General features: G+C 40.5%; 45 protein-coding genes (2 of these 45 cut by a window edge). 30 read left to right on the top strand and 15 right to left on the bottom strand.

Features of this window, described 5'->3' with window-relative positions:
• The 3 genes in view from fabG to B4N43_RS06680 are tightly spaced (at most 15 nt apart) and all read right to left on the bottom strand, a layout consistent with a single transcriptional unit that may run on beyond the window.
• Window positions 1-270, bottom strand: the 5' portion of a protein-coding gene (gene fabG, locus B4N43_RS06690; protein WP_286733676.1) for a 3-oxoacyl-ACP reductase FabG. Its footprint begins 462 nt before the window's first position; 270 of the gene's 732 nt are visible here — the first part of the coding sequence; its start codon is at window positions 268-270; the stop codon falls past the left edge of the window.
• Between the two features lie 15 nt (window positions 271-285).
• Window positions 286-1,401 carry a WG repeat-containing protein gene (locus tag B4N43_RS06685; protein WP_088161039.1) on the bottom strand — a complete coding sequence of 372 codons (1,116 nt, stop codon included), beginning with the start codon at window positions 1,399-1,401 and terminating at the stop codon, window positions 286-288.
• Window positions 1,394-2,923: an HAL/PAL/TAL family ammonia-lyase gene (locus tag B4N43_RS06680; RefSeq protein ID WP_286733673.1), complete on the bottom strand. Its 1,530-nt coding sequence runs from the start codon at window positions 2,921-2,923 to the stop codon at window positions 1,394-1,396. Before B4N43_RS06680 ends, B4N43_RS06685 begins: the two co-directional genes overlap by 8 nt.
• A gap of 127 nt (window positions 2,924-3,050) precedes the next feature.
• Here B4N43_RS06680 and B4N43_RS06675 point away from each other — a divergent pair, with 127 nt between their 5' ends.
• Window positions 3,051-4,295, top strand: coding sequence for an NAD(P)/FAD-dependent oxidoreductase (locus B4N43_RS06675; RefSeq protein ID WP_286733671.1), 1,245 nt, complete (start codon window positions 3,051-3,053; stop codon window positions 4,293-4,295).
• On the opposite strand, the gene xerD is transcribed toward B4N43_RS06675, so the two are convergent.
• Window positions 4,296-5,198 (bottom strand): site-specific tyrosine recombinase XerD, encoded by a 903-nt coding sequence (gene xerD / locus B4N43_RS06670; RefSeq protein WP_145328523.1) that lies wholly within the window; start codon window positions 5,196-5,198, stop codon window positions 4,296-4,298.
• A gap of 249 nt (window positions 5,199-5,447) precedes the next feature.
• Here xerD and B4N43_RS06665 point away from each other — a divergent pair, with 249 nt between their 5' ends.
• Complete coding sequence (locus tag B4N43_RS06665) at window positions 5,448-8,303, top strand: M16 family metallopeptidase (protein WP_088161042.1); 2,856 nt, start codon at window positions 5,448-5,450, stop codon at window positions 8,301-8,303.
• 136 nt (window positions 8,304-8,439) lie between these two features.
• Here the strand turns inward: B4N43_RS06665 and B4N43_RS06660 are convergent, their stop codons facing one another.
• Window positions 8,440-9,300, bottom strand: coding sequence for a sigma-70 family RNA polymerase sigma factor (locus tag B4N43_RS06660; protein ID WP_028068906.1), 861 nt, complete (start codon window positions 9,298-9,300; stop codon window positions 8,440-8,442).
• Between the two features lie 389 nt (window positions 9,301-9,689).
• Here B4N43_RS06660 and B4N43_RS06655 point away from each other — a divergent pair, with 389 nt between their 5' ends.
• Window positions 9,690-9,911, top strand: coding sequence for a helix-turn-helix domain-containing protein (locus B4N43_RS06655; protein ID WP_046675813.1), 222 nt, complete (start codon window positions 9,690-9,692; stop codon window positions 9,909-9,911).
• Here B4N43_RS06655 and fmt read toward each other — a convergent pair.
• On the bottom strand, window positions 9,908-10,825 hold the full coding sequence (gene fmt / locus B4N43_RS06650; protein WP_286733668.1) for a methionyl-tRNA formyltransferase: 918 nt from the start codon (window positions 10,823-10,825) through the stop codon (window positions 9,908-9,910). The genes B4N43_RS06655 and fmt overlap by 4 nt on opposite strands.
• 150 nt (window positions 10,826-10,975) lie before the next feature.
• Here fmt and B4N43_RS06645 point away from each other — a divergent pair, with 150 nt between their 5' ends.
• From B4N43_RS06645 to B4N43_RS06590, 12 genes are all read left to right on the top strand, one after another.
• Window positions 10,976-12,193, top strand: coding sequence for an ABC transporter permease (locus B4N43_RS06645; RefSeq protein WP_120334705.1), 1,218 nt, complete (start codon window positions 10,976-10,978; stop codon window positions 12,191-12,193).
• A 115-nt stretch (window positions 12,194-12,308) separates the two neighbouring features.
• Window positions 12,309-14,432 carry a cation:proton antiporter gene (locus B4N43_RS06640; protein WP_075991981.1) on the top strand — a complete coding sequence of 708 codons (2,124 nt, stop codon included), beginning with the start codon at window positions 12,309-12,311 and terminating at the stop codon, window positions 14,430-14,432.
• A gap of 25 nt (window positions 14,433-14,457) precedes the next feature.
• A complete protein-coding gene (gene icd / locus B4N43_RS06635; RefSeq protein WP_088161044.1) occupies window positions 14,458-15,720 on the top strand; it encodes an NADP-dependent isocitrate dehydrogenase in 1,263 nt (420 codons plus the stop codon).
• A 55-nt stretch (window positions 15,721-15,775) separates the two neighbouring features.
• Window positions 15,776-16,033, top strand: a complete 258-nt coding sequence (locus tag B4N43_RS06630; protein ID WP_088161045.1) for a hypothetical protein — start codon at window positions 15,776-15,778, stop codon at window positions 16,031-16,033.
• Window positions 16,034-16,219: 186 nt separating this feature from the next.
• Window positions 16,220-17,290 carry a 3-phosphoserine/phosphohydroxythreonine transaminase gene (gene serC / locus B4N43_RS06625; RefSeq protein WP_088161046.1) on the top strand — a complete coding sequence of 357 codons (1,071 nt, stop codon included), beginning with the start codon at window positions 16,220-16,222 and terminating at the stop codon, window positions 17,288-17,290.
• Window positions 17,291-17,434: 144 nt separating this feature from the next.
• Window positions 17,435-18,382 (top strand): D-2-hydroxyacid dehydrogenase, encoded by a 948-nt coding sequence (locus B4N43_RS06620; protein WP_286733662.1) that lies wholly within the window; start codon window positions 17,435-17,437, stop codon window positions 18,380-18,382.
• Window positions 18,383-18,507: 125 nt separating this feature from the next.
• Window positions 18,508-19,821: an aspartate kinase gene (locus B4N43_RS06615; RefSeq protein WP_088161047.1), complete on the top strand. Its 1,314-nt coding sequence runs from the start codon at window positions 18,508-18,510 to the stop codon at window positions 19,819-19,821.
• A 15-nt stretch (window positions 19,822-19,836) separates the two neighbouring features.
• On the top strand, window positions 19,837-20,997 hold the full coding sequence (gene lysA / locus B4N43_RS06610; RefSeq protein ID WP_075991987.1) for a diaminopimelate decarboxylase: 1,161 nt from the start codon (window positions 19,837-19,839) through the stop codon (window positions 20,995-20,997).
• Between the two features lie 137 nt (window positions 20,998-21,134).
• Window positions 21,135-21,887 (top strand): prolipoprotein diacylglyceryl transferase, encoded by a 753-nt coding sequence (locus tag B4N43_RS06605; protein ID WP_088163511.1) that lies wholly within the window; start codon window positions 21,135-21,137, stop codon window positions 21,885-21,887.
• Window positions 21,888-21,892: 5 nt separating this feature from the next.
• A complete protein-coding gene (locus B4N43_RS06600; RefSeq protein ID WP_046675824.1) occupies window positions 21,893-22,132 on the top strand; it encodes a hypothetical protein in 240 nt (79 codons plus the stop codon).
• An 11-nt stretch (window positions 22,133-22,143) separates the two neighbouring features.
• Complete coding sequence (locus B4N43_RS06595; protein WP_120334702.1) at window positions 22,144-23,547, top strand: radical SAM protein; 1,404 nt, start codon at window positions 22,144-22,146, stop codon at window positions 23,545-23,547.
• Between the two features lie 115 nt (window positions 23,548-23,662).
• The gene (locus B4N43_RS06590; RefSeq protein ID WP_145328515.1) at window positions 23,663-25,999 is read left to right on the top strand and encodes a mechanosensitive ion channel family protein; all 2,337 of its coding nucleotides are present in this window, start codon (window positions 23,663-23,665) and stop codon (window positions 25,997-25,999) included.
• A gap of 55 nt (window positions 26,000-26,054) precedes the next feature.
• Here the strand turns inward: B4N43_RS06590 and B4N43_RS06585 are convergent, their stop codons facing one another.
• A complete protein-coding gene (locus B4N43_RS06585; protein WP_286733655.1) occupies window positions 26,055-26,885 on the bottom strand; it encodes an AraC family transcriptional regulator in 831 nt (276 codons plus the stop codon).
• Window positions 26,886-26,992: 107 nt separating this feature from the next.
• Between B4N43_RS06585 and B4N43_RS06580 the strand changes: the two genes are divergently transcribed.
• Window positions 26,993-27,907, top strand: a complete 915-nt coding sequence (locus B4N43_RS06580; RefSeq protein WP_248933427.1) for an AEC family transporter — start codon at window positions 26,993-26,995, stop codon at window positions 27,905-27,907.
• 286 nt (window positions 27,908-28,193) lie between these two features.
• Complete coding sequence (locus B4N43_RS06575; protein WP_075991990.1) at window positions 28,194-28,640, top strand: DoxX family protein; 447 nt, start codon at window positions 28,194-28,196, stop codon at window positions 28,638-28,640.
• A 38-nt stretch (window positions 28,641-28,678) separates the two neighbouring features.
• Here the strand turns inward: B4N43_RS06575 and purL are convergent, their stop codons facing one another.
• On the bottom strand, window positions 28,679-32,410 hold the full coding sequence (gene purL, locus B4N43_RS06570; protein ID WP_286733653.1) for a phosphoribosylformylglycinamidine synthase: 3,732 nt from the start codon (window positions 32,408-32,410) through the stop codon (window positions 28,679-28,681).
• Between the two features lie 510 nt (window positions 32,411-32,920).
• On the opposite strand from purL, the gene pheT reads away from it, so the two are divergent.
• The 4 genes from pheT (at window position 32,921) to rny (ending at window position 37,916) form a co-directional block, all read left to right on the top strand.
• Window positions 32,921-35,317, top strand: coding sequence for a phenylalanine--tRNA ligase subunit beta (gene pheT / locus B4N43_RS06565; RefSeq protein ID WP_286733651.1), 2,397 nt, complete (start codon window positions 32,921-32,923; stop codon window positions 35,315-35,317).
• 40 nt (window positions 35,318-35,357) lie between these two features.
• Complete coding sequence (locus B4N43_RS06560) at window positions 35,358-35,663, top strand: hypothetical protein (protein ID WP_046675830.1); 306 nt, start codon at window positions 35,358-35,360, stop codon at window positions 35,661-35,663.
• A gap of 54 nt (window positions 35,664-35,717) precedes the next feature.
• Window positions 35,718-36,008 (top strand): cell division protein ZapA, encoded by a 291-nt coding sequence (locus tag B4N43_RS06555; RefSeq protein ID WP_046675831.1) that lies wholly within the window; start codon window positions 35,718-35,720, stop codon window positions 36,006-36,008.
• A 354-nt stretch (window positions 36,009-36,362) separates the two neighbouring features.
• Window positions 36,363-37,916, top strand: coding sequence for a ribonuclease Y (gene rny, locus B4N43_RS06550; protein WP_088161054.1), 1,554 nt, complete (start codon window positions 36,363-36,365; stop codon window positions 37,914-37,916).
• Window positions 37,917-38,036: 120 nt separating this feature from the next.
• On the opposite strand, the gene B4N43_RS06545 is transcribed toward rny, so the two are convergent.
• Window positions 38,037-38,690, bottom strand: coding sequence for an HAD-IA family hydrolase (locus B4N43_RS06545; protein ID WP_286733648.1), 654 nt, complete (start codon window positions 38,688-38,690; stop codon window positions 38,037-38,039).
• 141 nt (window positions 38,691-38,831) lie between these two features.
• Here B4N43_RS06545 and B4N43_RS06540 point away from each other — a divergent pair, with 141 nt between their 5' ends.
• On the top strand, window positions 38,832-39,359 hold the full coding sequence (locus tag B4N43_RS06540) for an Mpo1-like protein (protein WP_286733645.1): 528 nt from the start codon (window positions 38,832-38,834) through the stop codon (window positions 39,357-39,359).
• 143 nt (window positions 39,360-39,502) lie between these two features.
• Here the strand turns inward: B4N43_RS06540 and B4N43_RS06535 are convergent, their stop codons facing one another.
• Window positions 39,503-40,828, bottom strand: coding sequence for an ABC transporter permease (locus B4N43_RS06535; protein ID WP_286733642.1), 1,326 nt, complete (start codon window positions 40,826-40,828; stop codon window positions 39,503-39,505).
• Window positions 40,821-41,756: an ABC transporter ATP-binding protein gene (locus B4N43_RS06530; protein ID WP_286733639.1), complete on the bottom strand. Its 936-nt coding sequence runs from the start codon at window positions 41,754-41,756 to the stop codon at window positions 40,821-40,823. The genes B4N43_RS06535 and B4N43_RS06530 overlap by 8 nt, the downstream gene beginning before the upstream one ends.
• Window positions 41,757-42,061: 305 nt before the next feature.
• On the opposite strand from B4N43_RS06530, the gene yihA reads away from it, so the two are divergent.
• From yihA to B4N43_RS06515, 3 genes are all read left to right on the top strand, one after another.
• A complete protein-coding gene (gene yihA / locus B4N43_RS06525) occupies window positions 42,062-42,691 on the top strand; it encodes a ribosome biogenesis GTP-binding protein YihA/YsxC (RefSeq protein WP_075991997.1) in 630 nt (209 codons plus the stop codon).
• Between the two features lie 17 nt (window positions 42,692-42,708).
• Window positions 42,709-43,563 carry a UbiA-like polyprenyltransferase gene (locus B4N43_RS06520; protein ID WP_120334694.1) on the top strand — a complete coding sequence of 285 codons (855 nt, stop codon included), beginning with the start codon at window positions 42,709-42,711 and terminating at the stop codon, window positions 43,561-43,563.
• 80 nt (window positions 43,564-43,643) lie between these two features.
• Window positions 43,644-45,320, top strand: a complete 1,677-nt coding sequence (locus B4N43_RS06515; protein ID WP_088161059.1) for a PNGase F N-terminal domain-containing protein — start codon at window positions 43,644-43,646, stop codon at window positions 45,318-45,320.
• Between the two features lie 76 nt (window positions 45,321-45,396).
• Here the strand turns inward: B4N43_RS06515 and B4N43_RS06510 are convergent, their stop codons facing one another.
• A complete protein-coding gene (locus tag B4N43_RS06510; protein WP_046675839.1) occupies window positions 45,397-45,855 on the bottom strand; it encodes an Lrp/AsnC family transcriptional regulator in 459 nt (152 codons plus the stop codon).
• Window positions 45,856-46,015: 160 nt separating this feature from the next.
• On the opposite strand from B4N43_RS06510, the gene B4N43_RS06505 reads away from it, so the two are divergent.
• Window positions 46,016-47,083 carry a PLP-dependent cysteine synthase family protein gene (locus tag B4N43_RS06505; protein WP_286733634.1) on the top strand — a complete coding sequence of 356 codons (1,068 nt, stop codon included), beginning with the start codon at window positions 46,016-46,018 and terminating at the stop codon, window positions 47,081-47,083.
• Window positions 47,084-47,182: 99 nt separating this feature from the next.
• Complete coding sequence (locus tag B4N43_RS06500; RefSeq protein WP_286733633.1) at window positions 47,183-48,868, top strand: protein-disulfide reductase DsbD family protein; 1,686 nt, start codon at window positions 47,183-47,185, stop codon at window positions 48,866-48,868.
• Between the two features lie 229 nt (window positions 48,869-49,097).
• On the opposite strand, the gene B4N43_RS06495 is transcribed toward B4N43_RS06500, so the two are convergent.
• From B4N43_RS06495 to B4N43_RS06485, 3 genes are all read right to left on the bottom strand, one after another.
• A complete protein-coding gene (locus B4N43_RS06495) occupies window positions 49,098-49,298 on the bottom strand; it encodes a hypothetical protein (RefSeq protein ID WP_145327462.1) in 201 nt (66 codons plus the stop codon).
• A gap of 71 nt (window positions 49,299-49,369) precedes the next feature.
• Window positions 49,370-51,967 (bottom strand): DUF5686 and carboxypeptidase-like regulatory domain-containing protein, encoded by a 2,598-nt coding sequence (locus B4N43_RS06490; protein ID WP_244294377.1) that lies wholly within the window; start codon window positions 51,965-51,967, stop codon window positions 49,370-49,372.
• 301 nt (window positions 51,968-52,268) lie between these two features.
• The gene (locus B4N43_RS06485; protein ID WP_286733630.1) at window positions 52,269-53,948 is read right to left on the bottom strand and encodes an RluA family pseudouridine synthase; all 1,680 of its coding nucleotides are present in this window, start codon (window positions 53,946-53,948) and stop codon (window positions 52,269-52,271) included.
• Between the two features lie 339 nt (window positions 53,949-54,287).
• Between B4N43_RS06485 and B4N43_RS06480 the strand changes: the two genes are divergently transcribed.
• The 3 genes from B4N43_RS06480 to glgB form a co-directional block, all read left to right on the top strand.
• Window positions 54,288-54,761 (top strand): Dps family protein, encoded by a 474-nt coding sequence (locus B4N43_RS06480; RefSeq protein ID WP_201664852.1) that lies wholly within the window; start codon window positions 54,288-54,290, stop codon window positions 54,759-54,761.
• A 148-nt stretch (window positions 54,762-54,909) separates the two neighbouring features.
• On the top strand, window positions 54,910-57,369 hold the full coding sequence (locus B4N43_RS06475) for a glycoside hydrolase family 31 protein (RefSeq protein ID WP_376749010.1): 2,460 nt from the start codon (window positions 54,910-54,912) through the stop codon (window positions 57,367-57,369).
• Between the two features lie 2 nt (window positions 57,370-57,371).
• Window positions 57,372-57,671, top strand: partial view of a 1,4-alpha-glucan branching protein GlgB gene (gene glgB, locus B4N43_RS06470; RefSeq protein ID WP_286733629.1) — the start only. 1,659 nt of this gene lie beyond the right edge of the window; the window shows 300 of its 1,959 coding nt (coding positions 1-300); the start codon lies at window positions 57,372-57,374; the stop codon falls past the right edge of the window.

Raw genomic sequence — 57,671 nt, 5'->3', positions numbered from 1 at the left:
GGCGTTATTAACGATAACTTCAAGCTTAGCTTCGGGATGGCTCGATTCCCAGGTAGATAAGGCCTTGTCGACTGCGGATTTATCTGCGACGTCGAATTTTAGAAGCGAACCACTACCGCCCTTTGCTTCTATAGCAGCAAGTGTTTCTAATGCTGCAGTTTCATTCTGCTGAAAGTTGATCAACACATGATAGCCCAATTCTTGAGCCAGTTTAAGACAAATTGCCCTGCCAATTCCCCTTGATCCACCTGTAACTAAAGCGCATTTCATCCTACAATATGTATATTAATTTTGAAATAATTCTGCATTATCAAACCATTTGTTTCCTAAAAGGTTTCCTTTGGTGTCAATAAATCCCCATTTGCCATTGAGTTTAACTCGCGCTAAACCATCGATAAATCCCTTCTCCTGTTTCTTAAACGTTAGCGCCGCAGTAATCTCATATTGAAAGGGGATGATAACTTTGGCATTTTTATCGATGAATCCCCATTTACTGTCTTTAACTGCAGCGAGGCCCTCCGGAGAAAATGAAAGGGCATCCTGATAGGCAGTAGGGATGACCAATTTACCTGTAGTATCAATATATCCCCATTTCCCATTTAATTTCACTGGCGCTAGACCTTCCTGAAAATTTCGCGCATCATCATAAGTTGCAGGTATCACCCATTTGCCATCCGATGCCATAAAACCGATTTTATTTCCTTGCTGAACAAGGACAAAGTCGGGGTTTTCAATATTTTCAATTTTTGAAATACCGGGGAGGGCAACTTCTTTTTGACCAGATACGAGAAACCAGTTGTTCTGTTTTTTTGCCCACACCAATCCAACATTAAAATCGCCGATATCATCATAATTTGGAGCGACGACCTCTTTTCCCTGATTGTCAATGACACCCCATTTTTTATTTTTGGCGACTTTAGCGTAGCCATCCTTAAATGGACGGATGACATCATAAGTTGGTGGAAGCACAACCTCTTGTTTGTTGTTGATGAGACCTACTAAATTGGTCGCATCACGATAAAAAGCAACACCATCATTGAATTCATAAACCCGCTTGCTAGAGATCGACTTCAGTTCCTGCCCGAGAGAATCAATGTAAAGCCAACCGCTTGCAGATTTCACCATCGCCATTCCCTGACTGAAGGATTTGGCATTGACGTATTGAGGTTGAATAATATAATTTGCATCTTTATCTACAAATCCCCACCTGCTGCCATCATAAACAGCAATCTTTCCTTCGGATTGATCTTGAGCATTTTTGAATTGAGGTGTAATCTGAAACGATCCATCTTTATTGATAAATCCGACAAGTCCCTTTTCTTGTACCCGCGCCAATTGTTGCGCAGATGCGAAGGTGCATGATAGTATAAATAATCCGCCGAATGTGAGCCTTTTAATCATGATTTTTATTGATTAAGTATTCTTTTACTTTTTTAATAATCGGATACATCACTTGATCCTCGGCAAAGGCCGGAAACAAATTACGCAGGTCCATATACCAAGATAGTGTTTCTTTTGCTAATTTTTCCTGACAACCTAAATGGTCAATTGCCTGTGCTAAAGTAATAAATTCTATCGCCAGCACTTCAAAGGAATTTTCGATGACCTGACTGCATGACATTGCTGCATTCGTACCCATGCTGACAATATCTTGGTTGTCATTATTGTTGGGAATGCTATGGATGTAGAGCGAAGTGCTTAGCGCTTGGGATTCCGCTGTTGTGGATGTTGCCGTAAATTGGACACCCTGCATGCCAAAATTTAGTCCTAATGTGCCTAAATTTACGAAAGGCGGGAAAATCTCATTGATCTTGCTGTTGAGTAGATAATTCAATTGTCTTTCCGCAAGCATTGTCATCTTGGTCATAACCAATTTAAGTTTATCCATTTCCAGTGAAATATAGTCGCCATGAAAATTGCCGCCATGGTACACATGTTGATCGTTTAGATCAACGATGGGATTGTCGTTGGCTGAATTTAGTTCATGCTCAAGCACGGTACCCACATTGTTAATGGTATCCGAAACCGGACCCAATATTTGCGGAACACAACGGACGGAATAATATTCCTGTACTTTGTCTTTGAAAATATCTTCTTGATTTTCACTAGTATAGAGGTGGTCTTCGCGTTTTCGAATCAACTTACTGCTCGCAAGGTGACTGCGCATCTTTTTGGCAATAGCTTGTTGTCCAGGATGCTTTTTGCTTTGATTTAACGCTTCCGAAAAATGATCGTCATAAGCTTGAACGATTTCGTTGATTGCACAGGCTGCTTTGATGGACCAAGATAAGGCTTTTTGCGCATGGTTCCAGTTTAGTATGCCAATCCCTGTCATGACCGAAGTCCCATTGATCAGTGCCAAGCCTTCACGTAGAACAATCTGAATAGGGGCAAGGCCTTCAGCATCAAAAGCCTGTTTGGTTGGAATTCGTTCGTTTTTATACATTACCTCACCCTCACCAATTAATACGAGGGCCAAATGTGCGAGCTGTACGAGATCACCACTGGCACCGACACCACCGTGTGCAAAAATAACTGGATAAATATTGCGGTTGATCAATTCTTTCATCAAAGCAATAGTGGACTTATGGACTCCTGAATAACCGAGGGTTAATGTATTTAAGCGTGCTAAAATCGTGCTTTTTACCTGAAGCGGATCAAGAAGTTGTCCTGTTCCTGAGGCATGGCTGCGAATTAGATTGTATTGAAGTTTAGTGCGGTCTTCGTCTTTAATCCGATATTGAGCCATGGGGCCAAAACCGGTATTGACACCATAAATTACTTTGTTTTCAGCAAATTTCTGAAGAAAATTGTGGCTAGCATCTACTTTTTCCCAAATATCGTCATCGATATCCAATTTTTCGTTTCCGTAGGTTATTTGGATAAACTGTTTTAAATCTAAATGGTTGGTGAGTAAGCTCATGATTTATGGGATAGCAATTTTGAAAAACTCTCGAAATTGTTTTTTTTATTTTATTTTTTGTGAATAGATTTGGCAATTATTAATCAGGCACGAAATTAATATTTTTTTCTTTTAATCAAAGCGTATAATGAACGTTGAACAGGTTGACATTTTGATCATCGGGGCGGGACCTTCCGGTTCGGTTGCTGCTGGGTATTTACAAAAACAAGGGGCAAGGGTAAAGGTTGTCGAAAAAAGCCAGTTTCCGAGAATCGTGGTAGGAGAGAGTCTAATACCGCGCGTGATGGATCATTTTGATGAAGCTGGGCTGTTTGATGCGTTGGATGCACAAGGTTTCGAAAAGAAATTTGGAGCGCGGTTTATACGCGGGAAGGAAGTCTGTATTTTCGATTTTTCAGATAAATTTTCCGAAGGTTGGGATTGGACCTGGCAGATACCGAGAGCTGATTTTGATCAGGAAATGGCGAATGAGCTTATGCGTAAAGGGGTAGATCTTTCCTTCGGTACAGAAGTAACTGACGTACAATTTGATGGTGCAAAATCGATCACTACGGTATGCGATAGCCAAGGTGTTGAAACAAAAATAGAGGCAAACTTTCTGATCGATTGTTCGGGTTATGGTCGCGTTTTGCCTCGCATGCTAAATTTGGACCAACCCTCACGTTTAAGCCCTCATTCGGCGATATTCAGCCATGTCAATGACGTTAATCGACCGCTAGGGCAAGAAGGTAGTCTGATTTCTTTTGATATATTGGAAACGCAGGTTTGGTTGTGGGTAATTCCATTTTCCAATGGCAATACTTCTGTTGGAATTGTGGGGCCAACTTCGTTCATCGAAAGCCTGGGCGAAGATACCACTACAGCACTAAATAGGGCTATTCAACTGTCCGATTACTATGTTAAGCGGTTTGGTGATGTCCCTTTTGTTTTTGAACCCCGTAAGTTGAGTAATTATTCTACCGCGGTGAGTAAAATGTATGGGCCAGGGTATGCCTTGACCGGCAATAGTTCCGAATTCCTGGATCCTGTTTTTTCTTCCGGTGTGTGTTTCGCTACAGAATCTGGTATTTTGGCGGCGAAGTTAGCTTTAAGGCAGATCCAGGGTGAAACAGTGGATTGGCAGTCAGAATTTGAAGACTATATGAAAGATGGGATTGCAGTTTTTACAACATATATACAGGAATGGTATACAGGCAATCTGCAGGAGTTATTTTATCATCAACCCGAAAACCCGGAGGTGAAACGTAGCATTTGTGCAATATTAGCGGGATACGTGTGGGATAAAAACAATCCATTCGTTTTGAAACACGATCGTGTGGTGAAAAATTTGGCACATCTTATTCGAATGTCCAAGCAGGAGGAATCGATATAGTTAAGATCTGGGGTGATATTGCGTAATAATGGAATGAAGGTAGTCCCTATCGATGTGTGTATATATTTCGGTCGTGGTAATACTTTCATGACCGAGCATATCTTGTACTGCTCTTAAGTCGGCACCGCCTTCCACCAGGTGTGATGCAAAGCTATGTCTAAAAGTATGTGGGCTGATGGTTTTTTGTAACCCGATTTTTGAGGCAAGTTCCTTAATGATCAAGAAGATCATAACCCGCGATAATGCGGCGCCTCTTCTGTTGAGGAATACAATATCTTCATTTCCGGCCTTAATCTTGATATGAGGTCTGACCGTTTCTAAGTAGATGCGAAGGTGTTTAATGGCGTGTTGGCCAATTGGAATTAGGCGTTCTTTGCTTCCCTTGCCCTCAACTTTGATAAATTCTACATCTAAAAAAAGGTTTGATATTTTGAGGGTGACAAGTTCGGAAACACGGAGACCACATCCGTATAAGATTTCGATGATCGTTTTATTACGTTCACCTTCGGGTGAAGAAAGATCGATTGCCGAGATTAATTGATCGATCTCCTGTATGCTCAAAACGCTGGGCAGCTTGCGTGCCAAGCGTGGCGCCTGAAGGAGATCGGTCGGATTGTTGACGAATTCATGCTCGATCATCAAAAAGCTAAAGAATGTCTTAAGGCCAGATATCAACCTGGATTGTGTGAAGGGCGAAATATTAAATTCCTGCAACCAAGCCAAAAACTCCTGTATATTCTTTCTCGTTACGGTATTTAAAACCAAATGATTGTCTTCACAGTAGATCTGAAATTTGGATACATCATTTAAGTAAGCATCAATTGAATTAATGCTCAAGCCTCTTTCGAACTTTAAGAATTGTTCGAATTCCTTTTTTATATCACTCCAGTTTTCAAAATCCATTTGCAACAAAATTACAATTAACTGTTGTTCTTTTCGAAAGTTATTCTGTATTTTTAGATGGAATTTTTACAGATTATAAATAACACAAAGAGACGTTCCCTAATGGAGGGACCCGATTCCTCCTTGGATAATGAAAAAAGTATTGATCTGTATTTTACTATTTATCGGGACAATTGATCTCCAGTTCCGTTTACCCTAATATATAACAATTAGCAAAAATAACTGACTAAAAAAAAGACATTTTTTTGTATGAAATTCATTAAACCACTTGCATTAGCTTTTCTGTTACCGGCTACATTCTATATAGCAGAAGCAAAAAAGCCAACTACGTTAACCGCGGAAGCACGGGCGATTCTATCCCAAGATAGTTTGGCCCTGAATCAAAAATTACCCTTCGACAACGAAGTCATCACGGGGAAGCTGAAAAATGGATTTACATACTTCATTCGTAAAAATAGCGAGCCTAAGGGGCGTGTCACCATGTATTTGGGCATGAAGGCCGGCTCCATTCTGGAAAATGAAAAACAGCTTGGTTTGGCACATTTTTTAGAGCATATGAACTTCAATGGCCTGAAGCATTTTCCAAAGAATGAATTGGTTAACTACTTGCAAAAGGCAGGAGTTCGATTTGGCTCGGATCTGAATGCCTATACGAGCTTTGATCAGACAGTTTATCAGCTACCAATTCCTTCTGATGATCCTGAACTTTTAAAAAATGGTTTACAGGTGATGCGCGACTGGGCTCAGGATGCTTTGTTGGATGGCGAAGAAATTGATAAAGAGCGGGGCGTTATCCTCGAAGAAAAACGTGGTGGAAGAGGAGTGCAGCAGCGTTTACAGGATCAATACTTTCCGATGTTGCTCAATGGATCCCTTTACTCCAAACGTTTGCCTATCGGAACTGAACAGATCCTGAAAACATTTCCTTATACAGAAATACGCAAATTCCACCAAGACTGGTATCGCCCAGATTTACAGGCTCTAATCATTGTTGGCGATATTGATCCTAAGGAAATGGAAGAAAGGGTGAAAGTTTTGTTTTCCGATATGAAAATGCCAAAAAAAGCATTGGAGCGTAAAAAATATCGTGTTGATTTGTTAAACAAGAACCAGTTCTTGGCAATTTCAGATCCGGAACTGCCTTATACCGTCGCGCAGATTTTGATTAAAAGTGAAAAAGAAAAAGTTTCCACTGTAGGAGATTATAGAAACGAGCTGTTGAAGAGTGTTTTCAATCAGATGATCGCAGGTCGTTTTTCTGAATTGATGCAGCAACCGAACCCTCCTTTTATGCAGGCAGGTGGAAGTATCAGCGATTTTGTTGCTAACCTTAATACTTTTTCATTGCTGGTGGTCCCAAAACCGGGCGAGTTGGAATCCGGATTTAAGGCGATGCTAACAGAATTTGAGCGTATTCAAAAATACGGTTTTACACAGACGGAGTTGGATCGTGCCATCGCAGATATGAAAAAAGGTAACGAGATGTCTTTTATCGAGCGTGACAAAAAGAAATCGGATAGTTACGTCAACCGTTATCTAAATTATTTTATTGATGATGAACCCGCTTTAAGTAATGAAAACGCCTATCGTTTGACTAAACAGCTGTTGCCAACGTTGAAGCTGTCAGAAGTAAATGGCTTGGTGAAAAAATATTATACCGATCTGAACCGCGATGTTTTGGTTATGGGGCCAGAGAAGGATAAGGCCAACTTACCGGCTGAGTCTACCGTAATGAGCTGGGTAAAAGCAGTTGAAGAGACTCCTGTGACAGCTTATGAAGATAAGGTTTCCAATCTTCCCTTGCTTTCAAAAGAACCGGTGAAAGGCGCTGTTGTATCGTCAAGAAATATTGACGCAGTTCAAGCGAAAGAATTGACCTTAAGCAATGGTGTTAAAGTGATCTTAAAGCCTACGGACTTTAAAAATGATGAGATACAGATTATGGCGTATAGTCCAGGTGGAACATCTGGCTATAACGATGCAGATTACTTTTCGGCCTCTAATGCATCCTCTTTAATTGATGCAAGCGGCGTTGGACAAATGAACAACGTTGAGCTTACGAAGTATCTTTCGGGAAAAGATGTTTCCATCTCTCCGTACATTTCTGAACGCTACGAAGGTATCTCAGGTAGCACAGATAAAGAAGGATTGAAGAATGCTTTTGAATTGATTTATGGTTATTTTACCGAACCTCGCTTGGACGAGGATATTTTCCAGAGTACCATGACCCGGGCAAAAGGATCTTTGGAAAATAGATTGAGCAATCCAAATAATGTATTCTCGGATAAAGTGAAAGAAGTGCTTTATGGCAACAATGTCCGTCGGCAAAACCCAACCGTAGAAACGATCAATAAAATTGATCGGGAGCGTGCTTTGGCAATCTACAAAGAACGATTTGCGGATGCTTCGGATTTTGTGTTTACAATTGTGGGGTCATTTGACGAGAATCAGATCAAGCCTTATTTAGAAACCTATCTTGCCTCGTTGCCGGCCCTTAAAAGAGGGGAGAGCTATAAGGATTTAAATATTCTGGAGCCGAGCAAGGGAGAGCGCGTGGTTGTTCATAAGGGAAAAGAAGAAAAGGCAAGTACGCAATTGGCCTACTATGGGGACTATACCTATAATGAAACTGAAAATGTTAATATGGAAGCCTTGGAGAGTGTTTTGACGATCAAATTGCTTGAAAGACTCCGGGAAAAAGAAGGTGGTGTTTATGGAGTGGGTGCTCGGGCTAGTTTTAGTAAGCTGCCAAAAGCGCGTTATGCTTTCTCCATTGGTTTTGGTTCCGCAGTAGATAAGGCTGATGCTTTAATTGCTTCGGCATTGGATGAGGTGAAAAAGATTCAGGAACAGGGCCCCGAAAATGGAGATATTGAGAAGTTCCTAGCAGAACAACAGCGACAAAATGAGTTAAATCTTCGTGAAAATGGCTATTGGCTGAATTACATATCAAGTTCATATCAGAATGATCTTGATCTTACGCGATATACACGAAGAATAGACAATTTGAAGAAGGTAACTTCAAAGTCAGTGCAGGACGTTGCCGGGAAATATTTGAAAAGAGATCGACTTTTTGAATTTATCTTGATGCCGGATTCTAAATAACAGGAATCTTGGAAAATAGAAAAAGGGTTGGCTGCTCAGTAGGCAACCCTTTTTCTATTGGACAAAAAATTATGGACAAAAAAAATCCCAACCATTTCTGATTGGGATTGCCAAAATGTCTAATAAGTATCTCTTGTTAACCCAAATAGGATTTTAAGATTTTGCTTCTTGAAGTGTGTCTCAAACGCTGAAGAGCTTTATCTTTGATCTGACGAACACGTTCACGTGTCAAATTGAATTTCTCTCCGATTTCCTCTAACGACAATTGGTGATTGGAACCTAAGCCGAAGAAAAGTACGATAATTTCACGTTCTCTTTCTGTCAATGTTGCCAATGATCGTTTGATTTCTTCTGATAGAGACTCATCAATCAAAGAACTGTCTGTGTCTGGATCATGGTTCTCCAAAACGTCCAAAAGTGTGTTTTCTTCACCTTGAACAAAGGGAGCGTCCATAGATACGTGACGGCCAGAGTTGCTTAGGGTATCCGAAACCTTATCTACTGTGGTTTCAAGGATATCCGCCAATTCTTCTGGAGATGGTTCCCGTTCGTATTCTTGTTCTAGTTTTGAGAAAGCCTTACTGATTTTGCTCAATGAACCGACTTGGTTCAATGGCAGACGTACGATACGCGATTGTTCAGCAATTGCTTGAAGAATAGATTGGCGAATCCACCAAACGGCATAAGAAATGAATTTAAACCCCTTTGTCTCGTCAAAACGTTTAGCTGCTTTAATTAAGCCCAGGTTACCTTCATTGATTAAATCACCTAAGGTTAAACCTTGATTTTGATATTGTTTTGCTACTGATACTACGAAACGAAGGTTGGTTTTAGTCAATTTTTCCAAGGCAACTTGATCGCCCTCGCGGATACGCTGTGCTAATTCTACTTCTTCTTCTGCTGTAATTAAGTCTACTTTACCAATTTCGTGTAAGTATTTGTCCAAAGACTGTGACTCACGATTGGTGATAGATTGTGTAATTTTGAGCTGTCTCATTAATTTTTATTAATTCTCCTCTCTAAGAAATGTTTGCGAAAATACGAAAAATTTTTGAATTATTAATGGAAAATTGATTATCTAGCCACTCATATTTAATGAGTTAGGTTTTTTTGAGTTTCAATTTTTAATCATCAAAAACTATTCCATTTTAATATTTTTTTTCTTCTTATCTGTTGCTGTAATATTCAACTGTTTGATATTTAAAGTGCTAAAGGGTTTAATTTTTTTTCTTATTCTAGACAATTTAACTCGACGGTAGCTGATTTATTATGCAATATGCATTCCTCAAATTTATTTTAAAATGATAATTTTATGATAAAACAAAAAGATGGATCTTTTGTTTTATTAGTGACATTAAATAAATTTAAAAGAATAAAAATTATATTATGCCAATCTTAATTCACTTGGATAAAATAATGAAAGAGAAAAAAATGTCGCTTAACCAATTGAGTGACAATGTCGGAATTACCCTTTCCAATCTTTCAATCATCAAGAATCAAAAGGCGAAGGCATTGCGATTAGATACCCTTGAAGCGATATGCAAGGCGCTAGACTGTCAGCCTGGTGATCTGCTGCAATATTATGATGGTGGTGATGAAAAAGGCTAAAATCGATAGCCTTTTAAAAAATCGACTACATTCATTCTTTTCTTCCCTTCGAGTTGAAGGTCAGAAATGACAATATAGCCGTCTTGCGCCGCAATTTTTAAGAAACTTTTCTTGTCAGTTTCTATGGTTCCCGGTATTGTAGCTGTATTGACAAGTTCTTTTTCTGTGCTATAGATTTTTAGGACCTTATCATTTAAGAGGGTAAATGCCGCTGGATAGGGGCTTAAACCGCGAATGAAGTTATACACTTGTGCAGTGGGCTGATCCCAGTTTATTTTACAGTCTTCTTTGAAAATTTTTGGCGCATGTTTGAGCGGCTCCGTTGTGAGAAGGACGTCTTGAGGTTTGGGCTGCAAGGCTCCAGCCTTTAATTGCTGAATGGTTTGCAGGAGAGTTTCTGCTCCGGCAACCATGAGGTTATCGTGAAGATCACCCGCATTGTCTGTTTCTTTGATGGCAACTTTTTTCGACAATAAGATGTTTCCCGTGTCGATTTCGTGCTGCAGTAAAAATGTCGTTACGCCCGATTCTTTCTCTCCATTAATGATTACATGATTTATCGGTGCTGCCCCCCGGTATTGTGGAAGGAGTGAGGCGTGGACATTGATTGTTCCAAATTTAGGCATATTCCAGACGATCTCAGGAAGCATGCGGAATGCTACCACAACCTGTAGGTCCGCCTGAAAACTTTTCAGTTCATCTAAAAATGCCTCATCACGGAGTTTCACTGGTTGAAGAACTGGGATATTATGTTGCGTAGCAAATATTTTCACAGCAGATTCATGTATTTTTTGTCCACGTCCTGCAGGTTTGTCCGGTACCGTAACCACAGCGACAACTTGTTCGCCAGACTGAATCAGTGCTTCAAGTGAAGCTACAGCAAAATCGGGAGTACCCATGAAAATAATACGCATAATACTTGTAATTTTTATAAAACTCTTTAAACCAGTATAGGGGCCTCCTTGTTGAATAGCCTACTGAAAAACGCCTAATTATTTGTCATTTCAGTTTTGTAAATAACAAATTTTTATAACTTTGCGAAGTTACATAAATATATTGAAAGCTTGAATTTTCCTTATTTTTTAGCAAATCGGATCGCATTTTCTGGAAAAAGAACGTTCTCAAAATTGATCGTTCGGGTGACTATTGGTGCAATTGCTCTTGCTATTGCAGCGATTATCATATCTATTGCGGTATTGCGCGGATTTAAGGGAGAGATTATCAGTAAGCAACGGAGTTTTTTTGCCGATGTATTGGTTTTACGTTACGACCTGAATAAGTCTTACGAGAATTCACCCATAACACTTACACCGGAGGTCCGTAAGTCCATATTAGCGATTCCCCAAGTCAACTCAATCAGTTCCTTTGCGACCAAGGCCGGCATCATTAATGTCAACGATGAAGTTGAAGGAGTGGTTCTCAAAGGTATCGATTCCTTGTATAATCAGCAGCCCTTTCAGCGTATGCTGGTGGAAGGGAGCATGATAGACTTTAAATCGGATAATGCGGATAATCAGATTTTGGTGTCCAAGTATCTCGCAGATCGACTGCTCCTAAAAGTCGGTGACGATTTTATTATGTATTTCGTGCAGGATCCTATACGTAAACGTAAATTTGTCATTAAGGGCATTTTTAATACAGGCTCCGAAGAATTAGATAAGGTTTATGTGATCGGGTCTCTCAATGTCATTCGTAAACTAAGCAACCTCGATGATCATGAAGTAGGGGGCTATGAGATTCGGATTAAAGATTTTAGTCAGCTCGAACAGACAACGAACAAGGTTGAAGATCTGTTGCCTATCGATATGCAGGCAATCAATATCAAGGATCAGGTCCCTGATATTTTTCAGTGGCTGGAATTGCTTGACATGAACACCAAAATCATTTTTATACTGATGACGGTTGTTGCTATTATCAATATGATCTCCGCCTTGCTGATCACCATTCTTGAGCGGACTTCAATGATCGGTATCTTAAAGGCATTGGGGTATCACAATGCCGGAATTCGCCGCGTCTTCATGTACAGTGCCTTGTACCTCATCGGTCTGGGATTATTAATCGGTAATCTTATTGGCTTAGGTTTTTACTTTTTTCAGGATTTTACCCATTTCTTTAAATTGGATGAGAAGACCTACTATATCTCCTATGTGGCCGTTCAACTTCAATGGTCTGATGTGATTTTGGTCAATTTGGCTGTCGTGTTTATCGGAATGATCTCATTATTTATTCCGTCAATGCTAATTACCAAGATTAGTCCGATCAAAGCCATTTCTTTTAAGTAACACTACTTTTAGGCTTCGCTTTCTTGAAAAAATCGTATTTTTAGTGCTGTTAACTATTTTTCGAGCTGTATAGAAAAATAAGTATATACATATTACGGCTAGTATACAAGCACTTATGAATAAAACTTTTGAGCATATTTCCCACGCTTTCGAAGCGCCTTTACAAAATCCTGTACTTATATTTTCGCTGGTACTTTTTATTATCCTGTTATCACCGATCGTACTGCGACCGATTAAGGTTCCGGGTATTATTGGATTGATTATATCTGGTGTTATTATTGGACCACATGGGCTCAACTGGTTGGAAAAAAACTCGGCTATCACACTGTTTTCAACAATAGGCCTGCTCTATATCATGTTTATTGCTGGTTTGGAGTTGGATATGAATGAGTTTAAAAAGACCAAGAATAAGAGTTTACTTTTTGGCTTTTTAACATTTATTGTTCCGATCAGTATTGGCTATCCTGTTTGTCATTTTTTACTGGGCTACGGTGTTTTACCGAGTTTGTTGATATCAAGCATGTTTGCTACCCATACGCTGGTTTCTTATCCCATCGTAAATAGCTATGGTATTTCTAAAATGGAGGCTGTTGCGATCACGATAGGTGGAACAATCCTGACGGATACGGCCGTGCTGATTATTCTTGCGGTGATTACCGGCGTTTCTCAGGGAAATATTGGCAATGAATTTTGGATTACCCTGACGATTTCCTTTGCTATTTTCCTGTTTATCATGTTTGGTGTTATTCCAAGGATTGCAAAATGGTTTTTTGAACGCTTGGGGAGTGAGAAGACATCTAATTATATCTTCGTGCTCTCTGTCGTGTTTTTTGCTGCATTTTTAGCGGAAATTGCCGGCCTTGAGCCGATTATTGGGGCTTTCGTTGCCGGTCTGGCTCTCAACAAACTGATACCACACTCTTCCGCTTTGATGAACCGAATTGAGTTTATCGGCAATGCGATTTTTATTCCTTTCTTCTTGATATCTGTGGGGATGATTGTCGATGTCAGCGTGATTTTGAAGGGGCCGCAGGCACTTATTATTGCTGGAACACTGACCGTTGTGGCTATCGTCGGTAAATATGTGGCCGCATGGTTGACGCAGCTCGTTTTTAAATATAGCCGTGGTCAGCGCAATCTGATATTTGGTTTAAGTAGTGCTCATGCTGCTGCAACACTAGCTGTAATCATGGTTGGACATAAGAACGGTATTATCGATGAGAATGTGCTTAATGGTACGATTCTGTTGATTTTGGTTACCTGTATTGTCGCTACAGTGGTTACCGGAAATGCCTCGCGTAAAGTGGTTATGGATGGTGAACAGGACGAAGAACATACAGATGTGGTGAAGGAAAAAGATGAAAACATCTTGATATCTATCGCTAACATGGATAATATGGAGCCTATTTTGGATTTTTCAACCTATATTAAAAGTAAGAAATGTTCCTATCCAGTCAATATCGTGTCCGTTGTGAAGGATAATGAGCAGGCTCAATTAAACATGTCCAAAGCACGGAAGAACCTGGATAACATGGTCAGGTATGCTTCGGGTAGTGAAACAAACGTTAATATCAGTGCCACAATAGATTTAAACATTGCTAGCGGGGTTGCACGGTCGGCAAAAGAAGTTTCTGCCAATTGTATTGTTTTGGGCTGGCCGAGTGCGGCCAATTTTATGGATAAGTTTGTTGGAGAAAAAACGGAAAGTATCTTAAACAGAACCTCGGCTAATGTGATGTTATGTCATTTTAAAAAACCTTTTATTTCTAATAAATCCATTGTCGTTTTTGCACCACCCATGTGCGAGGCAGAATTTGGGTTCGAGTATTGGCTGGAGAAGGTTGTTAAACTGGCGCAGGAGCTATCCGTTCCGGTAACATTTGTTGTTGATGAACGCTCTGCTGCCGCCATTAAAGAACATCTTGTTGAGCTGAAAAATTCTGTTCCTGTCACCTTTGAGTATTACGATGCCTGGGACAATTTGCAGGGCCTTAAAGCGTTTAAGGAAGAAGATGCGATGTTTATTTTTGTTTCGGCCAGAAATGGAGAAGTTTCCTATCGTGATTCTCTAGATGGGGTAGCAAAGAAATTAGATCGTATTTATGCAAACGAAAATCTTGTTTTAGTGTTTCCTAGTAGAGTGGAAAATGCACACATCGACGAGTATGAAGATGTTGAAGCAGCTCCAATCTTTAGAAAAATTAGCAAAGAGATCGGAAATATGTTTAATAAGGGATAGTAATTGTCCGTTAAAATTGAAGGTTATGTCAAATAAGATTACAATGTCAAGTGAAGGAACTTTACAGGTTCCAGATTTTCCAACAATTCCTTTTATTATCGGCGACGGTATTGGTCCTGATCTTTGGCATGCGGCAGTGCGTGTTTTTGATCAAGCGGTGGAGAAAGCGTATGATGGAAAACGGAAAATAACATGGAAGGAGGTGCTGGCAGGTGAAAAAGCTTTTAACGAAACAGGCGAATGGCTACCAAAAGATACCCTAAATGTACTAAAAGAATACCTCGTTGGAATTAAAGGGCCACTAACCACGCCAGTAGGCGGCGGAATCCGTTCTTTGAATGTTGCTTTGCGTAAGGATTTGGATCTCTACGTATGTCAAAGGCCGACAAAATGGTTTGTGGGCGTACCTTCACCAGTCAAACATCCGGAATATGTGGATATGGTGATTTTTCGTGAAAATACGGAGGATATTTATGCTGGAATAGAGTTTCAGGCGGGAACAGCTGAAGCCAACAGGTTTCAGGATTTCTTGCATGACGAGCTTGATATTGATTACAATTTCTCGGCCACAACAGGAGTCGGTGTCAAACTGGTTTCTGAGGAAGGGTCGAAAAGACTGGTCCGTGCGGCAATAGAACATGCTATTCATCACAATTTACCTTCAGTGACGATTGTTCACAAAGGAAATATCATGAAATTTACGGAGGGTGCTTTTAAGATTTGGGGGTATGAGGTTGCTGAAACGGAATTTGCCGACAAAACGTATACCTGGGGACAATGGGAGCGAACGAAAGCAGAAAAAGGTGCGGAGGTTGCTAATCAGGAACAAAAAGCCGCCTTGGATTCAGGTAAAATTTTGATTAAAGATATTATTGCCGACAATTTTTTACAGCAGATCTTACTTAATCCACGGGATTTTTCCGTTGTGGCAACTTTAAATCTGAACGGTGATTATATTTCTGATGCGCTGGCCGCAATGGTTGGCGGTATAGGGATCGCACCGGGAGCTAATATAAATTTTAAAACAGGGCATGCTGTTTTTGAAGCTACTCACGGCACAGCACCTCGTTTTGCAAATACCAATACCATGAATCCTTCGTCGGTTATTTTAAGCGGTGTTATGCTACTCGAATACCTTGGATGGACAGAAGCAGCGGCGGCAATTGTTAAGGCCTTGGGCGAAACCATAATTGCCAAGACCGTGACCGTAGATTTTTACAATTTAATGGATGATGCTACATTAGTCAAAACAAGTGAATTTGCCGATCGAATTATCGAAAAAATATAAGAATTTTATTTTCTGAGATATTAAGCAGAAATTTGAATAAAATTTCTGCTTTTTTATGGATTACAATCAGCTTCCTCCTTTTATAAGGGAATCGAATATTTTTACGGAAAACGAGAAAATTAAGTTGGCTCAGATCGAACGTTTACCCACTCCACATGAGGTAGATGATATAACTAGTCTCCCTGAAATTTACGAATTGCTTAATGCCTTTATTGGCGATCAATCCGCCCGTAATACCCATCTTCAACTTAAAGCTAAGGAGTATTTGCAAGATAATCAGGTAGATATGGCGTGGAAAGTGCTGCTTATTTGATATTTTTTGCATTGAACTAGGTGTTTGTTGTGCGATCTTTTTATTGAAATCATTTAGAATTTTATAAATTTTCAATAAAAAAACAGATTAGTTGAAAAATATATAATTTTATTTTACCTTTGGTTTTTAAACAACGGATTGCTTAGCTAGGGTTAAAGAATAGCAATCAAACAAACTATAACATCAATGAAACATAATTTTGGAGCAGGTCCATGTATTCTGCCAAAGGAAGTATTTCAACAAGCCTCAGAAGCTGTAATTGATTTTAACAACACCGGTTTATCAATTTTAGAGATCTCTCACCGTTCCAAAGAGTTTGAAGCAGTGATAGACGAAGCCACACAATTAGTACGCGAGTTATTGGCAGTACCTCAGGGATATTCGATTCTTTTCCTTCAAGGAGGGGCTAGTTTGCAATTTGCAATGGCGCCGTTGAATCTTTTACCTGAAGGAGGTAAAGCTGCTTATTTGGATACTGGTGTCTGGGCTACAAAAGCATTAAAAGAAGCTAAAAAATTCGGTACAGTAGATGTTGTAGCTTCGTCGATTGATAAAAATTATTCCTACATCCCTAAGGGATATGCCATCCCAACAGATGCTGCATATTTTCATTATACAGCTAACAATACCATTTACGGTACTGAGGTTTTTGATAAACCTGAAACGGCATTGCCAGTGGTTGTTGATATGTCTTCTGATATTTTCTCACGTGAGATCAATGTTGCTGACTATGATTTGATCTATGCTGGTGCTCAAAAAAATATGGGCCCTGCAGGTGTTACACTCGTGATTGTTAAAGATGATATCTTAGGTAAATCAGGACGTGTTCTTCCGTCGATGTTGGATTATCAATTGCATATCAATGGTGGTTCAATGTACAATACTCCACCGGTATATTCGATCTTTGTTTCGATGTTAAACCTTCGTTGGTTAAAAGCAAAGGGCGGTGTTTCTGTATTGGAGCAAGAGAATATCATCAAAGCACGTGCTTTATACGATGAAATCGACCGTAACCCATTGTTCAAAGGTACTGCAGCTGTTGAAGATCGTTCACGCATGAATGTTACTTTTGTAATGGATACACCAGAGTTGGAAGCTGAATTTTTGGCTTTGGCAAAAGAGCGTAATTTGATCGGAATCAAAGGTCACCGTTCTGTAGGTGGATTTAGAGCTTCGATTTACAATGCTTTACCATTAAGCAGCGTAAATGCGTTGATTGATGCAATGAAAGAATTTGAGGACACGCATACGGCATAAGGCAGTGTGCATGTTGCTGAAATTTAGCAGTTGACAAACAGATAATTAGTTAGATTAAGAATTATAGAGGTCGTATTGTATTCACCTGGTTGGATCTTCCGATGAGTTGAACGGCACTGATACCTTTAAAAACGAATTATAAAGATGAAAATATTAGCGAATGACGGTATCGATCCACTAGGAAAGAAAATGCTGGAAGATGCAGGTCATAGTGTAGATACAACTCATATTCCGCAAGAAGAGCTTCCAGAAAAGCTCCTTGCTTATGATGCAATCACGGTACGTAGTGCAACTAAAGTACGTCAGGCCCTGATTGATGGCTGCCCTAACTTGAAAGTTATCGGCCGTGGTGGAGTAGGCATGGATAATATTGATGTAGACTACGCCCGTTCAAAAGGGATTGCTGTTGTCAATACCCCTGCAGCATCTTCTTTATCAGTTGCTGAGCTGGTTTTTGCTCACCTATTGAATGGTGTACGTTTCTTATACGATTCTAATAGAAAAATGCCTGTTGAGGGCAATACAAAATTTGGCGCCCTTAAAAAAGCTTATGGTGCTGGTACTGAGCTTCGTGGTAAAACGATCGGTATCGTTGGATTTGGTCGTATCGGTCGCGAAGTTGCCAAAATCGCCATTGGTCTGGGGATGGATGTGGTTTACACGGATTTGTTCGAAGGACCAAAAACATTGACCATAACACTTTCAGGTGGTATCCAAGTTGAGGTACCTATTCAACAAGTGGAGATGGGCAACTTATTTAAAGTTTCAGATTTTATCTCTTTACACGTTCCATTTTTGGATAAACCAGCTATCGGAGCTGCAGAGTTCCCATTATTGAAAGATGGTGTTGGCTTAGTTAATGCCTCGAGAGGCGGCGTTATTGATGAATTGGAATTAGTGAAAGCATTGGATTCGGGTAAAGTTGCATTCGCCGGTTTAGATGTATTCGATAATGAACCTACTCCACGCGAAGAGATCTTAAAACATCCAAAAATTTCGTTGACGCCACATATTGGGGCGGCAACCAATGAAGCTCAAGAAAGAATCGGCGAAGAATTGGCCGGTCTACTGATCGAAAACTTGAAGAAGTAATTCTTCCGCATAACATATAAGATATGCGGCACAAAACTTTCATGATTTTGTGCCGCATTTCTTTTAATATAAATTCATGAATTGCCTATATTGGCACACAGAAATTTAATAATTGTAACTTCAGTATGAAAGTTTTAAAATTTGGTGGTACTTCCGTGGGAAGTGCAGCACGTATCAAAGGGTTGTTGGATATTGTAAACCCCGCTGAACGTCAGATCGTCGTATTGTCCGCAGTTGCTGGAACGACAAATGCTTTGGTTGAAATAGGTCAAGCTTACACAGCAGGTAAGAAGGACGAAGCTAAAGATTTGGTCAAGAAGCATAAGGATAAGTACGAAGACCTTATTAAAGAACTTTTCAGCACTGAACAAGGTTATAAAAATGGTAAAGAATTGATCGATTACCATTTTAATCTGATTTCTACTTTAGCCAATGAATTATTTACACCTATTGAAGAAAAAGTTATTCTGGCGCAAGGTGAATTGATGTCTACTGCTTTATGGCATTTCTATTTGAACGAAATCGGTATAAAATCTGTGTTGTTACCAGCCCTGGATTTTATGAAAATTGATGAGGATAATGAGCCTATGGTGGAATACATTGGCGAAAAACTAAGTCATATTTTGGCACAGAGCCCAGAAAATACGTTATTTATCACACAAGGTTTTATTTGCCGAAATTCATTTGGTGAAATCGATAATTTGCGCCGTGGTGGTTCAGATTATACGGCTTCATTGATCGGCGCAGCAATCCGTGCGGAGGAAGTTCAGATCTGGACAGACATCGATGGGATGCACAATAATGATCCTCGTGTTGTCAAAGGAACAACACCGATTGCACATCTAAGCTTTGATGAAGCTGCGGAGCTGGCTTATTTTGGTGCTAAAATTTTACATCCACAATCGGTATTCCCAGCGCAAAAATATAACGTTCCAGTTCGGTTATTGAATACGATGGAGCCCAATGCAAAAGGGACTTTGATCAGTAAGGACGGTGCTCAGAAAGGTTGTATTCGCGCCATTGCCGCGAAAGACGGTATCACGGCAATTCACATCCACTCATCGCGTATGCTACTTGCCTATGGTTTCCTACGTCGTGTTTTTGAAATATTCGAACGTTATAAAACACCAATCGATATGATCACAACTTCGGAAGTGGCGGTATCGTTGACCATTGATGATACAACCAATTTGGCTGATATTATCAAAGAAGTGGAGGATTTTGGTTCTGTAACAGTAGATGGTGATCAGACAATTGTATGCGTTGTAGGCGATTTCGGTTTGAATAGCCATGGTTATGCTGCTCGCGTACTTGACGCTGTAAAACACCTTCCAGTTCGTATGATTTCTTACGGTGGTTCAGACTTTAACGTGTCGATTCTATTGAATTCAGATCATAAAACAGAAGCATTACGTTCATTGCACAATCGTTTATTTTAAGAAGTAGGTTTTTATATGATAAATACAGGTATCGCGGCGAAGTTTGCAGAGAAAGAAACGCCGTTTTATTATTATGATCTGAATGTGTTAAACAAGACCCTGGAGGCTGCGCATGCTGCGTCCCACAAACGGGGATTTCATGTTCACTATGCATTAAAGGCCAATTTTAATGACGAGTTATTGAAGGCGATTCAAGAGATCGGCTTTGGTGCGGATTGTGTGAGTGGCAATGAGGTAAAGAAAGCCATTGAATGTGGCTTTGATTCCAAGAAAGTCACTTTTGCGGGAGTTGGTAAATCTGATAAGGAAATCAATTATGCGCTAGATCAAAATATTTTTGCTTTTAATGTGGAATCCATTCAGGAGCTTGAGGTCATCAATGAGCTTGCCTCAAAGAAAGGTGTAAAAGCAAATGTGGCTTTACGGATCAACCCAAATGTGGATGCACACACCCATCATTATATTACAACAGGGCTTGATGAAAACAAATTTGGTGTGCCTAATGCCGATTTGGAAAAATGTGCAGCCGTGCTTAAAAAATGTGAATCTATTGAATTGGTTGGTCTTCATTTTCACGTAGGTTCACAGATTACGGATATGACCGTATTCAAAAGCCTGTGCGTGAAGGTCAATGAATGGAAAAACTGGTTTGAGGAACGCGGTACACAAATCCGTGTATTGAATGTCGGTGGCGGATTGGGGATTGATTATAAAAATCCTGATGGAAATACAATTCCTGATTTTGAAGCTTATTTTGATATTTTCGACCGCTTCCTGGAGCGTACAGCACAGCAAGAAGTGCACTTTGAATTGGGGCGGGCTTTGGTCGCGCAATGCGGAAGCCTTGTAAGCCGCGTGTTGTATGTCAAAAATGGTGTCAAGAAAAATTTCTTGGTATTGGATGCTGGAATGACTGAATTAATGCGCCCGGCCTTGTATCAGGCCTATCATAAAATTGAAAATATCAGCGCGACAGACAGCGCCGAATCCATTAACTACGATGTAGTTGGGCCAATCTGTGAATCGTCCGACTGCTTTGGTAAGGAAGTACCACTTCCCGTTTCAAAACGTGGTGACTTAATTGCCATTCGTTCCGCAGGCGCTTATGGCGAAGTGATGGCCTCGCGTTATAATCTACGTGAGGAAATCCGATTTGTGTATAGCAATCAGCTATAAGCTCCCGTTTTTAAAATATTTATTTAAAAGCCAGTCTGTTCTTCAGACTGGCTTTTTGGTTTTAAGAGCTTTGTCCTATGTGCAGAAACTTTTGTTTATCATTTTCTTGATCGTCTTTCGTATACTTGTTTATGCTTATGGCGATTGAATTTCCGGTTACGATAGATTTGTTTGGGAAAACATTTCTCTTACATCCTTTTATGGAAGGATTGGGGATGTTTATTGGTATGCGTTATTATCAGCTGCTCAAATGGAAGGATCAGGAAAGTTTAGGGCATACCAATTCCCTTCTTATTGTTATTGCTGCCGGTCTAGGGGCTTTAATCGGCTCACATGTCATCGGTTCTCTCGAACGCCCGGCTGAATTGCTCAATGCGACACATAAATGGGCTTACATCTGGGTGAACAATACGATAATCGGTGGCTTGGCAGGAGGTTTGGTTGCCGTGGAAGGGATGAAAAAGATCATGGGTAAAAAAGAAAGTACCGGTGATCGGATGGTCTTTCCCTTGATTAGTGCAATTTCCATTGGTAGGGTAGGTTGTTTTTATACGGGTGTATTCGAGCAGACCTATGGTTTACCCACAACGTCTCCATTGGGGATGTATCTGGGGGATGCCTATAAACGGCATCCGGTAGCGCTGTATGAAATCGCATTTTTACTGCTGTTATTTGTGGGACTCCAACTTTTTAAACGACGATACAATTATCGAAATGGCGTGTTGTTTCAGCTTTTTATGCTTAGTTATTTTAGTTTTCGTTTCCTGTTGGACTTTATTAAGCCACGGGCAATTATACTTTTGGGGCTAAGTACCATACAAATTACCTGCATCGTGGTGATAATTTATTATATTTATTTATTAAAAAATGAACGTTTAATCAAAAAATAGAAATTATGTATTTGCTTGAGGGGTCATTTGGATCGGAAAGTACCGCGATGTTGGGACTTTTTCTACTTACTATAGGTGCTATTGTGATCGGTATTGCACTTTTGGTTATTATTATCGGCTCGATTATTAAAGCTGGAAATAAAGAATCAAAATTCAATGTCAATCCCTGGCTTAAAGTATTGTTGGGCGGAATTGGAGCAATGTTGGCAGGAGGACTTGCCTGTGGACTTACCTTTATGAACTAGAGATCAGCTTTATGCCAGTTAGAAACTATACATACTACGATTACACCATCAGCCTATGTCCAACATGCCTTTCGCGTGTTGGTGCCAAGATTATTATCGAGGATGAACAGGTATTTATGACAAAAAACTGTCCTGATCATGGCTTTTTTAAAACACTGATTGCAACTGATGTTGACTATTATAAGAATATTCGGAATTATAATAAAGCCTCAGAAACACCTTTGAAATTTGATAATGAAGTACATTATGGCTGTCCTTATGATTGTGGCTTATGCGTCGATCATGAACAGCACAGTTGCCTTTCTATCATCGAAGTGACCGACCGCTGTAATTTGACCTGTCCAACCTGTTATGCCATGTCCTCGCCCCATTATGGACGACATCGCTCGCTGGAAGAAATTGAACGGATGTTTGACAAAATCGTCGAAAGTGAAGGTGAACCGGATGTGGTTCAGATCAGCGGTGGAGAGCCAACCATACATCCTGATTTTTTTAAGATTTTAGACATTGCGAAGACAAAGCCTATTAAGCATCTCATGCTCAATACGAATGGGATCAGAATTGCAAATGATCCTGGTTTTGCTGAGCAACTCGCGACTTATGCGCCTGAATTTGAAATCTATCTCCAGTTCGATTCCTTTCGCCCATCGGTGCTTGAAAAATTCCGGGGCAAAGATCTTACGGATATCCGAAAAAAGGCCATAGACAAATTAAATGCACTCAATCTAAGTACAACCTTGGTCGTTGTCCTGGAAAAAGGAACCAACGATGATGAAATAGGGGAAATATTGGATTACGCCTTACAACAGCGATGTGTACGGGGGGTAACCTTTCAACCGGTGGAAATTGCCGGTCGAAATGCGGCCGATGCACAGCAACATAAAATGACATTAACGGAGGTACGTCAGGAAATCCTGAATCAATATCCACTATTGGATCCACATGATATTATTCCTGTTCCTTGTAATCCTGATGCTTTGGCGATGGGCTATATACTGAAAATAGGAGCGGAGCGTATACCTTTGACCCGACATATAGATCCTGCTATTTTGTTAAATAGCCAATCGCGCAACACCATTGTATATGAACAGGACAAAGGTGTTCAGATGCAATTGCTGGATATATTTAGCACGGGAATTTCTGTGGATAAGGTAAAGCCAAAAGTAAACCAGTTGCTTTGCTGTTTACCCGAAGTCTGCGCACCTGATCTTGATTACGACAATCTTTTCCGAATTATCATTATGAATTTTATGGATGCCTACGATTTTGACGTTCGCGCAGTCAAAAAATCATGTGTCCATATCGTCAACAAAGACTTGAAATTAATTCCTTTTGAGACGATGAATTTATTTTATCGTGATGATAAAGTAAAACGACTGGAAGAACTAAAACTATCGGATGCTATTCGATTTTAACGGGAGATAAGTTATTTTTGTCGAAGAAATACCTTTGGTCCTTTCTTTGCAAGATGTAGTGTTCATTGCATTTGGCTACATATTGTCAGGTAAGGAAATCAACAAAATTTGAAGTATGAAATTGGGCATTGTTAAGCGTTTTATTTTTGTCTTAAGTCTCTTGGCTTTTCAGTTGCATGTGTTTGCACAGGATTCAGTTCAGGTTAGAAGAAATCAGAGTAACGATCGAACCGCGGCACATGTTGGCTTCAATAAAAGGTCAGCTGTGGATTCCACACGCGTTGGCAATGACTCCTTACGCAATGACCTGAAGAAGGTCAATTTGACTTTTCTTGCTAATATTCGAACAGGTTCAATGGCGGATTTCGTTGCACAACTGAATGAGAAATCCAATACGTATACTGCGACCAATACAGGATCGGCCAAAGACAGCATTGCTGCAATTAAAAATAGTATTCACGAAGAAATTAGGCAGCTGAAGTCTATTAAGGGCAGTATCAGTAATTATTCAAACAGTCTTAATATTACCCAGGATCAGATCAGGAATTTGGTCAACCGTTATGATATTAGTACCAGTAATCATAGTCGAGCGTATCAATACCTTGATAATGCTCAGCTCAAGCTGTCGGCAAAAATGGATTCTCTGGAGGCCATCAACCGTACGATAGATGAACTTATCGCCAAAAACCAACGCCATTTGCTGCGTCTGGATGCTGTGCATGAAGTTAAAAATGTAAGTAAAAAGGTCGATTCTACATCGAGCAAAAGTTCGATCTGGAAAGCGAATACGGCGGCGATTTCAAAGGATGTAATTTTAAACAATATACGGAGTAATTATAGTAACAATACAGCGATAGACAAATATGTTAATCGGACCGATTGGGCGAGCCGTATCCTATTGATTGTATTGGGATTAGGCTATTGCTACTGGATTGTGCGGGTGTCCTATATCCTTCGACAGAATGATCCTGAACATAAACTTGCGATTGATGCTATCGTTGGGAAAACAATTATTTTTCTCTTGACACTGTTGCCTTTTGTAAACTTCTTTACACCAAGTTTCATTCTGCAGGCTTCCCAATTGGTCATTATGTTAATCTTCATGTTTTTGCTAAGGCATCGCATGAGCGGGTTACAGCGTAAAATTGCCATTATCCTCATTGTATTCTATCTCCTGGATGTATTTGTCAATATGATCGTAAGCGATGACCTCTTTTTAAGGATCGTTTGTATCGCCTTTAATCTGATTGCACTGGGACTTGTTAGCTACACAAAGCGACGAATCAAAAATGCAGATAGTCCGGGGTATATCAGCAATTTTATATATGTTGTTTTCGCTATCCTCAATATCACGGCAATTACCTTGAATGTGATTGGCCATGTTGAGCACTCGCGGAGCTTTAGTATTGCCTGTGCTGTTGGTTTAGTCCAATCCTTTACGTTGCAGTATTTTGCAGACATGATTAAGGCTGATGTACGTAATCAGTTTAAAAAAGATCGACTGACTGCAGGATTCTGGATGCGTTTTAACGAACAGCGTACATTGGCTATCATCACCGAAATTCTTCGGATCGTATGTGTGCTTTTGGCCATTATTGTGTTGGCAAACAACTTACAGTTTATAGAAACATTATTGGCCGCGAGCGAAGTCTTTTTTGGCAAAGTGCGCAGCATTGGAAGCATATCTTTTACACTCGGCAACCTTGTTGTGGCTGTTTTACTGCTTCTGGTGGCCAACTGGTTTCAAAAAAATATCAGTTTGATTGTTCTCGGCGGTGAAGACGGTCAGCTTAGCCAGGTCTATAATCAGAAGATGACCCTATTTCCGCTCTTTCGGTTGGCGATTATTCTGATTGGTTTTTTTATGGCAATCTCTGCCCTGGGAATGAGTTTGGATAAACTTACCGTTGTCATCGGAGCGCTGAGTGTTGGTATCGGTCTGGGCATGCAGAATATCATCAATAATTTTGTGTCGGGCATTATTCTGGTTTTTGACAAGCCATTTCGGGTGGGTGACCAAATTGAACTTGCCGACAAAAAAGGGCGGGTCAAAGAAATCGGTATACGCGCCAGTGTCCTCAAAACTGCAGATGGTGCCGATGTTATCATTCCAAATGGCGATTTACTCTCTGGAAGAGTCGTCAATTGGACTTTATCACAGGAATACAGCAAAACAAGCTTTGTACTCCATATCGATCGACAGGCCGATCTGGACAAAGCGAAAGAATGGATTAAAGATGCGATGATGTCCAGCCCACATTATATACAGGATAGAGATAGCGGGATCAGCATACAGGATATCAGTGCCGAGATGATCTATCTGAGTGTTTACTGCTGGGTAAACGCCGCGGCCAATGCTTCGTCGCTCAAAAACGATGTGCTGCTTGTGTTATACAAAAAGTTTGAAGCGGAGGGCCTGAAATTTTATAGTGTCATTCCACCCAAAAATTAGTTTATCAATTGACTTTTTCTGACGAGTATACATAATGGATGATCGGGAGCGCTTATTATTTAGTCAGATGGGTTCGGAAATATAACGGGCTGAATCCCTTGGCGCGTTTGTAGAAATGGGAAAGATGGCTCTCGTCGGTAAATCCGAGTTCTGCAGCAATTTGTTTCAAGGTATAATCTTTGGATTTAAGTCTGTTCTCGATGAGTTCGATCCGGTAGCTGTTGATATAGGCTCTTAAACTGGTGCCGAAGTTCTTCTTAAAGTAGATTCCAAAATAGGATGGAGCAATATTAAATTTCTGAGCCAGCAGGCTGACCTGAAGTTTTTCAGGCGAAAAAATATAGCGATGAATATAAGCCGAAATCGATCGGTCTACATATAGTTCATGCTGCTGGGGTAAGCGTTGTGTTTCTGATATTTCTTTGTAGAGCCCAAAGATCGCAACGAGTTGGTCAAATAGCCAATCAGAACGCTCGTTGACAGTGGCTTTACTATACAGTCGGACAGCTTCCAGGATATGTGAATAAATCAGGCGATGGTGCTCGTCCATATACAGTTTGCGTTCCTTTAATCCTTTATCGTTCATTAGCTCCATAATCCACGCATAGCGCTTTAGATTACGTTTATTCTGCAGGAAGTAGGTGTCTGTAAATAAAATAAACAAAAAATGGGTCTTTTCTTCAATGTTAAAATAATGCTTGTCTGCCGGACTAATTAAGAACACATCGCCAGGTTCATAATTCAGTTCAAATTTGTTGATCACATGGGTTCCTTTTCCCGAACGAATATAAACAAGCTCATAATAATTTTGCTCGTGTGGAGGCAAATGAAAACTATCCTCAATAAATTCACTGATCCGTAAAGGTTCAAACTGTTTTTTGCGCATTGCTCTCCTGATATATGTCTTTAAATGTACATAAAAATAATGTATTTGTACATGTTATTGCCTGCTCTACTATCGCACCTTTGTGTCGTATAAAATGATAAGAAAACATGATTAATTTTATAATGATTGCATTTTGCATCGCAGCGGGGATGTTGTTAAGGCGAACAAATTTAATTCATTCCGAGGCACATAAAGGGATCAATACCTGGATTCTTTATTTTGCCCTGCCGGCGGTGTCTTTCAAATATATTCCGAAGATCGTATGGTCATCAGAATTACTGTTTCCCGTGTTTTCGGCAATCCTCGTTTGGGCAGGTAGTTGGTTATTTATGGAAGTATACTGTCGGCGTAAAAATTATAAGCAACGCTCCCGCAGTAGCTTGGAATTGGCCGCAGGTTATAGCAATACCTCCTTTATAGGCTTTCCATTGATCATAGCTTATTTTGGTGAAGCCCAGTTGCCGATTGCAATTATTTGCGACCAAACTACATTTATTCTACTTTCTACTGCCGGAATCATCAATGCACTAAAAGCGAATGTCCAGGATGGCGAAACGATCGATGTCAAATTTATGCTTCGAAAGTTAGTCAGCTTTCCACCCCTGATCGGTTGTATAACAGCCTTAATGCTGTCTCAATTTGTTGACCTTTCAGTTGCCGAGCCTTTTTTCGATAAATTGGTGGCCACCGTTGGGCCCTTGGCCTTATTTTCTATTGGTTTACAGTTGAAGTTTGATGGTTGGCGACAACAGATTTCGCAGATCAGTACAGCGATGAGTTATAAATTGATTCTTGCCCCAGCATTGGTATTACTATTTGCATTACTACTTGGTGTGAAGGGAGCTGTTGCACGGATCAGTATATTCGAAGCAGCTATGCCAACCTTGGTCACTTCGGGGATCATTGCCGAGCAATACCATCTGAATACCAAGCTGGTCAATCTGGTTATCGGTTTTAGTATTGTTGTGGGGCTACTAACAACTGCATTTTGGGACTTTGTTATTCGACTTTTTTTCTCCTAACCTACAGTTGCGTTGATTGATTGATTGATTGATTGATTGATTGATTGATTGATTGATTGATTGATTGATTGATTGATTGATTGATTGATTGATTGATTGATTGATTGATTGATTTTGAAAACAGCGTAAGCCTGATTTGGCAGCAATTTGTCTTATCTGAAGTATTATGTAGGCGGGGGGATGTATTCACTTCGTAACATTTTGATAGTGAATCATCTCATGCGAACAACTTTTTTGCTGTTCAACTGTTATTGGGCTATAACCATCTATAAAAAGGAGGTATGTTATGAACCTGATACACAAAATTGAACATTGGGGCGATGCTCATCACCCACAATGGATTGATTACCTAAGAATAGCCTTAGGGGTCGTTATTTTTGCCAAAGGTGTAAGTTTCGTAAATGATAGGGATGTTGTTCAACATATGATTGAGCAAAGTAGTTTCCACTTATCATCATGGGGTGCTGTTCACTATGTGGTTTTTACCCATTTGGTGGGAGGGTTGTTCCTAATTTTAGGTTTTCAAACCCGTTTGGCCTCACTACTGCTATTTCCGGTACTGGTAGGGGCTGTATTTTTTGTTAATATCACCCACGGGTTTAGTTATTTGAATTCCGAATTGTGGCTTTCTATAGTCGTATTCTTTTTGCTGATCTTTTTTATGGTCATGGGCTCTGGAAAATACTCCCTAGATCAAATGATGAACAAACCAGGATACAAAAGGGATATCTAAAAAAAAGCTCCTTCATACATGAAGGAGCTTTTCTTTTTTTATTTGCCTTGCTCGTCAATCCATTGGCGCGCATTAACGAATGCTTCAATCCAAGGAGAAACTTCGTCCTGACGACCTTTTGGATAATTTGCCCAATGCCATTGGAATACCGAACGCTCAATATGTGGCATAGTAGCCAAGTGGCGCCCTGTCTTATCGCAAACCATTGCTGTATTATAGTCCGAACCATTTGGGTTATGCGGATATTGCTCATACGCATATTTTGCAACGATATTGTATTGCTCTTCAGCATACGGAAGGTTGAATTTTCCCTCCCCATGTGAGATCCAAACACCCAATGTACTTCCCGCTAGTGTCGATAACATGACGGAATTGTTTTCCTGAACTTTTACAGATACAAAGTTTGACTCGTGTTTTCCGGAAGTATTGTGTAGCATTTTTCCGTGAATTTCATGCTCAGGATTGATCATCTCAAGTTCCATAAATAGCTGACAGCCATTACAGATACCAACCGAAAGTGTATCCGGACGAGCAAAGAAATCGGTTAGGGCTTTTTTCGCTTTTTCATTGTAAAGGAAAGCTCCAGCCCAACCTTTTGCCGAACCCAATACATCTGAGTTCGAGAAACCGCCTACAGCACCGATAAATTGGATGTCTTCCAATGTCTCGCGACCAGTTATCAAATCGGTCATGTGAACATCTTTTACATCAAAACCTGCCAAGAACATGGCGTTAGCCATTTCGCGTTCAGAGTTGGAACCTTTCTCACGAAGGATCGCAGCTTTCGGACGTGCCTTAGTTCCGTCAATGTTAGGTTTCTTACCATCAAATTGACTTGGGAAAGTAAAGGCTAGGGGTTGATTTTTATAATTATCAAAACGTTGTTGCGCTGTTCCATTTTTAGATTGCTTTGAATCCAAAAGGAATGATGTTGTAGACCATACATCACGTGTTGCTGCGACATCAAAGCTGAATACCGCTTCTTGATTTTTAATCGTTACCGTATTACCTTCGATCACCTGACCAATTTTAACCGCGTCCACAGCAGCTTCCTTGACAATCGCTTCAAAAGCAGCGTCGTCTTTCGCCTGCAGGACAAGTGCAATATTCTCATTAAAGAAGGCTTTTACGCTATCAGATTCATTTAAAGCTGAAAGGTCATAGTTGGCGCCGAGATTAACATCGGCAAATGTCATTTCCAATAAGGTGGTAATCAAGCCCCCCGATCCGACATCGTGACCAGCTTCGATCTGTCCTTCGTTAATTAATTGCTGTACGGTATTGAATGCCGTTTTGAAATAAGCAGCATCTTGAATGGTCGGTACTTCAGTACCTAATTTATTGATGATCTGCGCAAATGACGAACCGCCTAATTTGAACTGATCTTTTGATAAGTTGATGTAATAGATCGATCCGGCCTTTTTGTTCAGCACAGGTTCTACCACTTTTGTGATATCAGTACAATTTCCTGCGGCAGAAATGATCAATGTGCCTGGGGCAATGACGTTTTCGCCGTTTGGATATTTTTGTTTCATCGACAAAGAATCTTTTCCCGTTGGGATATTGATTCCCAATGCAATGGCAAAATCCGAGCAGGCTTTAACAGCTTGGTATAAGCGGGCATCTTCCCCCTCATTATTGGCCGCCCACATCCAGTTGGCCGATAGGGAGATTCCTGCGAGGCCATTTTTGATTGGCGCAAATACGATGTTGGAAAGTGATTCGGCAATAGCCGTTCTACTTGCCGCCGCCGGATCCACCAAGGCAGCAACAGGGGAGTGACCTATTGTTGTCGCAATACCTTCTTTACCTTTATAGTCAAGTGCCATAACACCGACGTTGTTCAACGCCAATTGCAATGGACCTGCACATTGTTGTTTGGCAACACGGCCACCAACACAACGGTCTACTTTATTAGTTAACCAATCTTTCGAAGCAACAGCTTCCAATTGTAATACTTGGTTTAAGTAGTTTGGAATGTCGGCTGCATCATAAGCAAGATCAGCATAATTGCGAACGACGGTTTTATCGCGCATGAAAGTTTTTGGCGATGAACCAAAGAAATCTTCAAGGGCGTAATCCATTGGTTTTTCACCTGTACTTTTCGATTCGAAAGTAAAGCGGTGGTCGCCAGTGACATCACCTACAGTGTACATTGGTGCACGTTCGCGGTCTGCAACACGTTTTAACGTGTCAATATCATCTTCAGCGATCACAAGTCCCATACGTTCTTGCGATTCATTACCGATAATTTCTTTTGCCGATAGTGTAGGATCTCCTACAGGAAGTGCATCCAGGTCAATTAAACCTCCGGTCTCTTCAACAAGTTCAGATAAACAGTTTAAGTGGCCACCTGCACCATGATCATGGATAGAGACAATTGGGTTATGATCGGACTCTACTAAGCCACGAACAGCATTTGCGGCACGTTTTTGCATTTCTGGATTGGAACGTTGAATCGCATTAAGCTCAATTCCAGAACCAAATGCTCCTGTATCTGCAGAAGATACAGCGGCTCCACCCATTCCGATGCGGTAATTTTCACCACCTAGGATAACGACTTTATCACCAGTTTTCGGCGTATGTTTTTTCGCTTGATCTAGTTTTCCATAGCCAACACCACCAGCTTGCATAATGACTTTGTCGTAACCAAGTTTACGGCCATCCTCTTCATGCTCAAAGGTCAATACAGAACCTGTAATGAGGGGCTGACCAAACTTATTACCGAAGTCAGAAGCACCGTTGGAAGCTTTGATCAGGATGTCAACTGGGGTTTGGTATAACCATTGACGCTCTTGCATCGCATTTTCCCATGGGCGTGTTTTGTTGAGTTCCTTTGCTGGCTCAGTTACTGTTCCTGCCTGAAGGTCCAATTTATTTTGTTCCAATCGCGAATAAGCAGTCATATATACGGCTGTACCCGCCAATGGAATCGCTCCTTGGCCACCGGCCATACGGTCGCGGATTTCACCACCTGACCCAGTAGCAGCCCCCGAAAATGGTTCTACAGTAGTAGGGAAATTGTGTGTTTCTGCTTTTACTGATAAAACCGAATCAAATGCTTTCTCTTCGTAAAAATCAGGTTTGTCGGCAGATTTAGGCGCAAATTGTGTGACACGTGGACCTTTAACAAAGGCAACGTTATCTTTATAAGCAGAAACAATCTCGTTCGGATTGGTTTCAGAAGTCTTTTTGATTAATTTAAATAGGGAAGTGGGCTGCTCTTCGCCATTAATGATAAAGGTACCATTGAAAATCTTGTGTCTACAGTGTTCAGAATTTGCTTGTGAAAAAGCGAATACTTCCGAGTCTGTAAGCAGACGACCCAACTTGGTCGAAAGATTATTGAGGTAGTCTACTTCTTCTGGATTTAGCGCAAGGCCCTCAGATTTGTTGTAGGCCTCGATGTCTTCAATTTCCAATATCGGTTCAGGTGTGATGTTGACCGTATACATGTCCTGTGTCAACATACTGAACTTTTGTGAAATCATTGGATCGAAGTCATTGAAATCCGCTGGTACCGGTTGAAATTCTTCTATACGAACAATTCCTGCAATGCCCATATTTTGTGTGATTTCTACGGCATTGGTACTCCAGGGAGTAACCATCGCAGCGCGGGGTCCTACAAAGTAATGGTTAAGGTTTTGGTCGTCTAGTTTTTTGGCGTTGCCGAATAGCCAGTTGAGTTTAGTAATGTCTTCTTGTGATAAAGAGTTTACGCTTTGAACACCATATACAGTGTTCGATGGGTTCTCAAAGAAATGAATCATTATAAATGTTTGTTTTGAACGTTCTTCAAATTAAAGCACAAAGTTACATATTTATTTTGATGGAAATGCTTGAATTTTCATTAAAAAATAGGCTCAGGTTGCGTTTATTGGAAAAGGCCAAAATTGCTGTTTTGTGTAAATAAGTGTAAAGTTGTGTTAATTCATGTAAATAAAAGTTATAATTAATAATTGCATTCGTTTCGTTCGGGGAAAGCCCCTACATTCGCAGCATTCATCACCTATGAATAAATATGATTATCCTTGGGAAGGGGTTTATGAACTCCTTCATACGATCTCTTCCTTCGGTATGAATCTAAGGTCCAAATAGCTAACTTGGTTCTATCGTATCAACTTTCCAAAAAAGATAAAATCGCTTGCTGCCTAGCTTAATGAAGTCTTTTGAGGAGCCTACCTACTGCATTAAATTCAGACCAACTGTTGATGAAGGGTAAATTGACGTTGGATATAAACTCAAATTTATCTAAGTTTGTGCATCAAATCAAATTCGAGATGAATATTTCATATAATTGGTTAAAACAACACGTTAATATAGATTCGACACCGGAGGAACTATCGCTTATCTTGACAAATACAGGATTGGAAGTAGAAGCTTTGGACGTCGTGCAGAGTATCCCAGGTGGATTGGATGGTTTGGTTGTTGGTGAAGTGAAAACTTGTGAACAGCATCCTAATGCCGATAAATTAAGAGTAACTACCGTTGATGTCGGTGGACCGGAGTTATTGCACATTGTATGTGGCGCACCGAACTGTCGTACAGGATTGAAAGTCATTGTTGCTACAGTGGGCACTACATGTCATCCGCTTACAGGAGAGCCTTTTAAAATTACCAAATCTAAAATTCGTGGTGAAGTTTCCGAAGGTATGTTATGTGGAGAAGATGAAATCGGTTTAGGTACATCCCATGCCGGTATCGTTGAATTACCAGCTGATGTTGCCGTGGGGACCTTAGTGAAAGATCATTTCAATATCCAGGATGATTACCGTTATGAAATTGGTTTAACGCCAAATCGTGCAGATGCAGCTTCGCATTTAGGCGTTGCAAGAGATATTGCGGCACATTTTCGTACACAATTGTTAAAAGCAGATGTTTCTGCATTCAAGGCTGCTGAGGCTGAGGGAACGGCAGTGGTCGTTGCAGATGCACAGGCGAGCCCACGTTATAGTGGTATCAATATTACTGGTGTTCGCGTTGGCGAATCTCCAGATTGGTTGAAAGAGAAATTAAATGTTATCGGTGTTCGTCCGATCAATAATATTGTCGACATCACAAATTATATATTACACGATTTAGGTCAGCCATTGCATGCTTTTGATGCTGATAAAATTGCGGGAAATAAAGTCCTAGTTCGTCTTGCGACAGAGGGCGAGAAATTTGTTACTCTGGATGGTGTGGAGCGTACCTTGTCTGCAGAGGACTTGGTGATTGCCGATGCTGAAAAACCGATGTGTATTGCGGGGGTTTTTGGTGGAGCACATTCTGGTGTATCAGCCGAAACGACCAATGTATTTTTGGAGTCAGCTTATTTTAATGCTGTTTCTGTACGGAAGACTTCCAAAAGACATGGTTTAAAAACAGATGCTTCTTTCCGTTTCGAACGGGGTACCGATCCAAATATTACGGTTGAAGCATTGAAGCGCGCTGCTTTATTGATTCAAGAAATTGCAGGTGGAACGATTTCATCTACCCTAAAGGATGAGTATCCTGTTGTGATTAAACCGTTTTCATTTCACGTGAGCTATGCGAATGTGGTTCGTTTGATCGGTCAGGCGATTCCAAATGAAGAAATTAAATCCATTATTGTCGCTCTTGGCATTGAAGTCACTTCAGAAACTGAAACAGGCCTTGATGTGTTGGTGCCGGCATATCGCGTCGATGTCACACGTGAGGTAGACGTTGTGGAGGAAGTGTTGCGTATTTACGGTTATAACAATATTGAGTTGAAGTCACAGATTAAGGCCTCTTTAAATACGGTTGAAAAGCCAGATAAGGAAGTTGTCTTAAATCAATTGGCTGATCTGCTCATTGCAAATGGATTTCGTGAGATTCTGTCCAACTCCCTAACAAAGCTGGACTATGCGGATGATAGCGAAACGGCGGTTAAATTGTATAATCCATTGAGTTCGGATTTGGATACGATGCGTCAAAATATGGTGTTTTCTGTTTTGAGTGCGATTGAATATAACCAAAAACGAAGAAACTTTGATCTGAAATTCTTTGAATTCGGTAAGACTTATGCGCTGGATGGTGAAGGTTATAAAGAAACACAGCACCTGGTTTTTGCCATGGCGGGTAAAAATGAAGCTGAGCAATGGAATAGCAAAAAAGATGCAGTTAATTTCTATAACCTAAAAGCAGCCGTAGATACTGTTATCAAAAGGCTGAAAATTGAAGGAATTCAGATACAAGATGCTACAAGTTCCCATTTTGCCTATGGTTTGAACTATATGAAAGGGCAGAAATGTTTGGTTTCATTTGGTGCAATTGCAAACGCAGATTTGAAAAAAGCAGATGTTGAAGGTCAGGTTTTCTTTGCTGATTTTGACTGGGATGTTTTGATGAAAATTATTCGTAAGAATAGCATTCAATATAAAGAAGTTTCCAAATTCCCGGCTGTACGCAGAGATTTATCGCTCTTGATCGACGAAAATGTAAGCTTCGATAAGCTACAATTTGTCGCTCAGAAGACCGAACGCAAGCTTTTAAAGGAGGTAAATGTGTTTGACGTGTATAAAGGTGATAAAATTCCGGAAGGGAAAAAGTCTTATGCTCTGAGCTTTATCTTGCAGGATGAAGAAAAAACACTTACTGATAAGCAAATTGATGCGATAGTTCAAAAATTAATTGTTAATTTTGAGAAGGAACTAGGCGCGGAAGTGCGTGGTTAATTAGAGATACAACATTAATTGGTAATATTCAATTTATATTATGGCAACATTGTCTTCACAAATGAATCTGATCGTTGAGAAAACGAAAAATTTAATTCAATTGTGCGAAGTCTTGCAAGAAGAAAATGATTTGCTTAAATTAGAGGTACAATCCTTAAAAGTGGCTTTCGATGCGAGCAACGATAAGAGCAAGCAATTGGAAGAGAAGGTCAAAGCGTTGGCAGTTGCCCGTACGTTAGATTCTGAAACGGATAAGGAAGCAATTAATGAAAAAATACTTGACACAAAACAAAAAATTAACGATTTTGTGCGGGAAATAGACAAGTGTATTAGTTTGTTGAAATAGTTGGGAGAAGTGTTATCGGATTCAAACTAATACAACGTTAAAAAGCTCAAAGAAATGGGAGAGATTTCCATAAAAATAAATATCGCAGATCGTGTTTATCCCCTTCGGGTGGAGAGCGCGGAGGAAGAAGTAATTCGACACGCTGCGAAATTGATAAATGAAAAAGTAAAGGAATTGCAGGAAAACTATACTGTGAGAGATAAGCAGGATTTGTTATCCATGTGTGTATTGCAATTTGCGACGCGTATGCTTAATGCAGAGCGGCAGTCTCAAAACCACGAAGTGGGTTTGGAAAATTCAGTACAGGAACTTGATCAGTTGTTGACGGATTTCTTTAAAAAATAAATTTACGTTCTTTATATTTAGAGCTTAAACGACGAATTTGCCGCAATTAAATTCGGGTTGTCACTATTTTAAACTTAACGCTTCAATATTACAGGCGCAAAAAGATATAGGCCATTTTGCGAAAGCCATCTGGGTCATAATCTAAGCCTAATTATGTAATCACGAAGTTTAATAATACATGAGACCTGTTTAAATTTAATTGCGGTTTTTTTTTGTCATGAAGTCCTGATGCACTTATCGGGATCGCTACTGAGTTGGCGCATACCAAAGGTAAGGGGGCAGGCTGATTGATGATTTTACTGGAATTTGAATATAATTAATAAAAACAAACATAAATAATACAATTATACATACATGGACATCGCAATTTATAGCATAATTTCTCTGATTGTTGGTGTTGTTATAGGTCGTTATCTATTGGTTCTGTTATTTAAAAAACAAGAGCAGGAAGCCAAGGATAAGGTAAATAGCATACTGAAAGATGCAGAGCAGGAAGGGGAACACATTAAAAAGAAACGCCTGTTAGAGGCCAAAGAAAAGTTCCTTCAATTAAAATCTGAACACGAAAAGGAAGTCAATCAACGTAACAATACCATCAACCAAAAGGAAAATACGTTAAGACAAAAAGAACAGTCAATTAACCAAAAGCTTGAAAACATCAATCGCGATAAGCAAGATGTGGATACCAAGAAAAAGCAATTGGATAAATTGGTTGAACTGAATGAAAAGAAATCTGAAGAAGTAGAAACGCTCAAATTACAACAGATTAAGCAATTGGAAAGTATCGCTGGCGTAACTGCTGACGAAGCAAAAAATCAATTGGTGGACTCGTTGCGCGAAGAAGCCCGCTCACAAGCGATGATTCAAATCAAAGATATTGTGGATGAGGCCAAATTGACGGCGACTAAAGAGGCGAAAAAGGTTGTTATTCAGACCATCCAACGCACTGCGACAGAATCTGCAATCGAAAATACCGTTTCAATTTTCAATATCGAAAATGATGAAATCAAAGGTCGTATTATTGGTCGTGAAGGTCGTAATATTCGTGCATTGGAAGCTGCAACAGGCGTAGAAATCATTGTAGACGATACACCTGAAGCAATTATCCTATCTGGTTTCGATCCCGTACGTCGCGAAATAGCGCGTTTGGCTTTACACCGTTTGGTAACAGATGGTCGTATCCACCCGGCACGTATTGAAGAGGTTGTTGCTAAGACAAGGACGCAAATAGAGGATGAAATCGTTGAAATTGGTGAACGTACCGCGATCGATTTGGGAATCCATGGTTTGCACCCCGAATTGATTCGTATGGTAGGGCGTATGCGTTACCGTTCGTCTTACGGACAGAATCTTCTACAACACTCGCGTGAGGTAGCTAATTTTGCAGCAACAATGGCGGCAGAACTAGGTCTGAATGTTAAACATGCGAAACGTGCTGGATTACTACACGATATAGGTAAAGTGCCTGATGATAATCCGGAGTTGCCACACGCTATTTTAGGGATGCAACTTGCAGAGAAATACAAGGAACACCCTGATGTATGTAATGCAATTGGTGCTCACCATGATGAGATCGAAATGACTGCCTTAATATCGCCGGTTGTTCAGGCTTGTGACGCGATCTCTGGTGCACGCCCGGGCGCACGTCGTGAGGTTGTGGAAAGTTATATCAAGCGCCTAAAAGAGTTGGAAGATTTGGCTTTATCGTATCCTGGGGTTGAGAAAACCTTCGCGATACAAGCTGGCCGTGAGCTACGTGTCATCGTTGAGAGTGAGAAGGTGTCTGATGCACAGTCGGAAATACTAGCTGCTGATATCTCTAACCGTATTCAAACGGAAATGACTTATCCAGGGCAAATTAAAGTAACTGTAATTCGTGAGACAAGATCAGTGTCTTACGCAAAATAGATCCTAAGGATCCATTATAAAAAAAAGCTCCAAACATTTCGTTTGGAGCTTTTTTTATGCAATTCTACACGTTTTTCCTTTAACTTGATCATTTCAGCCATTCCATTCTCCAAAGGAGACTTAATATCGGAAAAATTCCATCAGATCTGTCACTGTAGCCAATAGATAGGTGGGATCTTCCTGTTCGAGTTCGGCTTGGCTACCATAGCCATAGAGTACACCAACAGCATCCATGCCTGTTTCTCGGGCACCAATCAGATCATGTTTGCGATCTCCGATCATGAGGCAGTCTTGTGGACGTGTTAGTTTGGCCCGTTCCATGACATATTGGATGACACTGGTTTTGGTCGGTCTGGAATCGTCCAAAGCGCTTCCACCCGCAAAATCAAAATAGGTATTTATAGCAAAGTGCTGTAATATCTTGTGGGCGAAAATTTCGGGTTTGGAGGTCGCAAGGTAGATGTTGTACCCTTTTGTTTTCAGCAATGCTAAAAGCTCAGGTATGCGATCAAACAGGATATTCTCATACAGCCCTATGGTTGAAAAGCGTTCCCGATATTTTTCTACACAGGCAATAGCTTCGCTTTCCTCAAATCCAAAGGTATGTATGAAAGAATCTTTAAGGGGCGGCCCGATCAAGGGTTTGAGGCTATTCAGATCTGCTGTATGGATGCCTTTGGATTCCAAGGCATAGGCAATACATTTCGTAATTCCTTCTGCGGGGTCGGTCAGGGTTCCGTCCAGATCAAATAAGATATGTTTGTAAGACTTCATGCTGCAATATTACGGAATAGAATAGGAGTAAGCGAGTTTGTATCTCCTGAAAGCATATAATGACCTGCAGCAGACCAAAAAATAAGGAATATTATCATCTTTAAGGCCTAAGGCATGCCCAATATTTGTTAAATTTGCCGAATGAAACAAAAGAAGAAAGTTCAAGAAGTCGAACCTTTACGTCCCGTAGATAAGTATTTTGCGGAGCTGGATGCTAATTTTCAGGATCCGACCAACCGTCTGATTCAAGCCATCTTTTTACCATTATTGTTTTTTGGTATCATGGGCTGCATCTGGATGATCCCATTTCCACAGTTCGAGTTCTTGGTCAAACTCAATTGGCATACTTTTTTGAATTGGGGCTCTTTCTTCATTGCTATTGTCATTTACTATTATTTAAAGCTGTCTGCAACGTTGTCCTATGCGATATTATTCTCTATCGGGGGCATGAGTTTCTTTATTGTGCAATTGGAATACGCACAAAAGAATGGTGGCCCAGCTGTCATCTGGGTGTGTTTGGGAATCGCATTGCTAGCTATTGCCGCGCTGTTTATCGGTAAGGGAAAGGAAAAGAAGAAAATTACAGGACAGCAGTTTCTACAGTTTTTACTTGTCGGACCGATATGGTTGTGGCATTTTGTCTTTAAAAAATTGAATTTAAGATATTAACTGAGCTGTTTTTAGGTGCTGATTGTACTATTTATAATCGTAGCCTAATCGGGATGCTTGTATATAAAAGAAAAGGGCCAAATTGCTTGCAATTTGGCCCTTTTTATGTTGCTATAGTTATGCACAGCTGGTTCAGAATACAGCTAGCTTTTGTAATTGAACCATTTGATGATTTCTTTGAGACTTGCTTTTTTACCATAGATCAAAATACCGACACGATAGATGCGGGCAGCAACCCAGGTCACAAATAAGAAGGTCAGTATGAGCAAGGTCAATGAGGTCAGAATCTGCCATAGGGGTACACCAAAAGGTATGCGAACGAGCATAGCGATAGGCGAGGTGAATGGAATAAAGCTTAACCATGTTGCAATCGGTCCATTGGGATCATTGATAATGACGCCAAAAGAAAGAATATAGGTCAATAGCAAAGGCATGGTAATGGGCATTGAAAACTGATTGGCCTCTGTTTCATTGTCGACAGCCGAACCAGCAGCAGCGAAAATAGCACTATACAGCAGATATCCGGCAATAAAAAACAGAAAGAAGAAAATGATGACTTCCGTGAAATTAAAGCTTTGGATCGAACTAAGGATAGAAGCGGAATCATTCTGGGCCATTGCTTTTGATACGGTACTCATATTGCCCGCTCCAGGTTGGCTTGCGGCAACCTCCTGCATATCCTGAGGATTGACAAATAGGAGCGTTGCTGTGATAAATAAGCCTCCTGTAAGCACTAGCCACATGACAAATTGTGTCAGTCCAACCATACCGATCCCAACAATTTTACCCATCATGAGCTGAAAGGGTTTGACCGAGGAAATAATGACTTCGATGATACGGTTGCTCTTTTCTTCGATAATACCGCGCATTACCTGGGCACCATAGAGAAACAGCGATAGGTATACTAAGATAGCCAAAGCGACACCAAGACCCATTGCAATGGCTGTATTGCTGTTCTTTTCTTCACCGTCTGCTGTTATTTCTTTTGCATCGATGGTGACTTTGGGCTTAATGGACTCGATAATCTGCAGGTCGATACCCTTGGCTTTATATTCCTTTTCACGGATGATTTCTTCCAACTGGCCGCTAATGATCTCCTGTGTGACAAAACTTGTCTTGCCGCCGGTAATCAGTTCGGCTCTTTCGCTTGTCAAAATATCTTTTGGAATATAAAGGATCGACTGTTTTCCTTCGCTTTGGGTAAGCTGCGCTTTTTGGGCCTGGAGGTCCAATTTGGATACCGTATAACTTACATTTTTATTGCTTTGGAGTTTGCTGGCAAAGTCGCCTTGCTCATCTAAAATAAAGACTTCGGTGTGCGAATCTTTGAAGCTCTTTTTTGTCAGATAAAACATGCCTGCATACAGTGCGAAAAAGAACAGGGGCACGGCAAAAGTCATGACAATAAAAGATTTTTTCTTGACACGTGATAGGTATTCCCGTTGGATGATAAGTAATATTTTATGCATGATCGTTAGCTGTAGGTGAGACTTGTGTGACTTTTTGGATGAAAATATCCGCCATGGAGGGAACGATTTCAATGAGTTGATTGAGCTGTATTTGGGGTATGAAACGCATTAATACATCATTGATATGGCTGTTGTTATTTAGCTGAATTGTAGTGATGTATGTTTTTTCATTCTTTGTTGACGTGATGACCTCAAATAGGGTGTCGTCGGACAGAAGAAAATTATCTTCGCTTGCTGTATATTCCAATCGATAGGTTTGATTTCGGTATTCTTTTTTAATCGCTTGTACAGAACCATCCAGTATTTTTTTTGATCGGTTGATGAGGGAAATATTATCGCAAAGCTCTTCCACAGTCTCCATGCGATGTGTGGAAAATATAATGGTCGCACCTTCTTGATTTAAGCGGAGAATCTGTTCTTTTATGATATTGGCATTTACGGGATCAAATCCCGAAAAGGGCTCATCTAAGATAATCAATTGTGGTTGGTGGATGACTGTAGCGACAAATTGTACTTTTTGCTGCATCCCTTTACTGAGATCTTCTATTTTTTTGTCTAACCAGGATGTGATGTCCAGGCGTTGGCACCAATCTCGGATGCGTGCTAAGGCTTCTCGCTTGGAAAGCCCCTTAAGCTGCGCCAAATACAACATTTGATCACCGATTTTCATTTTTTTGTACAAACCCCGCTCTTCGGGTAAATAGCCGATTTGAGCAATATGCTGTGGGCCCAAGGGTTCGCCATTAAACAGGATTTCGCCGGAATCGGGGGCGGTAATTTGGTTAATAATACGGATCAGGGATGTTTTTCCCGCCCCGTTTGGCCCCAATAGCCCAAAAATCTTACCCTTTGGGATTTGAATGGATACATCGTCCAATGCACGGTGATTGGCGTAATCTTTGGTGACATGATTGATTTCGAGTAACATCTATTTTAAGGTTTAATTTATTCGTTCTTTGGGTTTTTAAGAACCTTGCTTTTTTTCCAAAGACTGACGTTTATTTATGTAGTTAGTATCTTGTACAGCTGAATTGTTACAGCATCCCTGAAAAATTTTATGCATATTTTCGCTTCGGAATACGCTTATTCGTTTGACTAATCGTTTGTAGTGAAAGTTAAAAATAATTAGGGACATTTTATTATCCTGCCCATAAAATCGGAAGTCGAGCTTTTTTATGGAATAGAAGCCGTACAAATCTTGTCAAAGGGATTCATTTAACGTACCTTTGTTCCATGGAAGTGAAAAAAGCCGAATTCGTGTGCAGTAACACGAGAGTTGATAAATTACCTGCACCCAATTTGCCGGAATATGCGTTTATCGGACGTTCAAATGTCGGTAAATCATCGTTGATCAATGCAATGACCAACAAGAAAGGACTTGCCAAGACCTCCCAAAAACCTGGTAAGACGCAGTTGATCAATCATTTTATCATCGACGATACATGGTATTTGGTGGATTTGCCAGGTTATGGTTTTGCTAAGGCCTCTAAAACAAGTCGTAATGAATGGGAAAAGTTCATCCGTCGGTATCTTACCCATCGGGACAATTTGCAATGTGTTTTTGTATTGGTGGATAGCCGTCATGAACCACAAAAGATTGATCTTGATTTTTGCTATTGGTTGGGCGAATGCGGTTTACCATTTATGTTGGTTTTCACCAAAGCCGATAAGCAATCGACTGTTAAATCCGATGCGAATATTGCGAAATTTAAAAAATCATTGCTCCAATGGTTTGAGGAGGTGCCGCCGATTTTCCTAACGTCAGCGGAGAAGAAAATGGGGCATGAGCCTATTTTAGAAGCTATCGATGAAGTTAATGGCCGATTTGTTCGCCCTGAACTCGACGGAAACGAACAGTTTTAGCTAGATTTTAAGTTCAGATGAAAAAATACTTGTCCTTAGTTTTATTTGCCCATAGTGTATTTGCATTGCCATTTGCCTTTATTGGCTTCTTTTTGGCATTACACACAACAGACTATGCCTTTTCGTGGAAATTATTGGTTTTGATGCTCGTTTGTATGGTGACGGCCCGTAATGCTGCCATGGCATTCAATCGTTATCTGGATAGAGATATTGATGCCATTAATCCAAGAACGGCCATGCGTGATATTCCTGCTGGAAAAATTTCCGCTAAAAATGCATTGGTTTTTACGCTGGTAAATTGCCTGATTTTTATTGCAGCGACGTATTTTATCAATTCTCTTTGCTTTATGTTGTCGCCCATTGCACTTTTTGTAGTGCTTTTTTACTCCTATACAAAGCGCATAACACCCTTGTGCCATCTTGTATTGGGGGCAGGGCTGGGATTGGCTCCAATAGGTGCATATATGGTTATTACAGGACAATTTGCGACCGTTCCGGTACTTTATGGTTTCGCTGTGTTGACCTGGGTGAGTGGCTTCGATATTATTTACGCTTTGCAGGACGAAGCCTTTGATCGGGCAAATCATCTTAATTCTATACCCGTGTGGTTAGGAACGAAGGGAGCTATGCGCGTTTCGGAATGTTTGCATGTGTTTTCTTTTATATTTATTTTGATACCAGCATTTTTGATGCCGGTAGGCTGGATTTATTATTTAGGTGTGGCCTTTTATGGGGCATTGCTGATATACCAGCATACCCTGTTTTCATCGACTAATTTAAGTCGGGTCAATCGCGACTTTATGACAACAAATGGTTATGCCTCGGTGATTTTTGCGGTATTTTACCTCTTGGATATCTGGTTGATCAAATAAACGTTTTAGCATAAAATAAGAAAGGCTTTAGGAATTCCTAAAGCCTTTCTTATTTTTGCATCTAAACCAATACACATGCTATGAAGAAAAGTATTCTTTTTACGTCTATTTTATGTTTGTCATTGTCTTCGCAGGCGCAAAAGCTGTCGAATTATGTCATTCAATATAATCAAAGTTTCAATGGGAATACAGCTGCCAATCAAAATGCCATTCTAGTCTATGCCAATGAAAAGGAGACTTTTGTTAGTTCGGCAAAAGAAATGAACGGACAGTTGGCGCCGCCATACGAACGGGTTGTGGTGGAGCGTTCTGGAGGCAATGCCTTACTTAAAATTGCTAAACTCAAAGACGGATCAATCATTCTAACCAAAGATTCGCTCGCACTTTCGAAACAAAAATTTAACGCCACAAACGAGACTAAAACAATCTTGGGCTATCCCTGTAAAAAAGTGGAGACGAGCATCAATTCCAATAAAATAGAAGTTTGGTATACCGATAAATTAGGGGTCAAAGGTGCACCCACGGAACTTGGTCAGGACCTTGGTCTGGTACTCGAGGTAATCCGCAATGGGAATACACGTACCTTTGCCACCAAAGTAGAAAAGGTAAAGACTATACCGGACCAACTGAGGCTAAAAGGAACTGAAAAACCTTACGATGAACTTTCCTATAAAGATCTTATCTGGAAGAACCGTTTTATCCAAATACCTGTTTTTCGGAAAGAGAGTATACGTTTTTCGGATGGTGTAAAGTCGGATTCTATTTTGCGTTTTGCTAATGGGACAGTTTTGGTAAAAAAGGTGAAAATCCCAAAAATAAAGACAAGCGACAATGTATTTGTGCAGTTGGTCGAACAATCGAAGGGTGATGCCTATGATCGTACTGGATCAGTTTTTATCATCCCGACTAACAAGGCGCAGAGCTTTTTGGATGGCATGAAAAATGGTATGGGTACCCTTCCTAAGTATGAAAATGGCAATGGTAAAGCCTATCAAGGGGTTGTAAAAACAGCATCCTTTGAGCCTATTGTTGAATTGATGCGTTTCTTTACACCTTTTGGTGTTAAGCAGTTTAACTATCTTCAGTTAAAGGATAAGGTTTGGCAAGACTCGGTGCTGTACCGTCAGGACGTAACCGAATTGGCCGGTATGTTGAGCGAGCAGGAGGTCTATGTGGGTGCCTTCATTGGTAACTATGATAAAAATGGACATGAGGTGAGTGTGGAGCTGACGATACATCCGGGATTCGATGCCGAGTCAAAAGGCAGTCTGAAAAAGACGATGTCTTTATTTACGACGACCAATGTCATGGAAATGGGCGGTCAGGAGTACGGATCTATGTTTGATAAGGAGAAAGGTCTTACTGTTTCATTTCACTTGGACCAGGATGCTAAAAACGTGCAATTACGCTACATCACCACAGGGCATGGAGGCTGGGGCAATGGTGATGAGTTTGTGCCTAAAGAAAACCGTATTTTCCTAAACGATTCATTGCTTTTTAAATACACACCTTGGCGCAATGATTGCGGTTCGTATCGTTTATCGAACCCCGCTTCAGGCAATTTTGCTACAGGGTTGTCTTCATCCGATCTGAGTCGCTCCAATTGGTGTCCAGGTACAGTAACACCACCGATCTACATTGATCTGGGGGATTTAAAAGCTGGAGACCATACGATGCAGGTACAGATCCCACAGGGAGCACCTGAAGGAACAAGTTTCAGCAGCTGGAATGTGACAGGTACCTTGTTATTCGATTAATTAGTTTTTCATTGCTGTCATGTGCAATAGCATTATTGCACATGACAGCAATATTCCTTCGTTTTTAAGACAAAGATTAAAGAGGGTAAGCTGTCTCACTTTTTGTCTCCGATAATACAAAGTAGGTCTGTACGGTGTTTACTTGAGGTAATACGGCCAGTCGATGCCGCAGAAAAATATGATAAGCATCCATATCTTTGGTTGCTATACGTAACATAAAGTCGTAAGAGCCTGCCATTTGGTAACATTCCATCACCTCCGGGAATTTAGCCACCTCTTTTTCGAATTCATTCAATACTTCAAACGTGTGCGCCTTGAGAAAAACCTGGGAAAATGAGATTAACCCAATGCCTATCTTGTGGCGGTCCAAAATTGCCACCGTTTTTTTGATGTAACCCAACCGCTTTAGCTTTCTAACACGTTCATGAACAGCCGCAATAGATTTGTTGAGTTCAAAGGATAGCGCTTTGTTACTCATTGAGGCATCTTGCTGTAGGAGGCGCAATAATTTTACATCGATTTCATCCAATTCCATAATCTGAATATTTTCGGTACGGCTGTAAAAATACGCTATTGTTCTGAATTATTTATTGGTTTTTATGTCTTTTAATTTAATTTTTATTGAAATTATAATGATGTATTGAATATTATCTTGTCAATGGTCAATTTTGCAACAGAATAATCATTTATAAGAAATGGCTGAACAAGAATTATTAAGTGCGTGTTTGTCACCTGCGTTGGACAAGAGATTCAAGCATCTGTGGCGATTAGTTGGAAATACGCCGATGTTGGAACTACAGTATACTTACAAAGGTAAGCCGGGGCGAATTTTCGTGAAATGTGAGAACTACAATCTGACCGGTAGCATTAAGGATAGGATGGCTCTTTATATTCTATACAAAGCGTATATGAATTGTCAGATTCGCCCGACTGATGTCGTTATTGAAGCTACGAGTGGAAATACAGGGATTGCTTTTTCAGCAATCGGCAAAGCGCTTGGTCATCAAGTAAAGATTATTATGCCCAACTGGCTGAGTAAGGAGCGTACCGATATTATTCGAAGTATGGGGGCGGATATTCAGTTGATAAGCAGGGAAGAAGGTGGTTTTTTAGGAAGTATTCGTTTAAGTGAAGAGCTTGCTGCAAAAGGCGGTGTTTTTCTTCCACGGCAATTTGAGAATCAATATAATGCCGAAGCGCATGAGAAAACTACAGGGTACGAAATTGTAAAGCAACTGGAAGAACAGGGCTTAGTTGCCGATGCTTTTGTTGCTGGTGTGGGAACTGGTGGTACGGTAATGGGTGTGGGTAGAAGCTTAAGAAAAGTAAACCCAAATGTCCGTGTACATCCGCTGGAACCGGCAGAAAGTCCAACTTTGACTACAGGACATAAAGTAGGTTCACACCGTATTCAGGGAATATCGGATGAGTTTATTCCTGCTATTGTGGATTTAAATGAACTCGATACAGTGGTTTGTGCGAATGATGGTGATTCCATTATCATGGCGCAGAAACTATCGCGCCAGTTGGGATTGGCTGTTGGTATCTCTTCCGGAGCAAATGTAATCGGAGCGATTAAATTACAACAGGAGCTGGGTGATGAGGCTATTGTGGTGACGCTACTTTGTGATGATAACAAAAAATACCTAAGTACTGATTTGGTGAAAGACGAGCCGGTAAAAGAAGGATATCTTTCTACAGACGTTGATTTTTCGGGTTTTCAACCGATCTGTAGACTGCCAAATCCGGTATTTGGCGCTTAAAAAGATTTAGTTTCATATGTTTATAGTTAACTCGGGGAGTCTCTAGCTCCTCGGGTTTCATTTATTCAAAAACCAATATATACCTAAGAATAACACAAAATGAAAGTCAATTTCAAATTATTTATCCTTCTCATGTTGCTGATAGCGCCTGTGGCCATGTTTGCCCAAGCGGATACAACAACAAACAAGTTGGAGGGGCTTGAGTTTACGGATGGTACGATCAGTCCCGATTCACTATCTTTTGAGGAATCTCCGGATACCGTTACCGTAAAGGCCGACTCGAACAAGACCACAGTAGCGGCAGTAGCAACAGGTGAAAAAGCTGCTGGGGCAGAAAAGAAATCATTGTGGAGTATCTTTATTGCAGGCCTTATAGGCGGTTTTGCAGCATTATTGATGCCTTGTATTTTTCCGATGCTACCCCTGACGGTGAGTTATTTTACGAAACAGTCGGGAAGTCGTGCCAGTGGTATCAGTAAAGCCCTGTTGTATGGATTATTTATTATTGTGATTTATGTTGCTTTGGGGATGATTATCACGATCGCATTCGGATCTGATGCACTCAATGCGCTTTCGACTAACGGCATATTCAACTTCATTTTCTTTTTGTTGTTGGTTGGATTTGCGGCATCTTTTTTTGGTGCATTTGAAATTACTTTACCAAGCTCCTTTGTCAATAAAATGGATGCCAAATCAGATAAAGGTGGTTTGGTCGGCTTGTTCTTTATGGCCTTCAGCTTGTCATTGGTTTCATTTTCTTGTACAGGACCGATTATTGGGACGTTGTTGGTTGAGGCAGCTTCGAAAGGGGAAAGATTAGGTCCAGCAATTGGGATGTTGGGATTCTCCATTGCTCTGGCCATTCCTTTTGGTTTGTTCGCCATGTTTCCTTCCATGCTTAAATCCTTGCCGAAATCCGGTGGTTGGCTGAATAGTGTAAAAGTAGTCTTGGGATTTTTGGAACTCGCTTTAGCTTTGAAATTTTTATCCAATGTCGACTTAGCTTACCACTGGAACTGGTTGGATAGAGAGGTGTTTCTGTCGCTATGGATTGCTATTTTTGCTTTGATGGGTCTATACTTGATTGGCAAGATAAAGTTCTCTCATGACAGTGAGCTGAAATTCCTATCTGTTCCCAGAACGATCTTGGCAATTGTTGTTTTTTCCTTTGTGGTCTATATGGTGCCCGGTTTATGGGGGGCGCCTTTAAAATCGATTTCTGCTTTTTTACCACCATCGGCAACACAAGACTTTGATCTTTCTTCGGGTGTAAGTGCTGGTGCTGCTGTACATTCAGACGGGAAGGTGAAAAAATATGCTGAAATTTTTCATGAAAGAGGCACGCCAAAAGGATTCGATCCTTATTATGATTATGAACAGGCATTGGCTACAGCTAAAGAATTAAACAAGCCTGTTTTAATTGATTTTACGGGTTGGAATTGTGTCAATTGTCGTAAAATGGAAGCGAATGTTTGGACAGACCAAGCTGTGGCCAAATTACTAAAAGAAGAGTTTGTTATGGCTGAACTTTTTGTGGATGATAAGACCGAGCTGGCTGCCAATGAACAATTTGTTTCCAAATATAGCGGCAAAAAGATCAATACAATCGGTAAGAAAAATAGCGATTTTCAAGCTGCCACATTCGATAGCAATTCACAGCCACTGTATGTAATTGTCGATCCGACGGGCAAAAAACTGGTGCCTCAGAGCGGTGCCAACTACAATGTAGAAGAGTACAAGGCATTCCTGCAAAGTGGTGTGGATGCATTTAAACATAAAAACTAACCATCGTCATATTCTAATTTTATCCTCCTTGTTATGTGCAAGGGGGATTTTTTTTGATAAAATATCGCTTTTTGTGTCTCCAGGGCTTATGCAGTGGGGCTGTCTTCGTATTGTCTTCGTATTGTGTTCGTACCAGCTTCGGACGGGGACAATCTTGCAACATATATTGACCAAACCCTGACCAGATATTTCCTGTTCGGGGTCTGTTCAACAACTGTACAGCACCTGTTCAATATCTGTTGCTTGTCCGAAGCAGGTACGAAGCAGGTACGAATCTTTCCCCGAACCCTACCTGAGGTGAATGTGCCGCCCCCACCAAATAATCCAGGCTTTTCGCCGTCGCAGCCTTCATATCCGTCACTACCATTTTATTTTCCAACTTATCCTCCAGGTGGCGATGGTGGTGGTGGAGCTGATGTTGCGGAAGCATAAGGCAAAAAAAGAAGCCCTGTCATTTGTATGAACAGAGCTTCAAATTATACTATAAATTTATGGAAACTATTAGAAGTCAAATTTGACCCGAGCACGAATACCCCAGGCTGGTGCATCGACGTGATCAAGGTAATTTAGACGTTTTACGTAGTCTACACGTAATATTTTAAAGATGTTGGATAGACCGATACTAGCTTCCATATAAGGTTCTGAACCGAACGTATAGGAGCTTTGTGTGCCATCCGCATTGTGCTGCCAAGTGAATACCTTTGAACCATAGTTAGGGTCGTCGGGATTGTTTTCTTTACGCAGTCCACCGTATACTCCTTTGAAGCTAAATACCTCACGTAATTTAAGTTTTTTGATCAACGGAATCTTGTTCAAAAGGAAACCGTTCATATAATACTGCACGTTCAATGAGGCATTATGATCACTGACAAACTCAAGGAAGTTCATTAAGTTGTATGAATTTAATTGATAAGCATAGGTCTGATTGGCACGGTGGATCGTCAAGAAAGGGAAAGGGATCTCTTTACCGGCAATATAATTTCCTTCTGCGGTCACGTCGGCATAGCCAAATTGACTCAAATAAAAGCGCTTGAATGCACCAAGATTAAAGTTGTGGTAATTGTATTCACCCTTCGCTAATCCTTTGATTCCAGCGGTATAATTGAACGTGAAGATCGGATATTGATTGAATATAGGTGTCCGGTAAATCTTTCCTTGATAAAACTCTTCATGCGGAGCGTATCTGAAATTTACAGACACTTCGGTCGAGTTCAGTTCATTGAACAGTCTACTTTCATTGTTGGCATCAACCATTTGGTAAGTCAGACTTCCAGCAGGTGTTTGTCTGTTGATATTGAAAGCAGCGCCAATAGCCAGGTGATTTAAAAATTCTTTTTTATACTCTAAGCCATAATTTGTCTCATAGATGTAACGGTCGTTATCTCCGCGTTTGAAAGATAGCAAGAAGTTGTCTTCTTGAATAAATTCCAGTTTTTGTCCAGGAATCTTCGTATCCTTTTTATAAGAGGCCCTGATGTAGTGCATCGGGAAGGAGTATACTGATTTATTGTTGAACGCATAAGTTCCACTGAAAAAGTATTTCCATTTCTGATCTTTAAAACCATAGGCCGCATAAGTTTCAGCATAGAAACGCTTGCTTAACGATTCTGTCGTACGTCCGCCGACACGTAAACGGAAACCTTCTACGGGGTTAAAGCTATAGAATGTATTGACTGGGCCGATTTCAACTGGGCCAGCCTGTTTGTATCCTGACAGCAATAACGCGGCGATATCCATGAACGAACGGAATGAAGGGATCTTTTGTAATGTATCAATATTATGATAGATGTTCAGTTCGTTTTGCGCAAGGGCAAGCGGTCGTTGTGTTTCAAATAAGGATTTTGTCGCTTTCTTATTTTCGACGTTATAGGCAATAACCGTAGACGGACCATCATAGGTACTATCAGGTTGCTGAATGCCGACTTTGTAATTGTTGTAATCCACTGTTCGGCTTCCACGTATTCCCATGCCTTTTTCCGTTAAAGAAAAATCAATACCCAGGGTGCTTGTTTTTAGGTAGAAGCGACTTTTGCTGTCTTTCTCAAATTTAAGCTGTATCTGAAGGTCACGGACAAAGTTTAGATTAATGTCATCAGCAACAGTCATATTGGCGCCCTGCACGGCATAATTGCCGTCTAAAGTAACGTACAGTTGACCTTTGAATAACATGTCCGCCTTGTTGCGTGGAAAGAAGCTTAATTCGACCAACCAAGGTTGTACAGTCTTAATCGTATCCGTAATAAAAAACTTATAAAAAGTAGGTGCGGAGTTTGCAATCGGACTTAAGAACTGATTGGTAACCAATGAAATGTTGTTGTCATAAATATCAACTTGTTCGTACAATTTATTGAAATAGGCTGTCAGACCATCGTTGTCAATAAATCTTGGATCAAATTGCGCACGTTGGTCACCAAGGATATACTGTTTGGTTTTGCTTGGATCTTTACGGTAATATACCTTGGACATTTTTTCTTCAATGAAAGCAGGCAAAACATATTTGTTGGCAGTTTTAGCCGAGTCGTCCGTTTCAAAAAGAAATTGATAGTTTTTGAATATTTTTTTATTGACAAATTTCTCCGATAGATTGCTTAATCCTAAAGACATCTTCTCGTATTGGTCAAATTCAGCATATTGTTGCCCTGAAAGTCTGTTTTTTTCCTTATTCTCGATGACTTTTCGGATCAATGCGACAGCAGGATTATCTTTGTTGCTGTATTTTTTCTTTTTGGCCTTGACGACAACTTCTTCCAGCATGTTGTCCTGTTGATCCATCAGAATTTCTTTTGTTTGCGTGGCATCATTCGTAACAAAAGCGTCTTTGCTGTCATAACCAATGTAACTTGCTCTGATTTTTACATAAGATGTTGGAAAGACAAGTTTGTATTCACCATTTGCATTGGTCGATGTTGTGGTTCCAGCAGAAGCCGGTGCGCCAACAACGGCTACGGTAGCATAGGGTATAGGATTCTTGGTCTTTGCATCTCTAACGGTGCCGGTTACGGTTTTGTTTTGGGCAAAAGCCATAGACACCGTTAGCACGAGCGTTATCGAAAAAAAGAGTTTAGTTATGAAGGTTGTTGCGTTTATTTTAGCTCTCATTATATTGCTATAATCTTGAAAATTCAAAATTGTTTTCCTGTTTCTACTTTATTTTTGACTTTATAGGTATTAAAATCAAAAAATCAGTGAACAAAGGAAATAAAAAATTAAGAATAATTAAAATTTTATTGTAATGTAATAAAGGAAAGTAATCGAATTACATTTCTTTGTAAACAGTTGTTTATTAGGTTTTTATGTTAAATTATTGATTTGGGTCAATAAATTTTACATTACATTTTGACTTGGCGATGATTTTCCGCTGCTTTATTTGCTGACTTTTGTAACGATATAGTCAGCGCTATCAAAAATCTGGCTCGATTTCGAAGGTCATTTCTTGCTTGGAACGAGGATGAATAAAGGTAATTGAAGCTGCGTGGAGGTGTAATCTATTGGCTTTTCTGCCATAGAGATCGTCACCAACAATAGGTGTATTTAGGCCATTTGGATGAACGGCATGCATGCGAAGCTGGTGGGTGCGGCCAGTCAAGGGGTAAAACCTGACCCTCGTTTGATTATTCGCTATCGCAATTTTTTCCCATTTTGTCTGCGCTGGCTTGCCATAAGTATAGCAGACCATTTGCCGGGGTCTATCATCCAGATCTACGCGAAGTGGGAGATCGATCAAACCTGATGCGGCTTCGATAATACCATCCAGTAAAGCAATGTATGTTTTTTTGATGGTATGTTGTATAAATTGATCCTGAATAAATTTATGCGCCTCTTTGTTTTTGGCAACAACCAACAAGCCGGATGTAGACATGTCGAGGCGGTGGATAATAATCGGTCCCGCATTTGGGTAGCGTTGAAGAATACGGTTGTAGACCGAATCCTTTACATATATTCCGGGGACAGACAGAAATTCGGCCGGTTTGTTGATAATGATGATATCCTCATCTTCGTAAATTTGAGGAAGTGCTATATCCAAAGTCGTTTCCTGTTGCATGGGATTGGGATCTACGACCAAGCCTTCGAGCATATACCCTAAAATCGGTTCACATTTTTTGCGGCAGGCAGGGTAGTAGTTTTTGTGCCTGCGTATTTCAGATGCAGGTGAGCAGCCCCACCAGAATTCGGCCAGAGCAAGGGGTGTTAACTGGTTTTCATAAGCATATTGCAGCAATTTTGGCGCTGCACATTCCCCCGATCCGGCAGGCGGTGTTGTGCGGTCAAATTCATCGAATATGCCGACTACATTTTTGTGTTGCCCTTTTGCGTTGCGAAAATTATATTGTTCGAAAAGCTGTTTTTGAAGATTTCCTGAGCGCATTTTACGTTCCTCTTTTAGCGCAGTAATCGTCGATAGCAATTGGTGTAAATGGTTACTTTCTGTCTCCAGGGCCAAATGCATTTCATATTGAAAACGTTGAAGCTGTTGTTTGTCTTTTAAACTCTGGCTCCGCATGTCTTCCATCAATAACTCGTACTCCGCATCCGATAAAGTGACCTTCAATTTTGTACGGGTTTCTTTGCGTTCCTTCTTTTGAATTCTCAATTTCGATTTTAGTTCATCGAGTGATTTATCCCATCCGTTTTTTAATAGACCAAGATTACGTTGGGCGTTTGCCAGCTCTTCACTTGCTTCAAGATTTTCTATTTTTCGGTTCAGCGCATTGAGATGCACCTCTTCGTTTAGGAAAAAACTGTTTTCTTCCAACATATCGAAGATGGGAGGTACAAAATGCCGGTGTTTGTTGCTTCCGGCCAGTTTTCCCGAAACAGCGGCAAGGTAGCCAAGCTCATTATGTTGGTTTCTGACAACCAGTACACCGAACATTTTTCCAATAGCGAGTCCCTCCACGGCGGCGTCTAGGCCAAAATTGTGGGTCCAATCGCTTTGGGTTTCGATGTAGTATTGGAGTTCTTGTGCGGCAGTGACGGCAAGGGGGTGCGGTTCATAGCAAAATGGAAAAGTAAATCGTATCGGAAGTTCAATAGCTGAAATATCCTGTTTGAATTGATGAAAATATGTATTGTTGTCCATTTTGTCCGCAGCGCTCCCTCAAAATAAAGATGTTCGCAAAAATACAACATTATGTGCTTTAAATAATAGCTTGATCGATTTTTGTTTAAAATGTTTCGTATATAAGATACTGTTTAGGTTTAATTGCTGTCGACAAAGATCAAGGTCACTCCAGCTTCGGTATTTTCATTTTTTCAGTATAGCAAACTCTTTGCAGCTATACGATATACAAGTCGGTTTTGGCATAATGGGTTGAGGTAATTATTGTGAATTTGAGTGGCTTTTTATTTGGTTTTTACCGCATTTTTGGGTAAATTTAACTAAGCATTTAAAACATATAGTTAACAAAAGAATATACATATGAAAACTTCAATTGGAATTAAAGATGCGGACTTGAAAAAAGTTGCAAAGTTGCTAAATGTGCTGTTGGCAGATGAACACATTATCTACATGAAAACGCGCAACGCGCATTGGAATGTGGAAGGTGCGGATTTTCATGCTGCTCACTTATTTTTGGAATCACAATACGATGAACTAGCTGAAGTGATCGATGAAGTAGCAGAACGTGTACGTACTTTAGGGCATTATGCGGTAGGTACCTTTGATAAATATTTGAAATTGACTCGTTTAACGGAGTCTACTTCAGAAAAAACCGACAGTCAGTCCTATTACAAGGAATTGTTGGCTGACCATGAATCTATAGCGATGTCAATTCGTGCCGATATTTCCGTGGTTGAAGGAACTGCAGATAATGGTACGGAGGACTTTTTGGTCGGATTATTAGAAAAGCATGAGAAGATGGCTTGGATGCTTCGTGCGCATTTCATTAAGTAAGCTGTAGAACTTTATCCACAGGTATTGAAAAAAATCCCGTCTATCCCGATAGGCGGGATTTTTTTTTGTGTTTTGTTGTCAGCGCAGGATTAATTTTCTATCTTAAAGAGGAATTAAGCCTTCAGAAACTTTTTAACATATTACAACTATGCTTGAAGACGACAACCTAAATCAAACCACACTAAATGAGGAGGAAAATGATGGTACTTTGGAGAGTATGCATCATGTGAATAATCCGGTATTGGATTTACCTAAAATTGAAAAGAAATACCTTGAAACCATAGTAGCCCACAATCAAAACGATAAGTCCTATTATTTTTCTGACGGCAAAGCCAAGGTAGAAATTAAGATCGTCACGGACGAGATCGTCAGGGTTCGGCTGGCTCCACAAGGGACTTTTTTGGAGGATTTTTCCTATGCCTTGGCCAAGAAAGATCATCGTGTTAGTATACATCAATGTAAGGAAGAGACTGACCATTATCTGGTTCATACGAATACAATTTCTTGTAAGATCAATAAGAATGACTTTTTGATTTCTTTTGCTGATCGTTCAGGGAAGCTGTTTAACGCTGATTTGGCACCGATGCACTGGGAGGAAAATCCTGATTTTGGAGGGTACTATGTATATAGCACGAAAGTGGCCTTTGAAAATGAAGCTTTTTATGGACTTGGGGACAAGGCCACTAAATTGAATCTGAGAGGTAAAAGGCTTAAAAACTGGAATTCAGATACCTATGCTTTTGCTTACGATCAAGATCCATTGTATAAAACTATTCCATTTTACATCGGCTTAAAAGATGGTGAGGCCTATGGGATTTTCTTTGACAATACCTTTAAAACGTATTTTGATTTCGCTGCGGAAGATCCGGGAAAAACAAGCTTTTGGTCCGAAGGCGGGGAACTGCAGTACTATTATATCCATGGTCCGCATATTATCGATGTTATCCGTCGTTATCATACGTTGACAGGTACGCATTACCTGCCACCCTTGTGGGCAATTGGCTACCACCAGTGTCGTTGGAGCTACTATCCCGAAGCGAATGTCCGGAAGGTTGCTGAGGAGTTTCGGAAGCGACAGATTCCATGTGATGCTATTTACCTAGATATCGATTACATGGAAGGATACCGCTGTTTTACCTGGAATAAACAGTATTTTCCTAATCCTAAAAACATGATCAGCGATTTGGCCAATGATGGTTTTAAAACCGTGGTGATGATCGATCCGGGTATTAAGGTTGATGAGAACTACTGGGTGTTCAGGGAAGGAAAAGAGAATAAATATTTTTGTCGTCGAGGGGACGATTATTTTATGGAAGGATTTGTGTGGCCCGGACGTTGTCAATTTCCTGATTTTACCAATCCGGAGGTTCGCCAATGGTGGGGCACATTATACCAGGGGCTTGTGGAAGATGGTGTTGCAGGCTTCTGGAACGATATGAATGAGCCGGCGGTATTTGGCCGCGGAACATTCCCCGACGATGTACGTCACCAATACGACGGCCATCGGGGGTCACATCGTAAGGCACATAATGTCTATGGCATGCAGATGGTCCGTGCTACCTATGATGGCTTAAAGAAATTGTATAAAAATAAGCGCCCATTTACCATTACCCGAGCGGCTTATGCGGGTACACAACGTTATTCGTCGGTTTGGACCGGCGATAATCTGGCGAGTTGGGAACACCTCAAGCTGGGAACCTTGCAATTGCAGCGTCTATCGACTTCGGGGATGTCCTTCTGCGGAACAGATATCGGTGGATTTACGGGCGAACCCGACGGCGAGTTATTTACACGATGGATGCAATTTGGCGTTTTCTCGCCCTTTATGCGTGTGCATTCTGCCGGCGATACCCGCGACCGGGAGCCCTGGAGTTTTGGGGAAGATTGGGAAAAGATCAATCGGAAATTTATCGAACTCCGGTATAAGTTGTTGCCGTATATCTATACCTGTTTCTGGGAGCAGACCAAGTATGGTTTTCCAATATTACGCCCGATTTCCATGGTCGAGCAGCATATACCGACCAACTGGCAACGTGAGGAGGAATTCTGTTTTGGGGATAAAATATTGGTTTCCCCGGTATTGCAGCCAGGACAGAAAAGCAAGATTGTCTATCTACCCGAGGGCACTTGGTTCTATTATTTCAATAATGAAATCTACGTGGGCGGTAAGGAACATACGGTCGCCACGCCGATTGATGAAATGCCGATTTTCATTCGCGGGGGATCTGTTATCCCTGAATACCCGGTGATGCAATATACTGGTGAAAAGAAAATTGAGGAGCTACAGCTCAATGTTTACTTCGCAGAAGGCGTAACCCGTTCGTATGTGTATTCAGATCATGGCGACACCTTTGCGTATGAGCAAGATATTTATCTTGAAAAATGCTTTACGGTTTCGGGGCTCAAAGAATCCTTGTCGATCAAACAAACACGAGATGGACTTTTTACAGAGCGATACGAAGAATATAAACTACAGTTGATCGGCCTGCCATTTCAAGTGAAGAAGGTGAAGACTGATGGTATTGATACAAAAGTACAAGTAGATGAAAAGGGGCGGTATTGGATTAATGTCGCACGAGAATTTGATAACATATTGATAGAGGGTTAAACATGGCCAATCAAGTAATTCCGCACAGTCTCTTTTCTGAATTTGATGTGGCCTTATTCCAGTCGGGTAAGCACTTCAAATTGTATGAAAAGTTTGGTTCACATGAACTGGAAGTCAATGGCGAAAAAGGCGTTTATTTTGCAGTTTGGGCTCCAAATGCAAAATCGGTATGCGTCACAGGTAACTTCAATTTTTGGGATAAGGAGCATCACGCGCTCTTTGTGCGCTGGGATGGTAGCGGAATCTGGGAAGGGTTTATTCCGGGGCTTGGCAATGGAGAGACATATAAATATGTTATCCAG

Source organism: Sphingobacterium sp. UBA1897 (assembly GCF_002337775.1).
In the GTDB taxonomy this organism is placed as follows: Bacteria; Bacteroidota; Bacteroidia; order Sphingobacteriales; family Sphingobacteriaceae; genus Sphingobacterium; species Sphingobacterium siyangense.
This window is presented reverse-complemented; position numbering and strand designations above follow the sequence as displayed.

What these genes read in the sequence shown, in the direction of transcription:
- B4N43_RS06685 (WP_088161039.1), bottom strand. Translation starts at nt 1,401, where the DNA reads ATGATTAAAAGGCTCACATTCGGCGGATTATTTATACTATCATGCACC.
- B4N43_RS06680 (WP_286733673.1), bottom strand. Translation starts at nt 2,923, where the DNA reads ATGAGCTTACTCACCAACCATTTAGATTTAAAACAGTTTATCCAAATA.
- B4N43_RS06675 (WP_286733671.1), top strand. Translation starts at nt 3,051, where the DNA reads ATGAACGTTGAACAGGTTGACATTTTGATCATCGGGGCGGGACCTTCC.
- xerD (WP_145328523.1), bottom strand. Translation starts at nt 5,198, where the DNA reads ATGGATTTTGAAAACTGGAGTGATATAAAAAAGGAATTCGAACAATTC.
- B4N43_RS06665 (WP_088161042.1), top strand. Translation starts at nt 5,448, where the DNA reads ATGAAATTCATTAAACCACTTGCATTAGCTTTTCTGTTACCGGCTACA.
- B4N43_RS06660 (WP_028068906.1), bottom strand. Translation starts at nt 9,300, where the DNA reads ATGAGACAGCTCAAAATTACACAATCTATCACCAATCGTGAGTCACAG.
- B4N43_RS06655 (WP_046675813.1), top strand. Translation starts at nt 9,690, where the DNA reads ATGCCAATCTTAATTCACTTGGATAAAATAATGAAAGAGAAAAAAATG.
- fmt (WP_286733668.1), bottom strand. Translation starts at nt 10,825, where the DNA reads ATGCGTATTATTTTCATGGGTACTCCCGATTTTGCTGTAGCTTCACTT.
- B4N43_RS06640 (WP_075991981.1), top strand. Translation starts at nt 12,309, where the DNA reads ATGAATAAAACTTTTGAGCATATTTCCCACGCTTTCGAAGCGCCTTTA.
- icd (WP_088161044.1), top strand. Translation starts at nt 14,458, where the DNA reads ATGTCAAATAAGATTACAATGTCAAGTGAAGGAACTTTACAGGTTCCA.
- B4N43_RS06630 (WP_088161045.1), top strand. Translation starts at nt 15,776, where the DNA reads ATGGATTACAATCAGCTTCCTCCTTTTATAAGGGAATCGAATATTTTT.
- serC (WP_088161046.1), top strand. Translation starts at nt 16,220, where the DNA reads ATGAAACATAATTTTGGAGCAGGTCCATGTATTCTGCCAAAGGAAGTA.
- B4N43_RS06620 (WP_286733662.1), top strand. Translation starts at nt 17,435, where the DNA reads ATGAAAATATTAGCGAATGACGGTATCGATCCACTAGGAAAGAAAATG.
- B4N43_RS06615 (WP_088161047.1), top strand. Translation starts at nt 18,508, where the DNA reads ATGAAAGTTTTAAAATTTGGTGGTACTTCCGTGGGAAGTGCAGCACGT.
- lysA (WP_075991987.1), top strand. Translation starts at nt 19,837, where the DNA reads ATGATAAATACAGGTATCGCGGCGAAGTTTGCAGAGAAAGAAACGCCG.
- B4N43_RS06605 (WP_088163511.1), top strand. Translation starts at nt 21,135, where the DNA reads ATGGCGATTGAATTTCCGGTTACGATAGATTTGTTTGGGAAAACATTT.
- B4N43_RS06600 (WP_046675824.1), top strand. Translation starts at nt 21,893, where the DNA reads ATGTATTTGCTTGAGGGGTCATTTGGATCGGAAAGTACCGCGATGTTG.
- B4N43_RS06595 (WP_120334702.1), top strand. Translation starts at nt 22,144, where the DNA reads ATGCCAGTTAGAAACTATACATACTACGATTACACCATCAGCCTATGT.
- B4N43_RS06590 (WP_145328515.1), top strand. Translation starts at nt 23,663, where the DNA reads ATGAAATTGGGCATTGTTAAGCGTTTTATTTTTGTCTTAAGTCTCTTG.
- B4N43_RS06585 (WP_286733655.1), bottom strand. Translation starts at nt 26,885, where the DNA reads ATGCGCAAAAAACAGTTTGAACCTTTACGGATCAGTGAATTTATTGAG.
- B4N43_RS06580 (WP_248933427.1), top strand. Translation starts at nt 26,993, where the DNA reads ATGATTAATTTTATAATGATTGCATTTTGCATCGCAGCGGGGATGTTG.
- B4N43_RS06575 (WP_075991990.1), top strand. Translation starts at nt 28,194, where the DNA reads ATGAACCTGATACACAAAATTGAACATTGGGGCGATGCTCATCACCCA.
- purL (WP_286733653.1), bottom strand. Translation starts at nt 32,410, where the DNA reads ATGATTCATTTCTTTGAGAACCCATCGAACACTGTATATGGTGTTCAA.
- pheT (WP_286733651.1), top strand. Translation starts at nt 32,921, where the DNA reads ATGAATATTTCATATAATTGGTTAAAACAACACGTTAATATAGATTCG.
- B4N43_RS06560 (WP_046675830.1), top strand. Translation starts at nt 35,358, where the DNA reads ATGGCAACATTGTCTTCACAAATGAATCTGATCGTTGAGAAAACGAAA.
- B4N43_RS06555 (WP_046675831.1), top strand. Translation starts at nt 35,718, where the DNA reads ATGGGAGAGATTTCCATAAAAATAAATATCGCAGATCGTGTTTATCCC.
- rny (WP_088161054.1), top strand. Translation starts at nt 36,363, where the DNA reads ATGGACATCGCAATTTATAGCATAATTTCTCTGATTGTTGGTGTTGTT.
- B4N43_RS06545 (WP_286733648.1), bottom strand. Translation starts at nt 38,690, where the DNA reads ATGAAGTCTTACAAACATATCTTATTTGATCTGGACGGAACCCTGACC.
- B4N43_RS06540 (WP_286733645.1), top strand. Translation starts at nt 38,832, where the DNA reads ATGAAACAAAAGAAGAAAGTTCAAGAAGTCGAACCTTTACGTCCCGTA.
- B4N43_RS06535 (WP_286733642.1), bottom strand. Translation starts at nt 40,828, where the DNA reads ATGCATAAAATATTACTTATCATCCAACGGGAATACCTATCACGTGTC.
- B4N43_RS06530 (WP_286733639.1), bottom strand. Translation starts at nt 41,756, where the DNA reads ATGTTACTCGAAATCAATCATGTCACCAAAGATTACGCCAATCACCGT.
- yihA (WP_075991997.1), top strand. Translation starts at nt 42,062, where the DNA reads ATGGAAGTGAAAAAAGCCGAATTCGTGTGCAGTAACACGAGAGTTGAT.
- B4N43_RS06520 (WP_120334694.1), top strand. Translation starts at nt 42,709, where the DNA reads ATGAAAAAATACTTGTCCTTAGTTTTATTTGCCCATAGTGTATTTGCA.
- B4N43_RS06515 (WP_088161059.1), top strand. Translation starts at nt 43,644, where the DNA reads ATGAAGAAAAGTATTCTTTTTACGTCTATTTTATGTTTGTCATTGTCT.
- B4N43_RS06510 (WP_046675839.1), bottom strand. Translation starts at nt 45,855, where the DNA reads ATGGAATTGGATGAAATCGATGTAAAATTATTGCGCCTCCTACAGCAA.
- B4N43_RS06505 (WP_286733634.1), top strand. Translation starts at nt 46,016, where the DNA reads ATGGCTGAACAAGAATTATTAAGTGCGTGTTTGTCACCTGCGTTGGAC.
- B4N43_RS06500 (WP_286733633.1), top strand. Translation starts at nt 47,183, where the DNA reads ATGAAAGTCAATTTCAAATTATTTATCCTTCTCATGTTGCTGATAGCG.
- B4N43_RS06495 (WP_145327462.1), bottom strand. Translation starts at nt 49,298, where the DNA reads ATGCTTCCGCAACATCAGCTCCACCACCACCATCGCCACCTGGAGGAT.
- B4N43_RS06490 (WP_244294377.1), bottom strand. Translation starts at nt 51,967, where the DNA reads ATGAGAGCTAAAATAAACGCAACAACCTTCATAACTAAACTCTTTTTT.
- B4N43_RS06485 (WP_286733630.1), bottom strand. Translation starts at nt 53,948, where the DNA reads ATGGACAACAATACATATTTTCATCAATTCAAACAGGATATTTCAGCT.
- B4N43_RS06480 (WP_201664852.1), top strand. Translation starts at nt 54,288, where the DNA reads ATGAAAACTTCAATTGGAATTAAAGATGCGGACTTGAAAAAAGTTGCA.
- B4N43_RS06475 (WP_376749010.1), top strand. Translation starts at nt 54,910, where the DNA reads ATGCTTGAAGACGACAACCTAAATCAAACCACACTAAATGAGGAGGAA.